Source organism: Amycolatopsis sp. NPDC052450 (assembly GCF_044547565.1).
GTDB lineage: Bacteria > Actinomycetota > Actinomycetes > Mycobacteriales > Pseudonocardiaceae > Amycolatopsis.
The window spans coordinates 57791-107589 of sequence record NZ_JBIUAQ010000014.1 but is presented as its reverse complement, the minus strand read 5'-3'; the positions used below and the strand labels follow the sequence as shown (position 1 = coordinate 107589).

The window sequence follows — 49799 nt, the reverse complement described above, 5'->3', positions numbered from 1 at the left end:
CTGGTGTTTGTTTTTGTGGGGGTGTGGGGTTGTGTTTGTTGTTTTTGTTTTTCTTTTTTTTTTTTATATAACAAAAAACCACACCACCCCCCCCCCCCCCCCCACCCCCACCGAGAACCGCGCACCTAGCCATCTTGAGAGTGGCGAAGGAGGCCTTCACGGACTGACACCGGTGGGGAACGGAAGTCAGCCGGTGTAACCCGCCACGATCTTGGTGTAGTCGTACTTGCCCTGCGTGATTCCCGCGCAGTTGTTGCAGTCGCGGTTCACCGCCCAGAACGACAACCGGGCGAGATGTTTGCTCGCCGCGTAGTCGCGGATGGCCCGGAAGTCGGCGACGCTGACGGTTTCACCCGCCACGTCGGTCTTCCCGTTCATCGACGAAAGGCCGCTGCGCCGGTAGGCCGCGTCGTCGCTCAGGCCGAAGGTGGATTTCACGACGTTCTTCAATCCGTCCACGGCACTGCGGGTCTTGCCTGCCATGTCACCGCCGCTGGAGAAGTCGAACGGCATGACCGACCACGCGTCGACGCCCGCGCCGAGCGCCTTCGACTGGTTGATCAGCCGCTTCCCGTGCGCGTTGGGGCCGCCGACCTCGGTCGGGATGGTGATGACCACCCGCAGGCCGGGGTTCTTCTGCTTCGTGATCTTGACGGCGTTCAGGATCCGGTCCTGGACCGTGTAGTTCTCGAACTCGTCGGTGTTTTCGACGTCGAGGTCGATCGCCTTGAGTTTGTAGGCGTCGATGACCTTCTGGTAGGCGTCGGCGAGTGCCGCGGGGTTGCCGCATTTGGGGCCGAGTTTCGTGCCGGACCAGCCGCCGAACGACGGGATGACGTCGCCGCCCTTCGCGCGGATGTTGGCGATCATCGTGGCGTCGGCGCCGGTGAGTGAACGGCTGCCGTCCCATTTCGGGTTGCAGCCGCCGTCGGAGAGGATGAACGCGAGGGTGAACGCCTTGACCCCGGTGGCGTTCATCGCGGCGATCGGGTCCGTCTGTCCCGACCATTGGTACAGATAGGGCGAGGCGAGCACCGCGTCCGGGGCCGCCGAGGCGGCAGGGGCGAGGCCGGCGGCCGTGGCGAGAGCGGCGCCGACGGTGGTGGCCAAGGTCGCCCAGCGTCGTAGGGATTTCATCGGTCCTCCAACTGGTACGCGCGCGGCGAGGGCGCGCAGGTGTGGAGCACCTCCGTCTTGACGCGGCGGATCAACCGGGAGGTAACTGTGTGCTCACTCACAGTGGACTGGACCAATGAGGACTGTCAAGAATTCACCGGAATTCCCGGTGGAAACGACCGACCTTAGTAGGGGGGTCTTGACCCGGAAAGCGGATCGACACCACCGCGATTACCGGCTAGTTTGCCGAAATGGTGGGGGACTCCCTGATGGCGACCGGAAGCCGCGGCCGAAGAGACCGGCTCGCCGCGCCGCGGCGGATACTGGGGTCCTGGAGCCTGTGGGAAATACCCAGGCGTGGCCTGATCGGATACCTGCTCCTCGTCGACGCCGCCGCTTTCGCCGCCACCGCGTACCTCTTCGTGTTACGGCCGCCCGCACCTTCGTCCTTGCTCCCGTTTTCCGCTCTGCTGGCGGGAATGATCCTCAGTTCGGAGCTTTCGCGTCCCGTCGAGCGATCCCGCGCCGACACCCGGCTCGGTGCCGGACTGGACGCGGCCTGGATCTTCGCGGGCGCGTTGCTGCTGCCACCCGCGCTGGCCGCGGTACTCGTCGTCGTCTCGGCGGCATACCGCTGGTGCCGGATCCGGCGCGGTATCCCGCATCGCCAGGTGTTCGCGGCTTCCGCCACCATGCTTTCGGCGCTCGGTGCGTCGATCATCCCGGTCTTGCTGGGTGCGCCGCCATTCCTCGACGCGGCAAGGGATTTCGAAAGTTTCGCGCTGGTTTTCGCGACCGGCCTGGTGTTCCTGTCCGTCGACGCCGCCTTGGCCGCGCCGGCGGCCGAATTCGGGGCGGAGCCTTCGGGATTCGCCTTCGACGCGGCGATGGTCGCGTTCGGCTTGCTGCTCGCGTGGTCGGCGGCGGACTGGCCGTTCGTCACCGTGGTACTCGCGGGCGCACTCGTGGTACTTCACCGAGCGGGGACGATGCGTGCCCTGCGCGGCCACGCGGGGACGGACTCCGGCACCGGACTGCTCACCGCGTCGTCCTGGTTGGACGGTGCCCGCACCCAGTTCGAGTTGCTTCGCGGCCGTGGCGCCGATCTTTCGCTGCTGATGCTCGATCTCGACCACTTCGCCCGCCTCAACGACCGGCACGGCAGACAGGTCGGGGACGACGTTCTCCGTGCCGTGGCGGACACTTTGCGCGCGGAGGTGCGGGCGGCGGACCTCGTCGGCCGGTTCGGCGGCGAGGAGTTCGTCGTCCTGCTGCCCGGTACGAGCCGGTTCGACGCGCACGCGATCGCCGAACGCATCCGGCTGCGGATCTCCTCGACGTTCGTCTCACTGGGTGGGACGTTCGCCGGGGCGACCGTCTCGATCGGGGTGTCTTCACAACCGGCCGCCGGCGAGACACTCGACCGGCTCGTCGGCGCGGCGGATCAGGCACTGCGCGCCGCGAAGGGGGCCGGACGCAACCGGACCGTCGTCTTCGAGACCGAAACCTAACCTTCGGCCGGGACGCCGATGTCCTCGAACCACAACTCCGGGTGATCGCGGATGAACTCGGTCATCAGCGCGGTGCACGCCGGGTCGTCGAGCAGGGTGATCTCGACGCCGTTCTCCTCGAGCCAGCCGTGCCCGCCCTCGAACGTCGCCGCCTCGCCGATGATCACGCGGCCGATGCCGAACTGGCGCACCAGCCCGCTGCAGTACCAGCAGGGGGAGAGGGTGGTGACCATGATCGTGTCCCGGTAGTGCGGCCGCCTGCCCGCGTTCCGGAACGCGGAGGTCTCGGCGTGCATCGACGGGTCGCCGTCCTGGACCCGGCGGTTGTGGCCGCGGCCGAGCAGGACACCGGCGGTGTCGAAAAGCGCGGCGCCGATCGGGACCCCGCCCTCGGCCTTGCCGAGTTCGGCCTCTTCACGGGCGACGGAGAGCAGATGCGCGGGATCGATCACGAGGTTCACCTTACGGCTCGTGGGTGTCCAGGGGTAAGGCAAAGGGTGGGCGGTTGCGAAAGCCACTTTGGCAACGTTCAGCGTTGCGAAAGTGGCTTTCGCAACGTCGGGGGCAGGGGTGTGGTAGCGAAGAGGGGTCTTCGCTACGCCGGTGCGGTCGCTGAAACCCATGGTCGGGATGCGTCGCGAAAGCCACTTTCGCGACGCCTGAGGTCCCGAAAGTGGCTTTCGCGACACGGCCACCCCGACACCTTTGCTTTACCAACCCCGAGCCCAATGCGGACCGGAACTGTCCTCGATGTCTGCCACACTTCTCCCATGAAGCGAGCGAACCGATGACCACGGGCACGTCGGCACGGCTGCTGAGGCTGCTCTCCCTGCTGCAGGCGCGGCGCGACTGGCCGGGCGCCGATCTGGCCGACCGCCTGCAGGTGGACGTCCGCACGGTCCGGCGCGACGTCGAGCGGCTGCGGGAACTGGGCTACCCGGTGCACGCCACCCCCGGTGTCGCGGGCGGCTACCGGCTCGGCGCGGGGGCCGCGCTGCCGCCGCTGCTCCTGGACGACGACGAGGCCGTCGCGGTCGCCGTCGGGCTCCGCACGGCCGCGAACGGGACGGTTTCGGGCATCGAGGAGACGTCGGTGCGCGCGCTCGCGAAACTGGAGCAGGTGCTGCCCGCCCGGCTCCGCCACCGGGTGACCGCGCTGAACACCGCGATGATCCCGCTCGGCGGTGTCGTCCCGGTCATCGACGCGGCGGCGCTGACGGTGATCGCGTCCGCGTGCCGCGACCATCAGCAGCTCCGATTCGGATACCGCAGCCACAACGGTGACGTCAGCGAGCGCCGCATCGAGCCCCTCCGCCTGGTGCACACCGGGCGCCGGTGGTATCTGGTCGCGTTCGACCTCGACCGTGACGACTGGCGGACCTTCCGCGTCGACCGCATCGACGGCGTCCCGGACACCAGTTTCCGGTTCACGCCGAGGGAACCGCCCGCCGAGGACCTCGCGGCCTACGTTTCCCGCGGGATCTCGTCGTCGCCGTATCCGCATCAGATGGTGCTGCGGGTGAACGCCCCGGCGGACGCGCTCGCCGAATACGTGGCACCGACCGTCGGCGCGATCGAGGCCATCGACGAGCACACCTGCCGGGTCCGGGTCGGCTCCAACGACCTTTCCGTGATGCCGTACTACCTCGCCCATTGGGACGTCGACTTCGTCGTGGAAGAGGCGCCCGACGAGGTCAAGGAAAAGCTAAGGCTGGTCGCCGACCGTTTCGCGCGCGCGGTCGTGTGAGTCCGAAGTGGACTGTCCGGCTCGCTTGGCGCGTTTGGCCAGCAGGCCGATCGAGCCGAGCGAGATCAGCGCCAGCACGATGATGTAGAGCGAAACCGACATCGAGGTCCCGGTGGATTCGAGCAGCAGCACCATGATGAACGGCGCGAGCCCGCCGCCGACGACCGCGCTGATCTGGTAGCCGAGCGAGGCGCCGGTGTAGCGCATCTCCGCGGTGAACAGTTCGGCGAACAACGCCGCCTGCGGGCCGTACATGATGCCGAGGAACAGCGACCCGACGAACGAGGCGACCACGAACAGCGGCAATGAGGCCGTGTCGATCAGCAGGAACATCGGGATCGCCCAGAGCGCGACCCCCGCCGCGCCGAAGGTGTAGATCTTCAGCCTGCCGATCCGGTCGGACAGTTTCGCCGAAAGCGGGATGATCGCCAGCTGCAGGGTGCTGATCAGCAGCGTCGCGACGAGCACGGTGGTCCGCGACATCCCCAGATGGCGGGTGGCGTAGTCGAGGACACCGTTGAGCAGGATGTAGAAGGTGGCGGTGTTGACCATGAACGAACCGCCTGCCAGCAGCACCGTGCCCTTGTGGTCGCGCAGGACGTCACGCAGCGGCGACTTGGCGCGGCCGCGTTCCTCGGCGGCGAGTTTCGCTTCCGCACGGCGGTATTCCGGCGTTTCGTCGATCTTGACGTGCATGTACCAGGCCAGCCCGAGCACCAGGATGCCGACCAGGAACGGGATCCGCCAAGCCCAGGTGAGGAAGTCCGACGGCGGCGCGACCTGCGCGGCGATCAGGAACACCGTATTCGCCAGCACCACCCCGATCGGGACGCCGAGCTGGACGAGACTGCCGTAGAGACCGCGTTTGCCGGGCGGCGCGTACTCGGTGGCGAGCAGCATCGCGCCACCCCACTGGGCGCCGACGGCCACCCCCTGCACGAGCCGCAGCACCACCAGGAGGATCGGCGCGGCGATGCCGATGGTGTCGTAGGTCGGCAGCAGGCCGATCAGCGTGGTCGCCGCGCCCATCAACGCGATCGCCAGCACCAGTACGGGTTTCCGGCCGCGCTTGTCGCCAAGGCTGCCCGCGATGATCCCGCCCAGCGGCCGGGCGAGGAAGCCGACCGCGAACGTCGCGAACGAGGCGAGGACGCCGGCCGCCGGGTTGGTGGTGGGGAAGAAGGTCTTCCCGAAGACCAGGGCGGCGGCGATCCCGAAGACGAAATAGTCGTACCTTTATACGAAAAGGCTGTGACCAGGGGTTTTAGGGTTCTGGGCATGCCTCAGGCCGTCTCCAGGCCGTCCAGGCCGTGATCGGCGCTTCTGGAGAGAAATTTACTGTTTCGCGCCGTGCGCTCGTCGGGTAGTGGACAGTAGCCGCTGTGTCCAGACGTTCTGAATCCGCTCGGGAGTGCTGCCCAGGCAGCTTTCAATGTCACAGATTGTGACGATCTTCCAGTGGTGTGGCCACGCTGCCGTAATGAGCTGAGTGCAGCTTGTTTGTTCTCCTGCGGACTGCAGGGTGCGCGTCCTGAGTGACGTCTCGTGCGCGAGTTGCGGGTGCAAGTGCAAACGCGTCGAGTGTCGTGGTGTTGACTCAGACGAGGTCCGTAATTCTGGACTGGCGCCTGTCGAGCTCCGGTGTTGAGGCACATTGGCGGGTCTTCGTCATCATTGCGCAAGAAGGCTGAAATCCCTGTAGTCGCTGCGATACCCGACGAAGCAAACCCGGCGACGAGACGGCTTGGCGGGTTGACTGGTCTGACGGACTGGTCATGGTGACCATCGCTCGGTGGGGTCGCCGGTCCATTACCTGGTTCGGCACTGCTCCATGACCTCGTGGGTGGTCGGCGTGGCGAGTGCGGGAACCGGCGTGATCCGGTGGTGCCGGCAGTGAGCACGATGGTGCGAGTCGTGGTCGGGCCTACGTTCCCCTTCGGTGCCGGGAAGGTGTTCGCTCTCGCTCTTCGGCTCGGTGTCCCGGTGTAGGTTGCACCCTTGACCCGCGCCTGCGGTTGAACTGACGGTCGTCGCGCTCCGGCGTCTGTCGGCACAGGGCCGCTCCGGAGGTTGTCCGGTCGGTGCGGAGGCTGTTGGTCGGTGCGAGTGCGGTTACGTTGGCGTTGAACGTAGCCGGGCCGCCCATTGTCGGCGAGGTGGGCAAGGTATTGTTCGACGCGGTCGGGCCGTTGTCGCTGATCGGCTGGTCCAGTAGTCGGCCCAGGACTACTCCAGGTGCTCGCTTCCGCGGTGCCGTCTGCTGAGGAGCCCGTGCGCGCAGGCGGTGCTCAAAGCTCGCTCGGATACGCGGCCTCAGCTGATCGACCCGTCCCCTCAACCAACGAAGCGGTCAACCTTGTCGAAGATCGATGACGCTCTCGCGGCGAAAGCCATTGAGATGGACAGCTGTCATCGCGAGGAGCACCAACGTACGATCTTGGCGGAGAGCCTGATGCGGCTCGTCGGCCCGGGGCTGAACGCTCCCGCCTGCTAATGGCACACGAATTCGTGCTCGGTGGGACACCGAACAGCGGGAGCGATGACCGAGAACTCAATCGATCTGCATGAGTCCGCCCCGTCCGCATCGGCCAGCCGGTTCGATGTCACCGGCGGTTCTTCCGCCGAGCCGCGCCTTGAAGCTTGCGCTTGGACTTCTTAGGGTCGGTTCCGCCGCCGCTGTTGCCAGGTGGCGGCCGGTTGTGCCGCATCCGGTTCAGCGCGGTGTTGCGCCAGCTGGCCAGGATCTCGGGCAGGTAGTCTCGGCTGTTGAGCCACTTGAGCGCAGCGCGAGTGTAGAGGTCCTCGGTCTCCTCGAACTGGTTTGCGAATCCGGGTTCGAGCAGTACTCGTCGTGCGAGAGCTGTATACATCGGGTCGTCGGTGAAGCGGCGCATACCCTGCACGTTGCCGACACCCGGACAGAACGCACCGCCGGCGAACCATGCGGCGCCCGCCATCACACTGCCGGAATCCTCACCTTCTTTGATCGTTAGCCCGGTGAGGCGCGCTGCGAGCTCTCGCTCGGCGTCGTCGGTCGTGACCTCAGGTTCAGTCTGGAGCACTCGCTGATATGCCTCGATCGCTTCGGCCGAGCTCGACAACTTCAGCCGTTGTTCGACGTCAGTGGTCTCGAAATGCAGGACGGATTCGGATGTCTGAAGCCCTGAGCGTCTGCCGAAGACCCGTGCTGTCCGGCGGAACCCGGTCAAGAAAGTGACCTCAGGACGCTTCAAGCCTTTGCGGATTTCGTCGCCGTGCCGGGCATACGGCGATGAGACGAACGGGCAGACCTGGGCCGCGTACAGGGCGCAGACTTCGTGGACTGGCGCCTCGTTTGAGACGAGCGTCTTCGCCGTCGCCGCTGCTTCGGCGAACGAAACCTGCCATCGCAGCTCCTCGCCGAACGGGAGCGCGCACACTGCACAGAGGTCGAAGGTGGCTAGTGCAAGCTTTCGGGGCTCCGACAGCGCGCCGAAGTCGATGTCCTCGGGTGCCTGGCCGATCGCGGCAATGATCGGGTAGCCGCGAGGATCGACGCGGAGGTGCGCAAGCCGTTTCGGCTTCGGGACAGAACGAGGCCCCTTACCTGCCGATTCGAGTGAATCGCCGAATGTCATTTCCATAGCCTAAGGGAGGCCGTCGTCAGAGCCGTGGAAACGGACTGTGTGAGGTGCCACTGGGTTGTCCATCAGCGGCACCCCGGGTGGAACGTCGGTACCGGGACAGCTCGACCACGCAGGTTGGCCACTCCGGTGCCGTCTGGCGAACCGCGTCGATCACGCGACGGGCGGCGGTCTAGTGCTCGCACTCCGAAGGTTGCCTGGCTACTCCTCCTCGCAGCCTTCACCAGCGACGCGTAGTTCGACCGGCGTCACCTGGAGCAGGTGCTGGCCGAGTATGTCGATCACTTCATCCAGCATCGGCTCCATCGCTAGTTGGACCAACAACCGCTTAAGCCTTGGTTGGTTCCGTCCGGATGCGTGACGCCGGATCGGTGCAATCGGACTTGGAGGACTCATCTGCAAATATCTGGAGGTAGCATGACGTGAAAGCGTTTCGGTACTCACAAGATGGGCGGTGGCGTCACAAACGCCTCGGCCGTTGAAGGGTCACTGAAGAGATCTTCCCGCTCTTTCGGCGCCGAACGTGTACGTGCCAAGGCTGCGGTCAAAGACTACGCGTAGGGGTTCAACTGATTCCGTTGTTGGTGAGCTGATTTTCGTCAGCCGTGGTGACTGCTGGCTTCCTGCTCGTAGGCATCAACTCAACGAATATCGCCCTGTCGCATTCTGATAGAATCTACTGCGACTGATCGGTTAACCGGTCTGCGAATGCGCGGCAAGCTGCCCTCCAGTCGCCCTCTTGTCGGGTGTCTAGGCACCGACGCAACAAACTCACCACGTCCAGTTGAACCCGTCGTTCGTCTATCTGCTGCTCGCGGGTCTCAAGTTCCTGCGCCAGGCGGCGTCGTGCACCGACATCGGCTAGCTCAAGCGAGGTCAGCGCGCCTACCGCGAGTGGGAAGTCGATGCCCAGCAGCGCGGGGATGAGCCTTCTCGCAAGCCCGGTGTCGCCGGACTGGTTCGCGACGGAGACGAGATGGTCGAACATTTCGGCTTCAGCGGGTCGTGTCCGGTACAACCGAGCGATGTTTTCGATGCAGATGCGCTGCACACCTTGCTCAGGACTCAGCGTCAGCTGCCGTACCAGGTCGTCGTCGGCGGCCTGCCGCGCAGCTAGGGCCAGGATCGCTCGTTTGCGTACTGTCTTGTTCATGAACTCGTCGGTGGCGATCTCGGCGACAGAGGCTAGCTCTGCGGAGCGCAACCTGCCCGGCTCGTTCAGGAGCGATTCGACGGCCGAGTGCTGAGCGCGTTTCTCCATGGCATGCAGGGCGTCGGAGAACAACATCGCTAGCTGCATTCTCAGCACGTCGCGAAAGAACCCGGGCTGGTAGGGCACGATCGTGTGGCGCCGGTCAAACTCGAGCTCGCCGATCATGTCGACGAGCTTTCGCCTCTCGGGACTGATGGCGTTCGGATCCGACACGAGTCTTCGCAGCGTGAGGTATTCGCGGTAGGTGTCCTCACGGCAGAAGATTCGAATGGCCTTACCAGCACTCAATGCCTCGCGGAATTCGGTCTGCCAAGTGATATCGCCGACCCGTTCCACGACGACGAACACACAGACGTCCACGTTGAGTACGGTGGCGCGAGAGTTGTTCACCCAGCTCGATGTGAGTGAGTTGTCGTGGGAAATCTGACCCGACATGTAATGCCACGGCTGTGCCCCAAACGCCCTGACCACGTCATCAAACTCTCGCCGCACCTGGTCGATGTCGGATGCCCCACACAGCATAATGTCGAGCACGGCTTACCATCCTCTGAGATCGTCGATCTGCTGCCGGGCCCAGTCCGCCTCGGGCCCACGCAGCCCAGCCACAAGCCGTCGCGCCTCCTGCAGTCCGTCGCCCGCGGTGCCGTGCGATTTCTCTACGCGGGCTAGCCCGATCAACGCGCGCACCTCGCCGGAGCGGTCCTCACACAGCTGGTAGAGCGTGCGTGCCTCGGTGTACGCGGCCTTCGCGCGTTCGAACTGGTTGTCGCGTACTCGCAGGTCCGCCTCGACACTGAGCAACCGTGCCTTTTCCGCACCTCTGCCTCTGGCGGCCAATGCGGCATGGGCTCGTCGTAGCGCGAACTCCATGTCACCGGTGCGGCCGAGTCTGCGGAGTACGTCGAGATGATCAGCCACCGCGTCCACTACCTGGTGTGCGTCGAGGAGGTGGTCGACCGCATAGGCGAGCGCGGCGTCCAGATGCGCTGCGGCCACCTCGACATTCCCTCGTTGGTCTGCGACGTGGCCGAGCCGCCGTAGTGCCGTGAAGTGGTCGTCCCGCCCGAGCTGGGCGGAATCCACCGCTTCGCGGAGCCATGGTTCGGCGTCGGCGAGGTTAGCTCGGTCAGCGTGCATCTGGCCGAGCGCCAACGCGAGGATGGGTGCGTCCTCTGTTCCCGCGGAGAGAGCCGCCGCCTCTGTCAGGCAGTGCAGAGCGTCGTGGTGTCGACCGGTGATGTCTGCGGCATCCGCCTTGGCGCGCAGTGCCGCGAGGCGTAGCGTTCGGTCCTCGGCGAGGATGAGCACTTGGTCGAAGTGCGTGCAGGCGTCGCTGACCGCGCCACGCCTCATGCCGATGCGTCCGAGGGTTAGATGGGCATGCTGGGCTTGTGGCGACCGGGATGCCCGCAGAACGACTTCGTGCAAGAGACGCTCGGCTTCTTCAAGGTCGTCCGCGTGATAGGCGACCTGGCCGGTCAAAGACGCCAGCTCCACGAGCCACCGGTTCGCCAGTCTGCTGGCGCTGTTTGCGTAGTCAGCGGCTTCAGTGACCCGGCCGAGCCCGAGCAGTTCCTCACCAATCCGTGCGAGCATCTGTCCGGCTAGCCCCCGCCCGTTTTCGCCGTCCTTGATCGCGTCTGCGACCGCACTGGCGATCGTCCGAGCGATTCCCCCGTCGATGTCCTTGTCGGTATTCAGAAACGTGTGCCAGGTGTTGAACGGCTCGTCGACATGAGACTGCTCCCGCGTGATCGCGAACAACAGACGCGGAGTGTCTGGGGTGGCTCGCACCTTCTCGGCCACGGCTCGTAGGCTCTCTGTCGGCGTGCCCTCATCCAACACCACAACGAAGTGTCGGGCGGTCGACAAAGCCTCGGGGTGTGCGACCTGCAGTCCGAACGTGACAAGCCTGCGACGAAGGTCATCAGCAGTACCCGAGGTACCTAGGACGAAGACGCTATGTGAGAGCGTCCGGCGCCGCGGCTGACGGCCGCGTTCTCGGGCGGCTGCGACATAGCCGTCCTTGTTGGACACCAGAAGATCCGCTTCAGCCAGTTCGTGCGCGAGTAAAGCGGCGATATTCGTCAGGGGCTCGCACTCGACAATCGCCTCACCGAAGCTCCACTCCTGCAGATGGGGCACGGTGGTGGCGTCGACTACGTCGAGCGGCGCTACATTCTTCGGTATCCACGCACGGTACTGATCGGCGTATCTCTCCGCGATGCGTCTTTGCCATTCGGCCATAGGCGCTTGGTCGCCGCGGGCGTCGAGACGTGATATCGCCGGTACGACAAGTAATCGGCTCTTGTCATACCGCGATTCGTCACGAACTGCCATGGTGTGGCGGAGAACGTCGAGCGCGCCGTCGAGGTTCTGTCGGTTCGGATTCAGACACAGCATGAGGACGTCCGGTAGCTGCGCGGTGCAGATGTCACCGATCTCGGTGACGCCGGCGTGGCTGTCGACAAGTACGAAGTCGTAGTCGAGGTTCATCTCGTCACGGAGCGTCTCCAGGCGCCAGCCGAGGTCGTACTGCTCGAAGAGGCGGCGCCAGGAGATCGTGCGCAGGCGCGTCACATAGTCCTGGTTCATGTGGCCGGCCGGGAGGATTCCGAGCTCGCCAACTTCTGGAATTTCTACTTGCGCCACGGCCTTCTGCCACTCGATTGGGTCCGTGGTGTCGGCGCTGATGGTCTCCAAGAGCCCAAGTGCGGGCAGCTCGGATAGCCATGGGGCGAAGTAGGAGTGCAGGCCTGGCGAATACAGATCCCAGTCGACGCACAGCACCCGGTAGCCCCACGCGGACAGCTGCACCGCGACGTTGGCGAGACAGAACGTCCGGCCAACCCCGCCCTTATATGAGTAGAAAGTCACGAACATCGCGGCCTCAAAACCTCGGCAGCTTGCTCGGAAAGGCTGTGCCCGGTCGCGCGGCCTCCCAAGTAGCATCCCACTCAGGTACGGTCTTTACCCGCTCGGCGATGTCTGCGGCCAGCTGGCGTACCGCGCGGTGAAAATCACCGTATTCGCGTGTGCTCCTGAAGAGTTCGTGCGGTATGTTCCACGCTTTGAAGTCGAACCACCGCCTGCTTCGCGCATAGTCTGGAAAGTTGATATCGCCGGAGTACACGACAGGGATGATCAGCACTTCCGTGGCCGTGCCCTCGCGTTCTCGGCTGGACATCGTCATCCATTCGGCCAGGCACCACTCCGAGACGAAGTACCGGGGTGACAGCACGGCCACCATCAGCCGTGATCGGAGCAGCGCGCGCTCCAAACTCGCTGGCCAATCCATTCCCGCAGCCATGTTCTGGTCGACGAAAATATCGGGAGCGGACGGCATCTCATCGGCCAGAGCATCCCTCAGGTTTGGGAGCAAATGGTTGAACAGCCAAACGGGGACGTTCCCCCGCCTGGAGTAGCTCAGGTACACGTCGAACTCGTAGCCCACGCCCACTCCAGCCCATCGAAGAGAGAATCTGCCCGAACATCGCTGTCCGACCACCGACCTTACCGAGAGGAAGCGGTCGGTGTCGCGGATTGAGCTAAGTACACGACCGCGTTGGCACTCGATGTGGCCAACGTCTGTCCAGCCAGAGCGGCGGTCAGAATTCAGCGAGAGGTCACGACGGCGATCACAAATCCGAATACATAGAGTACGGCCAAAGTTACAGGGAGCCACTGCTCTAAATGAGTCAACGGCCAGTAGCGCGCTTTGTCCTTGCCTTCTCCGAGCGCCTTCCACTCTGCTCGCCAGTACGGGGAGGCGGGCAGTTTCTCCTCCAACATGCCGATCACGATGTACTTGGCGGTGTTGAGTTGCCGGTACGATCTCACCAGCCAGAACCAGGCAGCAGTCTGTGTCAGCAGTAGCCCGAGCGGTAGGACAAGCATCCAGGTGTTCAGCACGGACGACCGCCACAGCGCGGCGCCCGCGGTCAGTGTCGCGGTGTTGAGGCTCAAGAAGAAGGCGTTGGCCAGCGCGCGGCGCGCGCTGATCCGGTCCGCCATCTCGACGTAGATCTTGTATTGCTCGAGAACTGCCACCTGGTAAGCGGCGCTCTCGCCGGCGAAGGAACTTTCGTTGACATTCTCGGTCCACAGCTTCGACCGGACGTCCTCGACCAGGATGGACTGCGCGCCGAAATAACGGGAAAAGGGGAAGGCCACACGAGTACTGTAGATAGCCGGTGGCCCGGCCGCGCCACCGGCTGGTCGCCGCTGGTCGTTGGTCCCTCCGAAGCGCTGTTTCCGAACCAGCACGTGATCAGGGCGAACCGCTAGGGCGTCCGCCGGGCCTGCGTCTACTTGGCTACATCGGAATGCTACCTGCAGGCCCTGGTGATCACCGCGAAGCGGACGACGCCACCCGAACCATGCATCTGAGCGCCGCGGCACTCGCGCGAATGCTCGCGAAGGAGCGAGAACTCTTGCTCGAGCCCTGCCGCCGATGAAGTCGGCCTGCCAAAGCCTCGCCGTGAAGCCTGGGTGACGTTCCACAACGCCGACGACGAACTCGGCGACGGGGACTGCGCCCCTGCCAAGGAGTCCATCTCATTCGGTCTGCGTGCTGCGGCTTGGACGAAACTTCGCAGAACCGCGTCGATCGACGTCGAATGGGTTCGGTTCAGTTTGACGTCACGGTGCCCAGGAACCAGCTTTTCCGGTGGGTCGCCGGCTGTGAGCAAGGGGCAATGTTCATCTGATGCGGAGTCAGTGTTCCGACAGCCGGTTGACCAGGAGGATCATTTCCTCTCCGGCGTATTTTTCGGCCACCTGCAGGAGAGTCGTCCCGTCGGGCGCTGGGATACGCGGATCGGCGCCAAGTTCGACCAGCGTCGACACTGCGGCGGTGGCGTCATGTCGGACAGCCAAGGTCAGCGGAGTGGCGCCTGACGGTCCGGGTAAATTGGGATCCGCGCCGAGATCGTCGATGAGCGCGTGGACGATTTCGGCGAGGTTCTTCGAGGCTGCGACATGGAGCGCGGATCTTCCGTCGGCTATCCGGTCGTTCACGATGGCGGCCAAGCTGGCCTGCGTGACCGGTTCATCGGTGAGAAAGGCCAGCACACGAGAGGAAGGGCAGACATAGAGGACTGAGGCGCCGGCGCCATCACGTGCGGTCGGGTCGGCACCACAGGCGAGGACCTCTGACAGCGTGGCCAGGCTTTCCGCGGTCTCGCCCGCCGCGGCCATGACAGCGAGGAAGACCGGAGGCAGTCCTCCGCTCGGCCACGCTGACAGGTCCCAGGCGAATGCTTCGACAAGCGCCGTCACCATCGCCGGGTCCGAGGCGAGGATGGCCATGTCGACGGCACTGTACTTTCCCCGAAACCTCTGGTTCTTCAAGACGCCGTACTTGACTGCGGGGATCGCCTCGGCCAGGACGTCGCACTGCGACGGGTCCCCATAGTTGACCGCCGCTGCTAGTATCCCGAATCCGGATTCGTTGGTTGCCTCGACCTGCGCGCCATTGCGTATCAACAGCACGGCCGCAGCCGTGTAACCGTTCAACACCGCTGTGATTAACGGCGCGGTTCCGTCCTCAGCGCGGACATCGACATCCGCGCCGCCGGTGATGAGGACATTGGCGACGTCGGCGAGGCCGTGCCGTACCGCCCAGTGCAACGCTGAAAAGCCTGCCGGGCCCGCCGTCAGATTTACGTTCGCTCCACAGTCCAGAATAAGTGCGCGCACTGCCGATATGTGTCTGCCGAACACGGCATGAGCCAGAGCCGAATAGCCCTCGTCGTCGAGAAGGTCAGGGTCGGCGCCGGCCTGGCCGAGGACGGACACAATTCGTGTGTGCCCCCATATCGCGGCATTGATCAGCGGTGTGCGCTTGAGACGTGCTCGCGTGTCGATCAGTGCCCCTTTCGTCAGGAGGAACTCGACGACGTCGAGGTTGCCCGCGGCGGCCGCCGCGGCGAGCGGCGTCATTTGGTTGCCGGCTCGCCCTTCCACCGATACGCGGTAGCCGTCCACGAGGATCCGGACGATGGGGAGCTGCCCTCGGCTACTTGCTACCCAGAGCGCCGGCATGCGCTGGTCCTCGAGGTCGTATCCGTATTCATCGACCAAGGTCGACACCGCCGAGGCTGCGCCGAGGCCGATGAGAGTGCCCAGCAGGCGTGCATGGTCGATGCCTGCCACTTGTGAGGCGCGCTGGCGCAGCTGTTGGTCGTCATCGTCGCACAGAAGCGGAAGCACGACTTCGGCCTCCGGCACATCGAGACTTGCGCCGATCAGCATCGCGCGGACGGAGGCGTTGAACCTGTCGTAGCCGATGGATGTCTCGATGTCGGTATCGATCCGGCGCTTGTCCTCTGCCAGGGTTGTCTCCGCTTGCTCCACATTAATGAGTTCGGAAAGTAACTCCACAAGCCCGAAATTCGTTATGGCGAACTGCCGCTCCGGATGCCACGTCCCCTCGTTGTTGCGGCGCGGCGATTTGAGATACCGCCTGGTGGCGTCGGAACGGTCCGTGATCGACTGCCCGACCAGGGCGACGACCGGGCGCCCGTGGGTATGGGCGGCCACGATCTCGGCTAGGCACCAGGAACGGGCGAGCGGCAGCTTATACCGGACGGATTCAGCCATGACCGAGTGAATGGTGACATCGTGCCGGGTGGTCAGCTCTTTGAGGTCGTTGAGATTAGACTCCTCGACGACTTCGTGATCGATCGCTAGGAGCACAGCCCGACATCTCTCGACTACTGCGCGAAAGTTCAAGTCGGCAGCCCCGTGCGGCCACTGGCGGACGGCGAAGACGTCCAGCCACACTCGCCGGTTCCCGTCCTGCGAACCGTAGGAAGCCGCACCCACCACCGTGCCCCACCGGGCGGCCCACGTGTGAGAGACGAAAACCTCCGGCGGCCCGCACTCCTCAGGATGGCTTCCCTCGACGACATCAAAGTACCGGCTCCGGGTCGAAGCGGTCGCAGGCCGTACCAGGTCATGGACAACCCGCCAGGTCGGCCAGTCCCAGCACGCGAATCGCGACGTGAATGAATGGAGGAACCGCACGGTCACACCTCGCCGGAACAGTGCGTCCACAGGGTTGTCGCTGCCGAGATCCTCTTTCCCAAACAGCGCCAGAACCGCAGTCTCAGCGTCGGCCCTTTCAGTCGAGAGTGTCAAAGGTTGACCGCAATCCGCGCACACCCAGCCTGCAACAGACTCAGGCCGAGGTGAGACCACCCGCGAGGCACAGTTCGTGCAATCCTCACTGAGAAGGTTGGCTTTCCGTATGATATTGGCCAATTCCGACGTTTCATGGTCTGAACGGTGCACCCTGGTCTCCTCCTGAGTCATGTCGCGCATAACTCTGTCACTAGGTGTGATCAGATTCGTCGTGGGTGTGATATTCCGGGATTTCTGCAGGGGCGCGTCCTACGACGCACCGGCGTGAGGGGGCAGGGTGTTGGTCGGGGTCACCGATACTTGCGTTGCGCTGCGACTGGCGCCCGTCCTGACCCGGTACGGCAGTGCCAGGTCCAGCTGACTATGGCGACGTGCAGGGAGGCGCGTCCCCCGGAGGACGGGTCGTGGGTGCGATGGAGAGCAGGTGAGCTCTTGGGACGGTGACTTACCTGAGTCGCAGTGGTGTTGTACTGGTAGGACTGACAAGCCGCAGTCGGTGCAGGTCCGCCGGAACCCCAAAGTATGCTCAATCACATGACGACCGGCGAGGCCAAGCATGTCTTCGTTTCCTATGTACGCGAGGACGCGGAGCAGGTCGACAAGCTGTGCCAGGCGCTCGAGGCGGCGCAGATTCCGTACTGGCGCGATCGGACGTCGCTGGCCCCTGGAGAACAGTGGCAAGAAAGAGTACGCGAGGCCATACGAGCTGGATCACTGGTCTTCTTAGCCTGCTTCTCCGAGCAGTCTCGGGCCAAGTCGAAGTCGTACATGAACGAGGAACTCACCCTGGCGGCTGAAGAGTTTCGCCTATACCCGCCCGGAACGACATGGTTGATCCCGGTCCGCTTCGACGACGGTGACATCCCGGAGTGGAATCTCGGTGCCGGTCGTACTTTGAGGGATCTCAACTATATCGATCTCTTCGGCGATCAGTACCTGGTCAACATAATCGCTTTGACGAGCGCCATCAGCAAGATCATGGGCGCTACCGGCCCAGACTCGGCGACGGTGCAGGCGTCACTCGCCGAGGCGGACGCTGTCAATCGCCCGGCTACAATGCGCCGCTTGACCAAGGAAATGATTCCTGATCTACGGAAACGTATCGAGTTGGACGATCTCATCTCACAGGAGACGCAACGCCTCCTGGCAGCCATGAGGAATGAAGAACAGTTCCCGAGTCAGCTTGCGAGCGGTAGTAATGAGGACAAGTTGGTGCGCTGCGCCGAGATAGCCACATCGTACTGGCAGCTGGCACAGCCTTTCGTCGCCTCGCTCCAGGTTGCCGCCCGCTGGGGCGACGAAGAGACCTTGAATCCATGGGCGTCTGGGTTGCGTGCCGTAGCTGGCGAGGCCGCAAAGCCGCAAGGCGGCCTCACTGCCTTGCTTAATCTGAGGCACGTGCCCGCGCTGATCGCCACATTCACTGTCGCCCTCGCGGCCACCGGGCAGGGGCGGTGGGACAACCTGAAAACACTGCTTGTAGATGTCTCCGTGCCGCAGCGGTACGGAGAAGGTCGCGAGCCCCTGGTGCAGGCGGAGGCCCCTTGGAGGCCCTTCGATGATCACAGCCAGTTGCTGCCAAACGTCATTGCTCGGCTAGCTCAATTCGGCGAGGATCCACGAACGGCTCTCAGTGTTTTCATGCAGAAACAGAAGGGTACGTACCATACGCCTGTCGCAGAGTGGTTGCACACGATTCTTCGCCCTTATTTCTCTGACCAATTTGTGGACGACACGGCATATGATGAAGGCTTTGATCACGCCGAAGTGATACTCGGAATCATTTCCCAGGACATCGACAACGTTCGTGCTGCTGCTAACCCGCAGCGAACATGGGCTGGGCGATCCCGATGGTTCGGTCGTTCGACGTGGCGCGGAAAGTATGGGCCGGGACCTGTCGACGCCGTCTCCACCGAAATCGAGTCCAGAGGGGCCTCGTGGCCTCCGCTGAAGGCTGGACTGTTTGGCGGTGATCTCGATAGGGCTAAGACTGCGGCGAACGATTACGCCGCACAGTTCCAACAGATGGCCCGTGCTCGCTGGTGAGTGTCGCGCGATCTGCCCTGTTCACGGTGCTGGAATTGGGTCAGTTCCGTAGGCTGGTGCGCGCGGTGGCCGCGCGGGGCGGTTAGGAGATCGTCGTCGGCGGCCTGGTCGGCAGTGGCGGCTCGCCTAGTGATTCGCTTGTGGGGCAGTACTGCGCGGTCAGCGCCCACCGCTCGTGGATCAGGAGCACGCCGCAGCGGTACAGCTTGTCGCTGCGCCGTGCGATGGCGCCCATGAAGGTTAGCTGTCGGCCGCCTGCTTTCCTCCGGTGGTGCTGTCGGCTTCCGGGCTCGCGACCGCAGCGACCACTGCGCAATGAGGGTCGGCGGATCGGTACTTTCATGGCTTCGAGTCTCCGGCCGTTTCCGCAGCCGCCACAACCCCTCCCGCGATGGGACGGTTACTTGACCGACCCTGGTGACGCAACATCGCGACCGATTCAATCCATGGTGCCCCGGTCCGGAATCGCCGACAGCAGGTAGTGATGAAGGTGAACAGCTCCTCCACCTTGACGATGATTTCGTCAGCCTGAGCGGAAGATCGATTCGTAGCGCCCAGATCGGTGCCGTGGGCAGCGACCAGCTGGGACTCATCCCGCGCACGGCCGAAAACTGATCCGCTCCCTCCTGTCGGGCGCGGGAGTCCATCTAGTCCTGTTGCATGAACTTGCTGTTCGTCCAGTCGCGGCACGGTTGCTGGACAAGGCGTCAAGTCTGGTGAACCGAGTGTCGTCGGGGGGAGGGGTAACAGGGAGTGCCGTCTAGTTCACCGGACCATCAAGAGCTCGGGAGGGCTTGACGTCGAACTTCTGGAGCGGGCTCAACAGGAAGACCTTCGTCACCGCGAGCAGTGCCAGCGGCCGATCTCCGTCGAGTGTTTTCAGCAAACTCTATGAATGGGTGCAGGTCGCTCGCGGGCGCTGGTCAAGCTGTGCGGGCTGAGCGGGCGGCTGCTACGTGTGTGTGCCGCTGGCGCTCAGCTGTCTGCCGTGTGTTCCGATCCGACGCGGTGCGCCTTGGAATAATTTGAGAGTTTTGATGTGGTGTATCCTGCGGGTTGAACGGAGGCCGCATGGATCAGCTCTTGAACCCGTCGATGTTGGTGTTGGCTCGCGATTCTCGCGAGCTCACACAGTCGAAGCTGGCGGGACTCATGACGGTGCGGACCGACGGCTCTCCGCCAGTTACTCAGGGTTACGTATCCAAGGCTGAATCTGGAGCGGTTGCGGTCACTGGGGAGCGGCTGGCTCTATTCGCGGACGTGCTGGGGTATCCGGAAGAGCTGCTGGTGCTGCCTGGGGACGTCTACGGGTTCGGTACAGCGTGCATCCACCATCGCAAACGCCAGTCGTTGTCGGCTCCCGCTGTCCGCCGGGTCCATGCCTACCTGAATCTGGCGCGGATCCAGATGCGGCGACTTCTCGTCAGTACTGGGGTCCAGCCCGCAAACGCGTACTTCAGATTTCCCCTATCGGCAGTGGATACCGCGCGAGACGCTGCGGCCGAGGTGCGCCGCCGTTGGGGTGTCCCGGATGGGCCAGTTGAGTCCGTGGTCGCGTTGCTCGAAGCCGCGGGCGGTGTGGTGGTGCCTCGGGAAACACCGTCGCGTGCGTGGGATGCGGTGAGTCAGTGGCCGGAGGGAGAGGCGCCCGTCTTCTTGCTCAACGCCGCCACTCCGACCGATCGTCAGCGCTTCACGCTGGCGCACGAGTTGGGGCACATGATCTGCCACCCTCACCCCGTTCCCGAGCAGGAACAGCAGGCTGACGAGTTCGCTGCCGAGTTTCTCATGCCGGCCTCGCAGATCCTCGATGAAATGAGTTCGGGACTGAACATCGAGCAGTTGGGGCAGCTCAAGCAGCGGTGGAAGGTGTCGATGGCCGCGTTGGTTCGCCGAGCCCACGATCTGGCCGTGATCTCTGATTGGCGCTACCGGAGCTTGAATGTCGAACTGTCGAGCTTGGGGTACCGCACTGATGAGCCTGGACCGTTGAAACCAGAAAAGCCCGGTCTTCCGTCTCGAGCGTTTCGTGCGTGGATCACTCAACAGGGGGCTGGCGTGGACGACCTTGCAGCTCGCACGCTACTTACGGCGGCGGAGTTTCACGAGGTGTTCCAATCTGCCGGGCTGGAGGACCAGCTCGTCCGAGACGACTGCCACCACGAGGGGGTAGAGCGTGACTGACAACGAAATGGGCGATTTCGCACCAGGCGAGGTGGCTGCGGCGGTCCGTAGTCGCGAGGCTCTTCGCCCGCCAGGACGTGTGGGTGTGTTGACGGACCGGCTTCTCACTGCCGCCGGAACACGTCAACTCCGGGAGGTCCTCCCCGCCGTCAACGCGGACTGGGGCGGCGTCTGGGTGTGCGGGAGCGATGCGGACAGGAAGATCGCGACCTATCGTGAAGACGGTTTCGACGACCTGATCCTGGTGTCTGATTCCGAGCACTACCGGCGCGAGTTCGCCACTGCGCGAGAGCCTTTCAAGTTACCGGACACGCTGGGTGCCTCGCTGAACTCGGTGGTGCAGGATCAGCTGGACCGGGGCGCGTCAGTCGCCACGACTCCTTCGCGTTACGTCAGGGTGGGTGACAAGCCCGCGCTGCTCGCGCTCGTGCGCGGTGCAGCGGAGCTCGACCGCGACGACACCGTGCTGGTAGTCGCCGTGGCTCTCGCCTGGCTCAAGCCGGCGTTCGTCGACCAGTTCATCGAGATTTTGAAGTTGGCGAACATGCCGATCGCGCTGATGTTCGGCGGCCAGTACGACCCGTTGAACAAGTTCAAGGCCGCGGTGGAGAACCTGCGCCGTGTCGAGCGCGAGGTGCCGCATGTCATGCGCGGTCACACTGACCTGTCCGCGATCGACGGGCTTTGCCACGGTGCGTTCGCTGGATCGATCGGCCTGACCTCGTCACGACGCCACCTCATCCCGCCTGATGAAGTAGCGCAGACCTCGGGGCCGCCGGGGAAGCAGCCGCCCAGCGTCCTGATTCCGGAACTTCTGAGTTTCATGCAGACGCCGAACCTGGCGAAGAAGTTCGCGAACCGTCCGGGGCCGTCCTGCTTCTGCGCAGTGTGCAAGGGACGTCGACTCGTGCGCCTCATCGACGCCGAGATAGACAAAGTGGAAGCCCAGTCTCACAACGTTGCGGTGTGGGGCGGCCTGATGAACGTGCTCCTCGCCGAGGTGCCCGCACGCGACGCCCGCGCCCTTGCTTGGAAGACAGCCTGCCAGGCCGCGGTCGATCACCACGCTGTCTTCAATCGTCAGGTCGACAACGATCGTGCGTTCACGGCACCTGAGGGGCTCCGTCGGTGGGCAGCACTGCCGGCGTAGCGCTCTTGCCTGTCGCTGGCCGCGGCTGTGACCTGCTCAGGTGCAGCTCATAGATGGACTCGGCAAAGGACCAGCGTGCCGCTGAATGTTCCTGGACAACGAATTTGGCAGGCTCAAGCTGCCAGTCCCAGCCGGAATCCGAGCCGACGGCCACGCCGACGCCTGAATAGGACGCCTCCAGCAAGGCGTCCGCGTCGAGAGGCGACGCGGACAACAGCACGCGTTCGGCGTACTGACTGAATTCGCGGACTCTGCGAAAAGCTGCCAGCCAGCTTCGGCTCACGGCGACCTCGGCTCGAACGACCTGCAAGGGTGCTCGAGCTATCCGGGTGATCCGGCCCTCGTGCTGTGTCAGAACACCGACTGGCGGCAGCCTGCTGAGGATGCGTTGCTCGCGGCCGGCGAGCGAGGTCATCGGAACGTCCAAGCCCTCCGGCAGGGTGAGCAGCGCGTCCAGAATCGCCAGATCCGTGATGCTTCGGATCCCGGCGGCATGGCGCCGCGAGTCCTCGGCGTCATCCACCCTGTAGTAGAGGCGTACGGGTAAGTCGCGGCCTGTCAGCAGTACCGACTGGACGCCTTTGTCGACCCAACCTGGTGCGTCGGGCTCGATCACGGCGTTGTGCATGGCGGTACGCCTCTCCTCCACGTCGACTCCTCCGGCTGGTGTACCCCATCACGGCCCGATCGGCGAAGCGAACCCAGGTGACCAAACGAGGTACTATCTACTACCTTGATAGTTGATAGTACTGGTGGGGAGCTCGGATGGATACCGATGAGGTGGGACGGGTGCTCTTCGGACGCGCGTGCCGTCTCCGGCTCGCCTTGTGGATCCGGAGGCAACCGACTCAGTCGTTCTTCCAATCCCAGCCGCCCGCCGACGTCATTGCGCAGAGTGTGGTGGGGGATGAGCTCAGGCGGCTGGTTGCCCTGGGCATGCTCATCGAGTCCCGGCGAACCGGGGAACGCCGGGTGTACTACCGGCGCACGACGAGCGTGCTGTGGACCGTTATTGAGGCCGCCGATGAGGCCTTGACAGTGCAGTAGGGCACGTACTCGAACTGCCTCCGGCAAGCGCGTCATTCGGGTCGCGAAGCAACACAAATGCCCGGCTGGCTGTCATTGCAGCCTGCGGTCGCACCCGAAGCGGATGCACAGGAAGAATGACCGCGCCGGGGCGAGGCATCTGCGATGCTGTCCAGGTGGGGGCGCGGCATGCGACGGGGCTCACCATTGCTGTGCTGTGCTACGACGGTAACAGCGGTCGGAGGTAAACCGCTGGTCACAGAGGCAAGTGCGGTCGTGGAGCGTGACAGGACCGTGTTGCCATCCGCTGGTTTTTGGGTGGCATTGAGGTACGTTGACCTCTACACTGAATCGTAGATCTTAGTCATGATTCACGCATCGGAGGGGGCTGCGATGGCCAACGTTGGGGCACTGATCGAACGGGCCCTCAAGCAAGCGAATCTCTCCCAGCGTGCTCTCGCAGCGTCGACGTGTATCTCGCAGTCGACGTTGTCGCGGATTGTCGCCGGCGAGAGGGACGCGAAGCTGCCGGAGATCGCGGCGATCGCGCAGGCCACTGGCCATACCATCGCTGAGCTGACTGGCACGGGGACATTGGCTGACCGGGTGCAGTGCGCGCCACGATCGACGAACGAATCGGACATGCAGGAGATGCGTACGACGCTGCTGCACTTCCTGGAGTTGGACGCCTACCTGGATGACCAGGCTGTTCCGGCGACCGTGTGACTGGCTGACACGAGATGGATGCTGAAGCTGAAGGTCGCGCCGCGGCCGAGGAGTTCCGTGCCACCCATCGCCTGGGCATCCAGCCGTTGGGAGACCTGGTAGCGCTAATAGAGCAGACGACAGGCTTCGATGTCGCAGTGTTGGATGCGGGACCCGACGAACACGGCCTGACGATGCGTGACCCGCAGCGCAGTGCCGTGTTCATCGGCGTCGCGCGCAGTCTCCGTCCGATGCGCCAGCGCAGCAATCTCGGGCATGAGCTGGGCCATGTGATCTTCGGTGACTGGGTGGAACCCCGAGACGTCAAATGGGGAGTTCGAGATGACGTGGAGCGGCGGGCCGATGTGTTCGCTCGACATCTACTGGTCCCACTTGCAGGTTTGGCTGACTTCCTAGCCGAACACGGCCCGATCTCACAGGCGACATTGTCGGCAGTGGTGCAGCGCTTCCTCGTCTCACCGGCGTTGGCGGCCATCCAGATGTGCGAGGGCGGGCACATCGATGCTGGGACCAAGCGGGAGTGGATCCGTGTGACCACGCCTGAGCTGGCTACTCGGTTCGGGTGGAGCGATCAGTACCGGGCTTTGCAAGTGGAAGCCGATCATCGACGGGCGCCGCAGCGGCTACTTGCTCGCGCAATCAGGGGCTACGCCGAGTCCGTGGTGTCGGCGCAGACGATCGCCACATTGCGAGGTGCTCCGCTGGCCGAAGTCGAGGAGGATTTGCAGGCTGCTGGTGTCGTTTCTGCAGATCGACCTGTGACGTGGGCCAATCCGGCTGATCTGCCCGTCGTGGACGTTGACCATGCCGAACTGGACGCCATCCTCGGTGCGCTGGATGAGTCGCAAGAGTCCGACGATCGTGGGGCTGAATGAGCCATCGGCCGATCATCGATGCTGGCCCGAGCCTGAACTTCTTCTCCGTTCGTCGTGAACGGCTGCTGTTTGAAGTGGTTGGTCCGCTCGCTGCGCCGGAGAGCGTCCAGGACGAAGTATTGAGTAAGGCGTCGCGTGACCAGCGTTTTGCCCCGGCTGCGACCGTGTGGAGGAAGCTCCCGCAGAAGTTGATCGAAGTTCTGCCCGATAATCCGACGCCGCAGTTGGAACAGGTAGTCCAGCGGATCACGACGCTGCCGATGAGTCAGCGCCTTCGGCAGCCTAAAGACCTGGGTGAGCTGATGGTGGTCGCGCACGCAGTTGTGGCGGCTGAATCCGGCGACGATGTTCGCGTCCTCATCGACGACGGCAACGGTGCAAAGACGGCCGAGTTCGAGCGAGTCCGTCTCCAGCGCATGCGCGATCGCGGCGACGTGGTGGGCTCGCTCATCTTGATGAATACCACCACGGTTCTGGAGACGGCGGTTCGTCAGAACCTGATCGCAGATCGTGGTGAAATGCGCGGGCTGTACGCGCGGTTGCGTGGACTCGACGACGGACTGGTACCGATCGAATCCACCGAACTGCTCTCTCAAAAATTGTGGACGCCACCGTCGACTTGACGCTGCCTGAGCGCTGGACCGGATCGAGCTCAAGCTGTGCCCGTCGGGAATCAGGAACTCTGAACCGCAACAGCTCTGCTCGCGCAGCCTCGTGAACACTGTCTGTCGCAACCCGAACGGATGCGGCCGGCGGTGAGGTCGTACCTGTAGGTCAGGATTCGGTTGCGTCACCTGCAACGTTGGACGGCTTGTTGATCCCGCGAGGCGATGGCGCCCAGGCCGTCGCCAGGCCGTCGCCAGGCCGTCGCAGGTCGAACCAGGGTGAGCCTCATTGAGCACCCGTGAGCGTGTTTGAGCAGGTCAGGATAGGCGGAGGCGGGTAAATCCCCTGGTCACAGCCTTGCTGAAACAGTAGTCGTACCACTCGACGGACGAAGCGAGGGCCGCGGCGGTGGCGGCCCTCCGGCGCTGGGACACGGTGATCGTCGGTTCGGGGGCGGTTTCAGGGGCGTTCTGTGCGCTGTCGGCCATCTGGATTGCCCTTCGCTCGGCGCTGCTGCGGCGATGCAGTCCGGGCAAGTTAACAACCGCTTAGTATGTGGTCAACGTCTCAACGGGTAATTCTAGATACCGACCAGTTGGTATGTCACCCTGGTGGCGGTATCGCCGACGAAGGTCGATCAGTACTGGTCAGGAGAGTTTCGTGCCGAGCATGCGCAGCACCAGCTCGCTGTACTCCTGGCCCAGCTTCTTGGGGGTCTGGCGGGCTCGTTCGCTGTACCAGCGTGAGACGTCGACGCCGAGCGAGAGCACGGCCCTGGCGGCGGTGTGCGGATCGCCGACGGTGAACACGCCCGCCCGCGCGCCTTCGGTGATGACCTCGCGCACGACCTGCTCGATGCGGCGGCGCAGCTTCGCGACGATCTCGAACTCCTCGTCCGGCAGTGCGTGCAGTTCGTACTGCACCACCCGGGCGACGGTGTGCCTGCGCGCGTGCCAGGCCACGAAGTCCTCGACCAGCAGCCGGATCCGCTCGACCGGGTCGGTTTCCCGCGCTACGACGCTCTCGACCAGCGACAGCGTCTGCTCGTGGCCGTACTTCGAGATCGCGAACAGCAGCGCGGCCTTGGATGGGAAGTGCACGTACAGCGCCGCGGGGCTCATCCCCGCCGCCGAGGCGATGTCCCGGGTGGTCGTCGCGTGATAGCCGCGCCGCGCGAAGGATTCGACCCCGGCCAGCATCAGCCGCCGTGCCGTTTCCGGCTGGACGTCGGGCCACAGTTCGGCCGACAGCGACATGGTCATCCGCAGATCCTCCCAGACGCTCGTTCCGGATGGCGGGCTTGACACCGTCTCCGGACCTTCCCATTGTAAGTGAGCGCTCGCTTAGTGATTGCGTCGCCAGTGAACACAGAGGAGATCGAAGAGTGAACTCGTTCAAGGATCGCGTCGCGATCGTCACCGGCGCCAGCCGGGGTATCGGCCTCGGGATCGCCAAGGACCTGGTCGAGCGCGGCGCGAAGGTGTGCATCACCGCGCGCAAACCGGAGCCGCTGGCCGAGGCGGTGGCCGAACTGGGCGGTGAGGCGGTCGCCATCGCCGTTCCCGGCAAGGCCGACGACACCGCGCACCAGGACGAGGCCGTCGCCAAGACCATCGAGACCTTCGGACGGCTGGACATGCTGGTGAACAACACCGGCATCAACCCCGTGTTCGGCCCCACCCTGGACATCGACCCCGAGGCCGCCGCGAAGATCTTCGCCGTCAACGTGCTCGCGCCGCTTTCGTGGACCCGCCGGGCGCGGGACGCGTGGATGGGGGAGCACGGCGGCGCGGTGGTGAACGTCGCGTCCGTCGCCGGGCTCGGCGCGTCGCCCGGGATCGGCATGTACGGCGTCAGCAAGGCCGCGCTGATCCGGCTCACCAAGGAACTCGGCTTCGAGCTCGGCCCGAAGATCCGCGTGAACGCCGTCGCACCCGCCGTGGTCAAGACCAAGTTCGCGACAGCGCTGTACGAAGGCCGCGAAGAAGAGGTCTCGGAGTCGTACCCGATGAAGCGTCTCGGCGTGCCGGCGGATATCGCGAGCGCTGTGTCGTTCCTGCTTTCGGAGGAGGCGGGCTGGATCACCGGGCAGACGGTGGTCCTCGACGGCGGCGTCACACTGGCGGGTGGCCTGTGACCGCCTCCTTCGCCGGATCGGGTGTCGTCGTCACCGGTGGGGGCGGCGGCATCGGAGCGGTCCTCGCCCGCCGGTTCGCGGCCGAGGGTGCCAGAGTCGTCGTCGGCGACCTGAACGGGGACGCCGCGGCCGAAGTCGCGAAGGAGATCGGCGGAACCGCCGTCGCCGGTGACGCCGCGAGCGAAGCGGGTGTCGCGTCGCTGATCGAGACCGCGCGCGAAACCCTGGGCGAGATCGACGTCTTCTGCGCCAACGCCGGGATCGCGCCGATGGGTGGCGTGGACGCGCCCGAGGAGGACTGGGCGCGGATCTGGGACGTCAACGTCATGGCGCACGTGCGCGCGGCACGGCTGCTGCTGCCGCCGTGGCTGGAGCGCGGCCGCGGGCACTTCATCGCGACGGTGTCGGCCGCGGGATTGCTGACCAGCCTCGGTTCGGCGTCCTACTCCGTGACCAAACACGGCGCGCTCGCCTTCGCCGAATGGCTGTCCGCGACCTACCGGCACCGTGGGCTCACCGTGCAGGCCATCTGCCCGCAGGGCGTGCGGACGGCGATGCTGGAGAACACCGGCCCCGCGGGCGAACTGCTGATGGGTGCCTCGGCGATCCAGCCGGAGCAGGTCGCGGACGCGTTGTTGGAGGCCATCGCCGAGGAGCGCTTCCTGGTGCTGCCGCATCCTGAGGTGGCGGACTACTACGCCGCGCGCGCCACGCAGACCGACCGCTGGCTCGGCGGGATGAACAAGCTGCAGCGCAAGGTGGAGCAGGTCACCGGCGAATGAGCTTCCGGGGCCGCGCACGGTTTTCGCCCTGCGCGGCCCCTTCTGTTCAGACGACTTCGTTCAGCTTCCCCGTCGCGACGTCGAACACGAAACCGCGGATGGAATCCTTCTTCGGAATGAACGGGCTGTTCTTGATCCGCGCGATCGACTGACGGACGTCCGCGTCGGGGTCGCCGAACGACTCGGCGGCCCAGGCCGGTTTGACGCCGACGTCCTCCTGAATGGATTTCTTGAAATCGTCGTCGGTGAAAGTGAGCATTCCGCAGTCGGTATGGTGAATGAGGATGATCTCCTCGGTGCCGAGCAGGCGCTGACTGATCGCGAGGGAACGGATCTCGTCCTCGGTGACGACGCCGCCCGCGTTGCGGATGACGTGCGCTTCGCCCTCCTGAAGGCCGAGAACGCCGTAGACGTTGATGCGGGCGTCCATACAGGCGAGCACGGCCACGTGCTTGGCGGGCGGCAAGGGCAGCGGTCCGGAAAAGTGCGCGGCGTAGTCGGTGTTGTTGGCGAGTAGCTCATCGGTGACCGACATGGTGTCCCCTTCCGGTTGGAGTGTGACGAGTGGACCGCTCGGATGCACCCATGCGCAACCGTGCCCATGAATTGGGATCCACCCGGCGGTTGATCTTCGCCGCGGGTTCGGCCACTGTGGGTGGGGGGTCTTGCTCGCGGTAAGGAAACACGATGGACAAGCGTTTCGTGGTCCGTGGGTTCGTGCTCGCCGCAGCCGTTGCGGGGTCGATGTTCACCGCGGGAACGGCGATGGCGAGCACCGCGGAACCGTGCGCGGCCGGGGCGTCCGGTGACGTCGCGGCGGCTTCCTGTACGCCGTATCGCAAGGTGAGTGAGGGCTGGAGCAGCAAAACCGCCTGCAACCGCGCCGGCAACGAGGGCGCGCAGGCGGGCCGCTGGACCGGCTGGAACTGCAACCAGGCGCTGCGCGGCTGGGAACTGTGGGTGCGCACCTGCACCGCGCTGGCCGCCGAGAAGGACGCGGTGACCACGCGCGAAACCGTCTGATCCGGTTCGGGTCGCCCCGGTCGCGAGGCCGGGGCGGCCTAAACCCCTTGGTACGGCGGGAAGTCGGGGGCGCGGCGCTCGTTCCAGCTGGCCAGTCCCTCGGGAAGTTCCGGATACTCGAAGGATTCGAGCATCAAGGCGGTGGCCTCGCGGGCGGAGTCTTCCAGTGAGAGCCCGGCTTCCCGCAGGACCTGTCGCTTCATGAGTGCCATGGAGCGCGGCGCGCTGTGGGTCGCGAGTTCGGTCGCGTATGCCTTCGCCCGTGCCGCGAGTTCTTCCGCGGGCACGATCTCCTGCACCAGGCCGTATTCGTGCGCCTGTTCGGCGGTGAAGGTCCGGCCGGAGAGCAGCAGGTCGAGTGCCCGGCCGCGGCCGACGAGTTCGGGCAGCAGTTTCGCCACCCCGTATTCGGCGATGAGGCCGCGCCGGGCGAAGGCGGTGGTGAACTTCGCGCCCGCGGCGGCGAACCGGACGTCGGCGGCGCAGGCGATCACGAAGCCCAGTCCGGCGCAGCCGCCGTTGATGGCCGCGACCACCGGCACATCGGCATACGCGGCGGCCAGAACGTTGCGGAAGCCTTCGTGCTCCGGCGCAGCCGCGCCGCCTGCCGAGATGCCCTCCAGCAGCCCCAAGTCCGCGCCGGGGCAGAAGGAGCGCCCGGCGCCGGTGACGACGACGGCGCGGATTCCGGGATCGGCCGACGCCTTGCCCAGCAGATCGCCGTAGCGGATCTGCATCGCCTGATCCATCGCGTTGCCGCGTTCCGGTTTGTCGAAGGTGAGCGTGGCGACGGCGCCGTCCACGGCGTACCGGACGGAATCCGAACTGTCCACTTCGGACGGTGAGAGCTGATCGGTCACGTCGACCTCCTTGCGTCATCGCCATACTAAGCGGATGCTTAGAGTCTCGTCGAGACTTTGACATGGAGGAACCTGCGTGAGCTCCTACGAAGCGAAGCCGTGGCTGGCCGCCTACGAGCCCCGGATGCGGGACGTGGAACCGACGGAACCGACCACGGTTCCCGCGTCCTTCCGGCGGACGGTCGAGCGCTTCCCGCACGTCACCGCGATCGCCTACTTCGACGGCAGGATGAGCTACCGCGAGGTCGACGAGCTTTCCGACGGCATCGCGCGTCACCTGATCGCGTCCGGTTTCGCCCCGGGCGACCGGCTCGCCCTGATCCTGCAGAACATCCCGCAGTTCGTGCTGGCACTGCTCGGTGCCTGGAAGGCGGGCGGGATCGTCGTCCCCGTCAACCCGATGTACCGGGAACGGGAACTCCGGCACGTCTTCGAAGACGCCGGAGTGCGCGCGGTCGTGTGTTCGCAGAGCGGGTGGAACAGCCGTATCGCCCCGCTCGTTCCCGGCAGCGGCGTGTCCGTCGCGCTGACCACCAGCGAACTCGACCTGCAAGGCCGCGACGATCCGCGGGTGTTCGGCAAGAGCGTGCGAGAGCCGACTCCCGGCGCCGCAGACCTGCTGGAGGTGGCGCGGGCCGCGGCGGGGGAGCCGCCCCTGGACCCCGGCCTCGGCCCGGACGACGTCGCACTGATCAGCTACACGTCGGGCACCAGCGGGACACCGAAGGGGGCGATGAACACCCACGGCAACCTCGGCGCGAACGCGGCCGTGCTCAGCGCGTTCAGCGGCCTCGACGAAGGCGTCACCCTGTTCGGCCTGGCGCCGCTGTTCCACATCACCGGCATGGTCTGCGAGATCGCCTCCGCGATCGACATCGGCGGCACACTCGCGGCGGTTGTCGCGGCAGTGGCCGTGTCCCGTTGTGAGCATGTCGCGTTGCGACCAGCCAGTGAAGCCCATCGGAGCCGTGTGCGTCCACGTTAGACGATCGAACTTGCGGTCGGTGGATGGGTGATGTCGTGTCGCGGTACTCCTTTGGAACAGGTCTTCGTTCAGCCGCATGGTCCGGTGATCCTCGACTTCCTGGCGGTGGGGAGGGTGCGGCCGTTGTTCGGTGAGTCGGCGCGTTGTCGAAGCCGGAGGATCTCTTCGTGCTGCGCGGCGAGTTGTGACAACGCGCGCTCCTTGAACTCGGTGAGCTCGATGATCCGTGCATCGCGTTCCCGGACGCGTTCACGGAGCTTGGCGTTCTCGTCTTGCAGCCTGGTGATCTGGAGTTCGCGCGGGTCTGAGACGGTGCCCGCCTCGCGGAGATCGGCCAGCCGACGCTGAAACTCCTCGGCCAGGTGCTGATAGGGCCCTGGCCGCTGGTTGCCGTGCGGGTCGGTGCGTGCGTAGAAGCCCGTTCTGGCGACGCCGACTTCTCGTGCGAGAGTCTTGAGGTCGCAACCGCCGCGGGCTGGAAGCTGCCCGAGCAGTAGGCGGTCCATCGCAGCACGGATGCTGGCCTCGTTGCGGCGGCGCTGTTCGGTGGTCAGCGGCATGATGTGCTCTCCTGCATTGCGGTCTGCCGAAACGTGGCAGAGTTCTGGGCCAGTTGGCGGCCGATGATCGGTCTCTCTGCGTCGGCCGTCCACGAGGTCGTGATCATGGAATATCGTGCCGGTCATGACCACGGATGACTGGTTGGCCGACACCCGAACCTCTTATGACACGGTCGCGGTCAGCTATGCCGACCAAGTGCGCGGCGCCCTCGCCGGACACCAGTACCTGCGCGCGGCTCTGGCGTTGTTCGCCGACAGCGTGCGGATCGCCGGCGGCGGGCCGGTCGCGGACATCGGCTGCGGCCCCGGTGAAGTCACCGCCCACCTGCATGAGCTCGGTGTCGACGCCTTCGGTGTCGACCTCTCCCCTGGGATGATCGACGTGGCCCGGCGCGACCACCCCGGCCTGCGGTTCGAGGTGGGCTCGATGACGGACCTGGACCTCCCCGTCGCTTCGGTGGCCGGCCTGCTCGCCTGGCAGTCGTTGATCCACATCCCTGACGACGAGGTGCCGACTGTGTTCGGGCACTTCCACCGAGCATTGCGTCCCGGCGGACCGCTGCAGCTCCTGTTTCACGTCGGCGACGAGTCGCAGTTGAAGACGGAGGGCTATGGCGGTCACCCGATGAAGGTCCATGTCCACCGCCGTCAGCCTGACCAGGTGGCATCCTGGCTGCGCGATGCCGGATTCGTGGTCGAGGCTCAGATGCTGCTCGACCCGGATGCGAAAGCTCAGCAAGCGATTCTTTTCGCACGCAGTAAGTCCTAACTTCTGCATATGTCGGGCTCGCCAGTCGGAACCGGAGGACGTGCGGGTGTGCTCCCAGCGGTGCTGGTGGCCTCGTCGATGCTGTCGAGCACTCGTTGGACACGGTCGTGCTCGCGCCGAAGCCGGGTCTTCTCCCCCGTGGGGACTCTGGGGTTGCCGAGGAACGCTTGGAAGGTGGCCGCCTGCTCGGCCCAGATCGGTCGGTGGCAGGCGTGGTGGGTGGCCTGCGGGCAGCGGGCCGAGTCGCACAGTCCGATCAGCGGCCGTGTCGCCTCTGTGGTCCCGGCCAGTCGCAGGCAGAGCGCTTTGGACGGGTCGCGGAACCAGCAGTAGTTGGCCGGGCCGACGTGCAGGCTTGCAGCCTGCGCGCGGAGTAGGTTCTCGATTCGCCGGTCGGTGTCCAGCACCGTCGGCTCGGCCGGTGCGCTGTCCCGCAGCGCGTTGTCGATGTGGGTGAAGGTCGCGATGAGGCCGCGGGCATCGAGTCCGGCGGGGAGCTGTCCGGCCTGGAACTGGCGGAATGCGTCGGTGGCCAGGCGGAGGTGGTGTTCTTCCTCCAGTTCCTGGACTTCGGCGTGGAAGAGGGCTTGTGATCCGCCGGGGCGATTGGCGTAGCCCTCGGTGGTGGCGGTCGACACGTGCTTGAGGTGGATCTTCGCCGCGAGCAGTCCGCCGGGACGTTGCGCGAGTTCCTGCGCCAGCGTGCGGCGCAGCATCCGCAGGTTGAGCGGGCCGGCGGGGATCGGTGTCAAGCCGAGTCGCTGCCCGGCCGGGCCGTTGATCCAGTTCCGCAGCCGTGGGTAGCTGGTGTGGAAGACCATCGCGCCGAACACGGGTTCGCCGGTGCCGCCGCCGTGGAGGCGTTCGGCGAGCGCGATCGCCTGGTCGAGGATCAGGCAGGCGGTGCGGACCGCGGTAACCCGGCTGCGGATCTCGTGGTAGGACACCGGAAGCGTCCAGGCGCGGGGCTCGCCGCCGTCCGCGCCGACCACTGGTGCCGCGTTGCGGCCCCAGGCATGCTCGACCCCCAGCACCCGGACGGCGTGTTCGAGGTGGGGCCGGATCTGCTCGACGTGGCGCAGCAGCAGCAGCTTGCCGTAGCCGAGCTGACGCCCCAGCGGGCTGAGGTTGACCGGCAGTACCGGGTCGGCCGGGCTCCAGCCGTTGGCCAGGCGCCGGTCAATCGCGGCCTGTGGCAGCCGCTGCAAGGCGTGGCCCGCCTCGATCTGGTCGGTGAGGAAGGCGGTGAGCCGGGCGATGCCGGTGTCGGTGAGCGGTCCCGGTGGCGCGCTGCCCCACTCGGGGGCCCGGCGGAACTCCTCGCGCAGCTCAACGAGGTGCGGTCCGATGGTGTCGACCAGGTAGAGGTTGCGCGACCGACGAACCGGGGGTCACCCCCGGCGTCGAACGTGTGCTGCGCGCGGTCGCGAAGGCGCACCGGGAGACCGGCGCACCGATCATGACCCACACCCACGCGCCGACCCGCCGCAGCCTCGAACAGCAGGCCGTCTTCGAGACCGAAGGTGTCGACTTGAGCCGGGTCCTCATCGGGCACAGCGGCGACAGCACCGACCTCGATTACCTCACCGGGCTCGCCGACAAGGGATCGCTGCTGGGAATGGACCGCTTCGGGCTCGACCCGTTGCTGCCGTTCGAAGATCGTGTCGCCACGGTCGCGGCGATGTGCGAACGCGGTTACGCCGGGAGCATGGTGCTCTCCCGCGACGCCTCCTGTTTCATCGACTGGTTCGAGCAGGACAAGATCGCCGCGATGGCGCCCAACTGGCATTTCCTCCACATCACCCGTGACGTGCTGCCCGCCTTGCGGGAGCGGGGAGTCTCCGAAAGGGACATAACGACGATGCTCGTCGACAATCCGCGGCGGTTCTTCGAGCACGGCGGCGCGTATTGAGACCTTTGTTCTGGTGTCTGGAGCGATTCGGGCCGGAGCCGAAATCGGTAGGGAAGGAGGCCCTCACCGACTGGTGAGCGGTTCCTGGTCTGGTGATCGACGTTGCGAAAGCCACTTTCCCAACGTTGAGGGTTGCGAAAGTGGCTTTCGCAACGCGTTGCTGGAGCGGTGGCTCAGTCGGCGTCGGCACGCACGAGACCTGGCCCATGCGGTGCTGGCACGCTGGGAAAAGGTGTGAAGGGCGAGTTTCCTCGGCTCAGCCGAGGGAAGGGGGCCTTCACGCGCCGCTGGTGGCGCTGCGAGGGAAGGAGTAGGGGTCCGTTCCCGGTGCCTCGACAAACCGACCGGTATGCTCAGTGTCCGCACGAGAAGGAGCCGGCCATGACACGAGCGACCACCCGGAAGGCCGAGGCGGGCGGCGAGGACCAGGCCGCCGTGCCGCGCCGACTGCTGTCGCACGCCACGAAGCTCTTCGCCAAGAAGGGGTTCGACCGGACCTCCGTGCAGGAGATCGTCGAGGCGGCCGGGGTCACCAAGGGGGCGATGTACCACTACTTCGGCTCCAAGGACGACCTCCTTTACGAGATCTACGCCCGCGTGCTGCGCGCGCAGACCGAGCAACTGGAAAAGGTGGCCTCGAGTGAGGCACCACTGCGGGAGCGGCTGCGTTCTGCGGGCTCCGACGTCGTCGTCAGCACGATCGACAACCTCGACGACAACACGATCTTCATGCAGTCCATGCACCAGCTCAGCGTGGAGAAGCAGAAGGCGGTCCGCGCGGAACGCCGCAAGTACCACGAGCGGTTCCGCACGCTGATCGAGGAGGGCCAGGAGTCCGGCGAATTCCGCGCGGACAAACCGGCCGACGTGATCGTCGACTTCTTCTTCGGCTCGGTGCACCACCTCGGATCGTGGTACCGGCGTGGCGGCGCGCTCTCGGCCCGCCAGATCGGTGACCATTTCGCGGATCTCCTGCTGGCCGCGCTGCGACCGGAGTAGCGCTCAGCCCGGCGGCGCGGACACGAGCCGTTCGGCGAACCATTCGCCGCGGCGTTCGAGCACCGTTCCCACCTCCCATCCGGAGGTGAAGGCGAGCAACCCTGTCGCCACGTCGTCAGCGGCTTCGGGTGGCCAGCCCTGGACGGCCAGGCTCGACCGTATCGCTTCGGCGTAGTCGGAATAGGTGAAGCCGGGCAGCTCCGCGACGAGTGCCGTCGTCGTCCCGAGATGCGAGTTCAGCCCGTCGAAGGACCGGCCGCAGCCGCATTCGGAATCCGCCGAGTCTTCGCCGTCGCCGCAGCACGGGGCGATCCAGATCAGCTCGCCCTCGACGCAGTGGTCGAAGTCGTTCTCCCGCGCGCCCTGGGTCTTCGAGGTGGCCACGAGCAGCTTCATGATGACTCCCTGTTCGCTCTGATGTTCGAACAGGGTTTTACCGGCGGGGTCCGACACTTTCCGGGCGGACCCCGCCGGGGGAGATCAGGCGGGCAGGTCGATCAGCGGCGCGAGGGCCGCGCGATGCCGCCCAGGAGTGCCCAAAGCGATCTCGTCGCTCTTCGCGCGCTTCAGGTACAGGTGCGCGGGGTGCTCCCAGGTCATGCCGATCCCGCCGTGCAGCTGGATCGCCTCTTCGGCGGCGTGCACGGCGATGGGGGAGTTGCGGGCCTGCGCCACCGCGACGGCGATCGCGATGTCGTCACCGGAAGCCAGGCAGTCGGCGGCGTACCGCGCGGTCGCCTTGGCGTTGACCAGATCCGTGTACAGATTCGCCAGCCGGTGCTTCAGGGACTGGAACGAACCGACCTGACGGCCGAACTGGTAGCGCTCCTTGAGGTAGCGCACCGTTTCGGTCAAGGCCCATTCGGCGATCCCGAGTTGTTCCGAGGCGAGCAGCCCCGCCGCCGTCACGAGCGCGGTGTCCAAAGCGGACACCGCGGCCGAGGAGGCGGCGACGCGCTTCGCGGTCACGTTCTCGAAGGTGACGTCGGCGATGCGCCGGGTGAGGTCCAGGGAAATGGCCTCGGTGATCGTCACTCCCGCCGACGCCACGTCGACCGTGTACAGGCCGGGACCGTCGGGCCCCACCGCCGGAACGACGATCAGTTCGGCCACCGGAGCGTCGGCGACGCTCCGGACCTGACCGCTGAGCGTGCCGTCGGCGGCCGCGGTGACCGTCGAGGGGAACTCGGCACCGGGCGCTGTCGACAGCGGAACGGCGAGCGCGCCGATGAGCGTGCCCGCGGCCAGTTTCCCGAGCGGCTCCGCCACTTCCGACTGTGACGTGTCGGTCGCCAGCAGGGCCGACGTCGCCAGGACGGCACTGCCGAGATAGGGGACGGGGGCGACGCTGCGCCCGAGTTCCTCCATCACGACGGCGACTTCCCGCGCCGAAGCGCCGTGCCCGCCCAGTGCCTCCGGGACGGCGAGGCCCGCCGCGCCGAGGTCGGCGGCGAGCGTACGCCACAACTTCAGGTCGTACGGTTCCGCCGACTCGGTCCTGGCGATCAGGGCCGCCGGTTCAGCGCGGTCTTTGAACAGGTCGCGGACGCTGGCGCGAAGGTCCTCTTCGACCTCGGAATACAGCAGGTCGCTCATCGGGGCAGGTCCTTCCAGGCGACGTCCTTGTCGATCCGCGGCTCGGAGGGCAGCCCCAGCACGCGCTCGGCGATGATGTTGCGCAGGACCTCCGAGGTGCCGCCCTCGATGGAGTTCCCCTTCGCGCGCAGATAGCGGTAGCCGGCTTCGCGGCCGAGGAAGTTCACGCCGTCGGGACGCCGCATCGTCCAGTCGTCGTAGCGCAGGCCTTCGTCGCCGAGCAGTTCGATCTCCAGCCCGGACGCGGCCTGGTTCAGTTCCGAGAACGCGACCTTGACCGCGGAACCCTCCGGCCCCGGCGCCCCCGCGGCGAGTTGCTGCCGCAGCCGCGAACTCACCAGGCGCAGACTCTCGCCCTCCACCCACAGCTTCAGCAGCCTGTCGTGCAGTTCGGAGGTGCGCAGTTCCGGGCGTTCCCGCCAGGTTTCCGTGACGACGCCGACCATACCGCCGTCACGCGGGAACTCGGTCCCGCCGATCGCGACCCGTTCGTTCATCAGCGTGGTCTGCGCGACCTTCCAGCCCTCGCCCACCGCGCCGAGGCGGTGCGCGTCGGGAATGCGGACCTCGCTGAGGAAGACCTCGTTGAACTCGGCCTCGCCGGTGATCTGGCGCAGCGGCCGGACCTCCACGCCCGGCGCGGTCATGTCGCACAGGAAATACGTCATGCCACGATGCTTCGGCACGTCGGGATCGGTGCGGGTGACCAGGATGGCCCACTGCGACTTGTGCGCGCCCGACGTCCAGACCTTCTGGCCGGTGACCACCCAGTCGTCGCCGTCGCGGACCGCGCGGGTGCCCAGCGCGGCGAGGTCGGAGCCGGCGCCCGGCTCGCTGAACAGCTGGCACCACACCTCGCGTTCGGTCCACAGTGGACGAAGGAAGCGCTGATGCTGTTCCGGGGTGCCGAAGGCGAGAATGGTCGGCGCGGCCATGCCGAGGCCGATCCCGATCCGCCGTTTGTCGTTGTCCGGGGCGCCCGCCGCGGCGAGTTCCTTGTCCACAAGGGACTGGAGAGAACGCGGTGCGTTCAACCCGCCGAGTCCCTCGGGGAAGTGGATCCACGCCAGCCCGGCGTCGAACCGCGCGTCGAGGAAGTCTTGCCGGGGCGTGCTTTCCGGCGGATACGCGGCCAGCAGATCGGCCACCCGCTTCTTGAGATCATCCACAGTGGTCACTTCGAAGCCTCCCCGCGGTACTTCTTCAGTTCACGGTGCGCCAGCGAGCGCTTGTGCACCTCGTCCGGGCCGTCGGCGAGCCGCAGCGTCCGCACCTGTGCCCACATCTCGGCGACCGGGAAGTCCTGGCTGACCCCGCCCGCGCCGAACAGCTGGACGGCCTTGTCGAGGATCCACTCGACGGTGATCGGCGTGGAGATCTTGATCGCCTGGATCTCGGTGTGCGCGCCCTGGTTGCCGACGGTGTCCATCAGCCACGCGGTCTTGAGCACCAGCAGCCGCTGCTGCTCGATCTTGACTCGCGCCTCGGCGATCCAGTCCTGCACCACGCCCTGTTCGGCGATCGGCTTGCCGAAGGTCTCGCGCGAAAGCGCCCGGCGGCACATCAGTTCCAGTGCTCGCTCGGCCATGCCGATGGCGCGCATACAGTGGTGGATCCGGCCGGGACCGAGGCGGGCCTGCGCGATGGCGAACCCGTCGCCCTCACCGGCGATGAGGTTCTCCGCCGGCACGCGGGCGTCTTCGAAGACCACTTCGGCGTGCCCGCCGTGATCGCCGTCGGTGTAGCCGAACACGTGCATACCGCGTTTCACGGTCATGCCGGGGGTGTCGCGGGGGACCAGGATCATGCTCTGCTGCTTGTGCGGCGGGCCGTCCGGATCGGTCTTGCCCATCACGATGAAGATCTTGCAGTTCGGGTTCATCGCGCCGGAGATGTACCATTTGCGGCCGTTGATGACGTACTCGTCGCCGTCACGCCGGATGCTGGTGGCGATGTTACGCGCGTCGGAGGAGGCGACGTCGGGCTCGGTCATCGCGAACGCGGACCGGATCTCGCCGTCCAGCAACGGTTCGAGCCACTGCTTCTTCTGCTGCTCGGTGCCGAACATGGTGAGGACTTCCATGTTCCCGGTGTCCGGCGCCGCGCAGTTCAGCGCGGTCGGCGCGAGGCGGAGGCTGCGGCCGGTTATCTCGGCCAGCGGCGCGTACTGGAGGTTCGTCAGCCCCGCGCCGTGGTCACCGGGGAGGAAGAAGTTCCACAGTCCGCGCTTGCGCGCCTCGGCCTTGAGTTCTTCGACGACCGGCGGCTGCGACCATTCGCTGTCGCGCTCGGCCAGCTGCTGTTCGAAGACGGCCTCGGCCGGGTAGATGTGCGAATCCATGAACTCGAGGAGCTTTCCCCGCAGTTCCTCGGTTTTCGCGTCGAAGGCGAAGTCCATCTCTATCCCTCTTCCTTGAGAGTCTCGTTGCCGTGCGCGATCAGGGGGACGACGCCCGCGCCGATGCCGTCGAATCCGGCGCCGACGGTCTGGCCCTTGCTGTAGCGGAGGTGGATGCCTTCCAGGATCACCGCGAGTTTGAAGAACGCGAAGCCCACGTACCAGTTGAGCCGCGAGACGTCGCGGCCCGAACGTTCGGCGTAGCGCGCGATGACCTCGTCGTTGCGCGGGTAGCCCGGCGCGGAACTGGCGTTCGACACGAACTGCAAGGACACCTTGTCGCGTTCGGCGTAGGCCACCAGCAGCGCGAGGTCGGTCAGCGGGTCGCCGAGGGTGGACATCTCCCAGTCCAGCACCGCGGTGATCCGGTCGTCGTCGTTCACCAGCACGTTGTCCAGCCGGTAGTCCCCGTGGACGATCGACGGCTTGCCCGAAACCGGCACCGAACCCGCCAGCCGATCGTGCAGTTCGTCGACGCCGGGGAGATCGCGGCTGCGGTTGCCGTCCAGCTGCTTCTTCCAGCGCCGCAACTGGCGTTCGAGGAAACCTTCCGGGCGGCCGAAATCGCCGAGCCCCACCGACTCCGGATCGACGGCGTGCAACTCGACGAGGGTGTCGACCAGTTCGTCCGCGATCGCCTTCGTCCTGGCGGGGCCCAGCGCGGCCAGTTCGGTGTCGGAGCGGAAAGGCGTGCCCTCCACGAACTCCATCACGTAGAACCGCGCGCCGATGACGTCGGTGTCCTCGCACAGCAGCACGGTTTCCGGCACCGGGACGGCCGTGCCGTGCAGACCGGAGATCACCCGGAACTCGCGGCCCATGTCGTGTGCGGTCGGCAGGACGTGGCCCAGCGGCGGGCGGCGGACCACCCAGCGGGACCGGCCGTCGCTCACGATGTAGGTGAGGTTGGATCGGCCTCCCGCCACGACCTGGCCGCTCAAGTCGCCCTGGACGAGCCCGGGCCGGTGCTCGTCCAGGTGGGCCTTGAGCATGGCCAGGTCGAGGCCCGGCAGGTCGGACTGGTTCATGGTGCCTCCAGCATCTCGCTTTCCGGTGACAGTACCGACCAGTCGGTATGTCGGGTAGGGGTGGCCCGGCGAGGTGCCGGAGGTCACCTTCTCAGGCGATCAGCCGGACGACCATCTCCGCGACGCACGCCGGTTTGGGCTCGCCGTCGATCTCGATCGTCCACCGGACGACGGCCTGCTTGCCACCGGAGACGTCGGTGACCTCGACCAGTTCGGCACCCGCCCGGATCTTCGCGCCCACCTTCACCGGCTGGGGGAACCGGACCTTGTTCAGCCCGTAGTTGATGCCCATCTTGAGCCCGTTGACCCGGTAGAGCTTCCCGACGAAACCCGAAATGAGCGAAAGCGTCAGGAAACCGTGGGCGATCGGGCCGCCGAACGGCCCTTCGGCCGCCTTCTCGACGTCGACGTGGATCCACTGGTGGTCGTCGGTGGCGTCGGCGAACAGGTTCACCCGGTCCTGGGTGAGCGTCAGCCAGTCGCTGTAGCCGAAGTGCTCACCGACGGCGTTCTCGAACTCCTGCAGTGAGGCGAATTCGCGCATGGCTCAGTCCTTCGGTCCGCCGGCGACGTAGATGACCTGGCCGGAGATGAATCCCGCGCCGTCGCTCACCAGGAACGACGCGAGGTTGGCGATGTCGTCGGGGGTGCCGACGCGCTGCACCGGGATCTGCGAGGCGGCCGCCGCCTTGAAGTCCTCGAAGGACATGCCGATCCGCTCGGCGGTCGCCGCGGTCATGTCGGTGGCGATGAAACCGGGGGCGATGGCGTTCGCGGTGACGTTGAACTTGCCCAGTTCGATCGCGAGGGTCTTCGTGAAGCCCTGCATGCCCGCCTTGGCCGCGGAGTAGTTGACCTGACCCCGGTTGCCCAGCGCCGAGGTGCTGGACAGGTTGACGATGCGGCCCCACTTCTCCTGCGTCTGGTACTTCTGCACCTCGCGGGTCATCAGGAACGAGCCCTTCAGGTGCACGCCCAGCACCGAGTCCCAGTCCTGTTCGGTCATCTTGAAGAGCAGGTTGTCGCGGGTGATGCCGGCGTTGTTGATCAGCACGGTCGGCGCGCCGAGCTCCTCGGCCACCTGGGTCACCGCGGCTTCGACCTGTGCGGCGTCGTTGACGTCCAGCGCGACACCGACGGCCTTGCCGCCCTCGGCGACGATCGCTTCGGCCCCCTGCTTGACACCCGCCTCGTCGAGGTCCAGCAGGCCGACGGCGAACCCGTCGGAAGCGAGCCGCTTGGCCACGGCGGCGCCGATGCCGCGGCCGGCGCCGGTGACGATCGCTACACGGGAGGGGTGTTCGGTCACGGGTGACTCCTCGTCGTCGAGTGGAAGTGACGTCGAGTCTGCCGTACTGAGCGGTCGGTTTGTAGAGATGCCGGGCCAGGAGTTCCGCTGTGATCGTAATCACGGCGGGTGGCATCGTGCCCGAGCGGATACTTCCGGCGACCTGACCGTCCCGACCTCCAGCGCCTCCCGGGCTGGTCCGTCACTCGATCCGTGAAGGCCTCCTTGAGGGACTCTGGGTCCCTCAAGGAGGCCTTCACGGACTTGGCGCAGGCGGCGATTCGGGTTAGAACCCGAAACGCCACTCACGACCCACTGAAGGTCAGCTCGCCCGCCTGCCGAGAACCTCCGTGATCAGCTTCGGCAGTTCGCCGCCGTGCCACGAACTGGGCGAGAACCGCTCCTGCGCGATTCCGTCCCAAGGTTCGCCGTCGTCCAGCGAAATGCCTTTCTCGCGGGGGACGAGGGTCCCGATCTCCTGCGCCGTGACGCCTTCCCCGGCAAGGGTCTTCTTGGCGAGGGCGACATCCTGGGGCCGCACGGCGACCACGAGCGTCCAGTCGCCCCAGGCCTGCGCGAGTTCGAACCGGCCGAGTCCCGACTGCTCGCAGACGTCGGCGGGCGCGTCGTCCAGCTGGACGTCCGTCGTGATGCGCGCGCCGAGACCGTTGGCACCGCAAAGGGTCCGCACGGTCGGGAAGAGGCCGTCGGAGACGTCCATCGCGGCGCGTGCCAGTCCGGCCGTGGCGAGCGCCCTTCCGGCGGCCACCTGTGCCATCGGGCGGCAGGCGCGTTCGCGGATGTCCGCGACGAGAAACCCGGGAAGCCGTGCCTGCTTTTCGACGAGCAACGCGTACGCCCACAGATAGCCGGGTGAACCGACCAGCAGCAGGCGGTCACCGGCTTCGGCGCCTGCGCGCCCGAGCCGTCCGCCAGGGACGCACCGGCCGATCGCCGTCGCGGTGAGCTGCCGGACCGGACCGTCCCGGAGATCGCCGCCGACGACCTTGGTCCCGTGGGCCTCGGTGCAGTCGTCGACGCCGTCGAGAAGCCGCCGGAACTCGCCCGCGGTGGTCGTCTTCGGCAGGGTGTAGTTGACGACCAGGCCGATGGGGGTGGCGCCCGCCGCCGCCAGATCGGACAGGTTGATCGTCGCCAGCAGCCAGCCGGCGTGATACGGATCCGTTTCCCCGAGGATGGTGACCAGCGGCGTGGGGCAGCTGTCGGTGGTGGCGACCAGTTCGCCGCGAAGCCCTTCCGGGGCGTCGAGGACGGCGCAGTCGTCACCGAATCCGTGGACACCGCCGTAGCGCGGCCGCAGGAGGTGCTCGAGGATCGCGTGCTCGCCGAGGTCCCCGAGGCGGACGTCGTCGCCGACCGGCGAGATTTCAGTTACGCCCGACATGATCCGCCAATCGGGACGGGGCCACGTTGTGGTCGCTGGAATAGTTGTTCGGCATCGTGCCGTAGGGCTGCTCGCTGCCGGTGGAGGCGAACAGCATCAGGTTGCAGATCCGCGTTCCGGGGTGCAGGAGCACCGGATGCCGCAGGTGATTCACGATCTCCAGAGTCAACACTGCCCCTGTCTCACTGCCGAAACCGGGGCTGACCTGACCGCACAGGACGACGCTGATGCCGAGCCGCGCGTAGTCGCTCGTGCCGTCGACGAGACCGGCGAGTTTCTCGGAAAGACCGATCTTCTCCAGCGTCGGCGCGAGAACGACTTCGCCGGGTTCGACCGGCAGCCTGCCTTCGGCGTCGAGTTCCTTCGGGCGGAGGTCCGGATACGTGCTCCGGTCGGCGATGTCGACGGTGCCGGTCGATTCCAGCGCGAACGCCTCGTGGCCGAGCCGCAGGCTGATCGCGGCGGGGCGGACGAGACCGGGCTCGAACGGGGTGATCGTCAGTTCCCCGTTGCGGTGCGCGCGTTTGATGGCCCGGTCGGTCAGGATTCCGCGGCGCGGGGCGGGCCAGGTCAACGGCAAGACGCCACCGCTTTCGCGACGGCGCCGACCAGGACCCGGAAATCGGTCTCGGTCAGTTCGCCGTTGGGCTGGTCGTCGGTCTGGCCGGGCTCGCAGTACACGACGGTGGTGCCGGTGCGATGCGGCCCCTGGATCACCACCGTGGCGGTCAATCCCGCCGCGATCGGGCGGACGGTGTGCACGATGGCGGTGTCGCACGAGTAGACGTCGCCGCGCCGGACCCGCGGGGTCTTCTCCACTTCGAGCCGGGCTCCGCCGTCCGCGCGCAAGGCGGCCGGATTCGCCGGATCGGCGCCGTAGCGGTAGCGGTCGTACGCCATCCCGCCTTCGGTCGTTTCGCGGAATTCGACCATGTGCAGCCCTTCGCCCGCGACGATCGTCGAGGCGAATTCCCACCGGTGGCTGTGCGGATTGGATTCGCCGCGGGACGGTTCCGCGGATTCCGGCCAGACGTGGAGCCGGATCCGGAAATCGGCGGAGGCGTGGAGCACCATTTTGGCGAATCCGTTGGGATGCCAGTAGGAACGCTTCGCCGCGGTGCGGACGGCTTCTTCGTCACCGAGGATTTCTTCGAGCCACGAAAGGAAGCTTTCCGGAGCGTCCTGGACCCGGTGCGCGACCGTGCGCAGCCAGGCCAGGTCCGCGTCGCCGTGACGGGGTCGCGTGCCGGCGACCTCATCGAGGAAGGCGTGCGCGTCTGCCGGAACGGCGGTGAGGGTCGATGGCGGGGTGTCGGTCATGTAGTCGTTCCTGGAGGGCTGAGCGGGGGCGCCGCGGCGGCGAATGCGGCCGCGCGGAGCGCGGTGACTGCGTCCAAGGTCTGCCAGATGGGTAGGTCGCCGCTTCCCCAAGCCCAGAGCCCTTGGTCGGCGTCGTAGCGCTCCCAAAGGGTTCCGAGCGCCCGGTTGAGCCGGGGGAGTGGCAGGAAGGGGGCGGTGGCGAGCGCTTGGACGACCCAGGCTGCGGTGAAGTGCCGGATGATGATCCGGGTCGTTCCTTCCCCGTCGGGGCGAGGCCTTTCGAGATCCTCGGCCACGCCATCGTCCGAATGAGACCGGTCGATGAGCCATTGTGTGGCTTCGTCGGCCGCCTCACGGACGTCGTTGCGATCTTCACGGCTGCACAGGACGTCCCGCAGAGCGACGACCGACCGCGCGGTGTGCACCACCGACGCCTCCGGGGCGACGAGCCCGGCCTCGTTCTTCTCGGGCCACAGGCGTGCGCCGTCGAAGTCGAGCCGGGCCGCCAGGAGGGCGTCGATCAGCCGGTCGGTCAGCGGGGCGTCCGGTCGCAGCCGGACCGCCGTGTGCAGCACGGCGGACAACAGGTACGGGCGGGTCCGGCTGTACGGGTCGAGCGACCCCTCGAGCTGGTCCAGCCCTTCGTCGGCGGACATCGTGCTCGTGCGGAACAGCGCGTCCACCACCGACGCGGTGGTCTCCGGCCGCTTGCCGCCCGCGCGGCCGCGCCAGCCGTGTTCGGATTGCAGCCGGTAGAGATCTTCGGCGAGCGTATGTAGGTCGATGTAGGGATCGCCTACCACCAGCATCGTGTTGATCCCGTACGCGGTGCTGAGGGCCTTCGGCCCGGTGTTCTTCTGCAGGTTGTGCCGCCAGCCCAGCGGCTTGCCGTCGTCGTCGCGGATCAGCCGCTCGGCGAGCTTCGCGCCGACGGTGTGGAAGACCTGCAGCAGGGAACGCGAGGTGTCGACGACGCCGGCGTCGCCGGGGACGGCTGGGGTGTGTTCGTGGGGTGAACGGGCCGTCTCCACCAGGGTGAACAGTGTGTTCGCAGCGCGGAAATGGTCGTCGAGCTGGCGGGCGTTGTGCGCCGACGGCAGGTATTTGCCGGTCTCCCACTGGGTCAGGTTCGCCCTGGTGACGCCGATGATCCTGGCGGTCTCCGCCTGCGTTTCCCCCGCGGCCTTGCGCAGCCGCCGCAGCTCTCGTCCGACACCCGACGCGGTAACGGTTTCCGCATCGGGGCTTACCGGCTCGCCTCCGGCCGATGTAGGCTTCATGTAGGCACTAGACACGGGCTTACCTACCTTCGGTAGGCATGTAGGGGCGGTGACTGAACGTGCACACAACGGCGAGAGTACAGCAAGCTGATCGGACCGTGCTGGCGCGTCGGTCAACGTCTTGTCACGAGTTGCGGAAACCGTGAAAGGGCCTGTTCTGCCTGGTCTTGGGGTACGTGAACGCACCTGACGGCCAGGGCCGGTACCACCCGGGCGCGACCGGAGAACGGATGCTGACAGCCATCTGAATGTGACGCTGCGCATCCGAACCCGTTCGTGTCGCCTGTGGACCACACGAATGCCGGAGTAGGCGTCGAGTGGGCCGACCCGAGTTCGCGCTTGGCTGCATCGGGGGTGAACCTCATGTCCCACCACGAGAACCACACGGCAGCGCCCCGGTCCTGGTTCGATCGGCTTCTCGAACGTTTCCACGAATGGCTCTTCGCGACCGGCGAAGACGCTCGCGCGGCCGCTCGCGGCTGGCAGGTCTCCCGGGTGCCGGACAGCAGGCGCCGCGTCTACCGCGATCCCCGTTGGGACACCGTCCACGCGTGCGAACCCTGCGGGGGCACGGGGTGGTGGCCCTACGAGGACGCCGTTTGCCCGGACTGCGCCGGTGCCGGTGTCGTCCGCTCCATTCCCGCGGCGGCCGTGGCCGCCGAGCAAACCGCCGGACGGACAGGAGGAAGGTCATGAGCCGTTGGCAGGAACCCCAGGCGATCGCCGAGCTGGCCAGGGAAATCACGGTGGTCAGGAGGCCGAACCCGCTCACCGCCCTCTATCACTGGCGTTACGAGATCGGCGTGCTCCTCGTCCTCCCGTACGCGGTGTTCACCCTTTTCCAGGCGGTCGGCCCGATCTGGGGCGCGGTCGTGCTGTTCGGCGTCGCGAACTGGCTGTTCTACTGGCGCTCGGCGCGGCGATTCGTCCGTGACCGGCTCCGCTCGGTCGTCGTGCAGCACCGGCTGCGGACCGGCTTCGCCCGTGCCCGGGTGTGCACCCTCGACGGCAAGCTGCCGGTGATCCTGTGGACGAAACCGCGCGGTGACGAAGTCGAGGTCACGGTGTTCTGCCCGGCAGGAGTCGGCTACGAGCGCATCGAGCAGCGACGGGCTCTGCTCGCGGCGGCGTGCTTCGCCTCCGACGTCCACGTGTACCGCCATCACAAACGCGCCAACGTGGTGCACCTTTCGGTCTGCACCGCGCGCTTGCGCAAGGATGCCGAAGACACCGCGGAGGACGAGGTCACGCCCGGCCTGCCGCCCGCGCGACGATATGCCGGGCAGCCGGACGGTGCCGCCATTCCCCTGCCGGGGACCTTCGCAGGAATTCCTCGCGCAGTTCGGCGATGAACTCTTCACCGCGCATGCTCGCCAGCGGCCGCATCGGCCCGGAGCGGGTGTGCGCGGTGAAGAACGCGTCCGCGCCGGGATGGACCATCGGGAACGACAACGGCTCGTCCAGTTCGAGTACGGCGCCCTTCAAAGCGGGTAGGAGCCGTTCTTCCCAGGAACGGTCGCCTGCCGGGACGCGTTCCCGGAGGACGTCCGACAGCACGGTGAACGGCCCTCCCGGTTCGGTGCTATGCGGCCAGTAGACGACCGAAAGCACTCCGCCGGGGCGAAGCGCGCCGGTCCAGGATCGGAGCGCGGCGTCGGGTTCGGGCAGTTGCTGGAGCCCGAAGACCGAGACGACCGCGGCGGCGGAGGCCGGTTCGAGCTCCGAGGCATCGCCCTCGACAACGCGTACGAGTGAATTGCCCGTGGCCCGCGTCCGCGCTCGGGCGGCCATGCCCGCGGACAGATCGATGCCGACGATCTCGCGGCCGGGCAGCTGTCCGATGAGCGCGTCGAGTTCCGGAAAGGTTCCGCAGCAGGGGACCAGAACGGGGCCGCCGGGCAGTTCCGCGGGAAGGGCCCGCACCGCGGCGTCGACCCACGGCGCGAACCGGGGAACGTAGTAGGCCTCGTAGCCGTCGGCGGCTTCGTCCCAGCCGCGGGCGACGCGGGCGAGGTGTTCGGCGGTCATCGTGGTGTCTCCGTCGGGTCTTCGAGCGCGGCCAGGCTTCGCCGCAGGTGCTCGCGTTCGGGTTCTGTCGGGGCGAGCCCGATCGCTTCGCGGTAGGCCGTGGCCGCCGCGTCGTGGCGGCCCAGCCGCTGCAGCAGACCGGCGCGGGCGGTGGCGAAGGGAGGGTAGCCGCGAAGCAGCGGTTCGCCGGTCAATTCGTCGAGCAGCGCGAGTCCCGCGGCCGGGCCGTCGCGAAGGGCGACGGCCACGGCGCGGTTGAGCGCGACGACAGGGGACGGTGCCAACGTCATCAGGACGTCGTAGAGCGCCACGATCTGCGGCCAGTCGGTGGTTTCGACGTCGGCCGCCTCGTCGTGCAGGGCCGCGATCGCCGCCTGCACCCCGTACGGTCCTGGCGGGCCACCGGTCAGTGAGGTGACCACCAGGTCACGGCCCTCTTCGATCAGGTCCCGGTTCCACCGGCTCCGGTCCTGGTCCGCCAGGAGGACCGGTTCGCCGTCCGGCCCGGTCCGGGCGTCCCGCCGGGCGTGGACGAGCAGCATCAGCGCGAGCAGCCCCGCCACCTCCTGGTCGGCGGGCATCAGCCCGCGCAGGATGCGGCCGAGCCGGATCGCCTCCTCGGCGAGGTCGGCCCGTTGGAGACTCGCTCCCGAACTGGCCGCGTACCCCTCGGTGAAGATCGAGTACACCGCCTGCAGCACACCCGGCAGCCGCTCCGGTAGTTCGTCCGCGCCGGGAACACGGAACGGGATGCGGGCCTCGCTGATCTTCTTCTTCGCCCGCACGATCCGTTTCGCCATCGTCGGCACCGGGACGAGGAAGGCCCGCGCTACCTCCGGCGTGGTCAGCCCGGCGAGAAAGCGCAGGGTCAGCGCACCCCGGTCCTCGACGGGCAGGGCGGGATGGGCGCAGGTGAAGAACAGCCTCAGCCGCTCGTCCGGCAGGCTGTCGCCGTCGTCCGCCGCGGGAGCGGGACCGGCCCGCTCCGCCTCCACCTGCAGGATCGCGAGTTTGGCGGCGTAGGCCTGATCCCGGCGCAACCGGTCGACCGCCTTGCGGCGCGCGGTGGTCATCAGCCACGCACCCGGCCGCGGCGGGACACCGTCCACCGGCCAGCGCTCCAGCGCCGCTTCGATCGCCTCGGACGTGACCTCTTCGGCCAGGTCCAGATCGCCGAAGCGGCGCACGAGCGCGGCCAGGAGCCTTCCCCGTTCTTCGCGGAACACCGCCTCCACCGACGCCATCCCGGGCCCCCGCTCGTCCATGGTCAGACGCTGAAGTCGGCGACCGGGCGGATCACGACGGATCCGTCCCGCGCGCCGGGGCACCGGGTCGCCCAGTCCAGCGCGGTGTCGAGGTCCGGCACGTCGATGACGTAGAAGCCGCCGAGCACTTCGCGGGTCTCGGCGTACGGCCCGTCGGTGACCGTCCGCTTGCCGTCGCGATCGACCTTCACCGTCGTCGCGGTGACGAGGTCGGCCAGCGACTCCCCGGCGGACCAGATCCCGGCGTCCCTGACCTCTTTGTCGTAGACCGTCCACTCCTCGAAGGTGCACTGGGGCTCGGTGTCGGTCGAGGCTTGGATCAGCAGCATGTACTTCACGATGGTGCTCCCGTTCTGGGTTTCCGCGCGGCCTGCTTGCCGCACGACACCACTACGAGCGGGAGACCGTCAAATGGACACGACGCCGGGAAAACCTTTCAGGACGCGGTCTCCAGTGCTTCGGCCTGCTCGGTCACCGGTGCGGTGACCACGCGGGCGGGAATGAGCAGCGACGCCAGCGCGATCAGCCCGGTCAGCGCCATCGCGCGTTCGACCAGCCCCAGCGGGATCGCCCGCCACCACGGCTCGCCGCCGTTCATCGAGACCACGATCGCCCCGAGGATCACCCCGAACCAGGCCAGCGCGGCCACCGCGAGCACCCGCGTCACCGCACGCCGCGCGGGTGAGGAGGCGAAGACGGCTTTCGCGGCGAACCACACGGCCAGCGGAAGGGCGACGAAGGCCACCACGCTCGCGATCCGGTGCACCGTCCCGCCGGTGCTCGGCCCGATCGCCCAGTTGTTCTTGGGGAACGCCACGATCACCACCAGGCTCACCGTCCAGAGCGCGCAGAACACCGAGGCCGCGGACAGCGCGGGAAGGTGCTTACGGCGGATCAGCGCGCCGAAGCCGATCGCCGAGCCGAGCGCGACCAGCAGGACCGCGACGTCGAAGATCCACTTGTGCTCGCTCAGCGCGTATTCGCTGATGGTCCGGCGGATCGGGCTGATGTCGCTGGTGGCGGGGAGGACCTGCAGCAGCAGGATCAGCAGCGCTCCGCCGGCGACCGAGACCACGGCGGCCAGCAGTGCCAGCGGTGACCGGGCGGTGACCTGGGGCGTCGTCATGGGTGAACGGTAACCACCCAACCTGAAGGTTTTCTTAGCCTTTCCTGTCGAAATCGACAGGGAAGTCGC

49 protein-coding genes and 1 pseudogene are annotated in these 49799 nt (G+C 66.3%); 18 read left to right on the top strand and 32 right to left on the bottom strand.

The window, feature by feature from the left end; translation table 11 throughout:
* Positions 1–186 precede the first annotated feature (186 nt).
* Positions 187–1137 carry a chitinase gene (locus ACIHAO_RS23625; RefSeq protein WP_396561122.1) on the bottom strand — a complete coding sequence of 317 codons (951 nt, stop codon included), beginning with the start codon at positions 1135–1137 and terminating at the stop codon, positions 187–189.
* Positions 1138–1367: 230 nt separating this feature from the next.
* On the opposite strand from ACIHAO_RS23625, the gene ACIHAO_RS23620 reads away from it, so the two are divergent.
* On the top strand, positions 1368–2627 hold the full coding sequence (locus ACIHAO_RS23620; RefSeq protein ID WP_396561120.1) for a GGDEF domain-containing protein: 1260 nt from the start codon (positions 1368–1370) through the stop codon (positions 2625–2627).
* Here the strand turns inward: ACIHAO_RS23620 and ACIHAO_RS23615 are convergent.
* A complete protein-coding gene (locus ACIHAO_RS23615) occupies positions 2624–3088 on the bottom strand; it encodes a nucleoside deaminase (RefSeq protein ID WP_396561118.1) in 465 nt (154 codons plus the stop codon). The two genes, ACIHAO_RS23620 and ACIHAO_RS23615, sit on opposite strands and share 4 nt — an antisense overlap.
* A gap of 326 nt (positions 3089–3414) precedes the next feature.
* Here ACIHAO_RS23615 and ACIHAO_RS23610 point away from each other — a divergent pair, with 326 nt between their 5' ends.
* Positions 3415–4374, top strand: coding sequence for a helix-turn-helix transcriptional regulator (locus tag ACIHAO_RS23610; RefSeq protein ID WP_396561116.1), 960 nt, complete (start codon positions 3415–3417; stop codon positions 4372–4374).
* Here the strand turns inward: ACIHAO_RS23610 and ACIHAO_RS23605 are convergent.
* The 7 genes from ACIHAO_RS23605 to ACIHAO_RS23575 all read right to left on the bottom strand — a co-directional run bounded on the left by ACIHAO_RS23605 (position 4333) and on the right by ACIHAO_RS23575 (position 15909).
* On the bottom strand, positions 4333–5574 hold the full coding sequence (locus ACIHAO_RS23605; protein ID WP_396561267.1) for an MFS transporter: 1242 nt from the start codon (positions 5572–5574) through the stop codon (positions 4333–4335). The genes ACIHAO_RS23610 and ACIHAO_RS23605 overlap by 42 nt on opposite strands.
* Before the next feature lie 1403 nt (positions 5575–6977).
* Positions 6978–7991: a hypothetical protein gene (locus tag ACIHAO_RS23600; RefSeq protein ID WP_396561114.1), complete on the bottom strand. Its 1014-nt coding sequence runs from the start codon at positions 7989–7991 to the stop codon at positions 6978–6980.
* Between the two features lie 682 nt (positions 7992–8673).
* Positions 8674–9744, bottom strand: coding sequence for a hypothetical protein (locus tag ACIHAO_RS23595; protein WP_396561112.1), 1071 nt, complete (start codon positions 9742–9744; stop codon positions 8674–8676).
* A 3-nt stretch (positions 9745–9747) separates the two neighbouring features.
* Positions 9748–12093: a KGGVGR-motif variant AAA ATPase gene (locus ACIHAO_RS23590; RefSeq protein WP_396561110.1), complete on the bottom strand. Its 2346-nt coding sequence runs from the start codon at positions 12091–12093 to the stop codon at positions 9748–9750.
* Between the two features lie 7 nt (positions 12094–12100).
* Positions 12101–12664, bottom strand: a complete 564-nt coding sequence (locus tag ACIHAO_RS23585) for a TIR domain-containing protein (RefSeq protein ID WP_396561108.1) — start codon at positions 12662–12664, stop codon at positions 12101–12103.
* Between the two features lie 161 nt (positions 12665–12825).
* The gene (locus tag ACIHAO_RS23580; protein WP_396561106.1) at positions 12826–13383 is read right to left on the bottom strand and encodes a hypothetical protein; all 558 of its coding nucleotides are present in this window, start codon (positions 13381–13383) and stop codon (positions 12826–12828) included.
* A 543-nt stretch (positions 13384–13926) separates the two neighbouring features.
* Positions 13927–15909, bottom strand: coding sequence for an ankyrin repeat domain-containing protein (locus ACIHAO_RS23575; protein WP_396561104.1), 1983 nt, complete (start codon positions 15907–15909; stop codon positions 13927–13929).
* Between the two features lie 981 nt (positions 15910–16890).
* Here ACIHAO_RS23575 and ACIHAO_RS23570 point away from each other — a divergent pair.
* The gene (locus tag ACIHAO_RS23570; protein ID WP_396561102.1) at positions 16891–18402 is read left to right on the top strand and encodes a toll/interleukin-1 receptor domain-containing protein; all 1512 of its coding nucleotides are present in this window, start codon (positions 16891–16893) and stop codon (positions 18400–18402) included.
* An 82-nt stretch (positions 18403–18484) separates the two neighbouring features.
* Here ACIHAO_RS23570 and ACIHAO_RS23565 read toward each other — a convergent pair whose 3' ends face one another.
* Together ACIHAO_RS23565 and ACIHAO_RS23560 are read right to left on the bottom strand one after the other, a co-directional pair.
* Positions 18485–18637 (bottom strand): hypothetical protein, encoded by a 153-nt coding sequence (locus ACIHAO_RS23565; protein WP_396561100.1) that lies wholly within the window; start codon positions 18635–18637, stop codon positions 18485–18487.
* 525 nt (positions 18638–19162) lie between these two features.
* Positions 19163–19288: a hypothetical protein gene (locus ACIHAO_RS23560; RefSeq protein WP_396561098.1), complete on the bottom strand. Its 126-nt coding sequence runs from the start codon at positions 19286–19288 to the stop codon at positions 19163–19165.
* Positions 19289–19473: 185 nt separating this feature from the next.
* Here ACIHAO_RS23560 and ACIHAO_RS23555 point away from each other — a divergent pair, with 185 nt between their 5' ends.
* Together ACIHAO_RS23555 and ACIHAO_RS23550 are read left to right on the top strand one after the other, a co-directional pair.
* Positions 19474–20586, top strand: coding sequence for an ImmA/IrrE family metallo-endopeptidase (locus ACIHAO_RS23555; protein WP_396561096.1), 1113 nt, complete (start codon positions 19474–19476; stop codon positions 20584–20586).
* On the top strand, positions 20579–21736 hold the full coding sequence (locus tag ACIHAO_RS23550; protein WP_396561094.1) for a hypothetical protein: 1158 nt from the start codon (positions 20579–20581) through the stop codon (positions 21734–21736). The genes ACIHAO_RS23555 and ACIHAO_RS23550 overlap by 8 nt, the downstream gene beginning before the upstream one ends.
* Here the strand turns inward: ACIHAO_RS23550 and ACIHAO_RS23545 are convergent.
* Positions 21690–22364: a hypothetical protein gene (locus ACIHAO_RS23545; protein WP_396561092.1), complete on the bottom strand. Its 675-nt coding sequence runs from the start codon at positions 22362–22364 to the stop codon at positions 21690–21692. The genes ACIHAO_RS23550 and ACIHAO_RS23545 overlap by 47 nt on opposite strands.
* A 137-nt stretch (positions 22365–22501) precedes the next feature.
* Here ACIHAO_RS23545 and ACIHAO_RS23540 point away from each other — a divergent pair, with 137 nt between their 5' ends.
* The 4 genes from ACIHAO_RS23540 (at position 22502) to ACIHAO_RS23525 (ending at position 24986) form a co-directional block, all read left to right on the top strand.
* Complete coding sequence (locus ACIHAO_RS23540) at positions 22502–22783, top strand: hypothetical protein (RefSeq protein ID WP_396561090.1); 282 nt, start codon at positions 22502–22504, stop codon at positions 22781–22783.
* 372 nt (positions 22784–23155) lie between these two features.
* Positions 23156–23488 (top strand): helix-turn-helix domain-containing protein, encoded by a 333-nt coding sequence (locus tag ACIHAO_RS23535; RefSeq protein WP_396561088.1) that lies wholly within the window; start codon positions 23156–23158, stop codon positions 23486–23488.
* A gap of 14 nt (positions 23489–23502) precedes the next feature.
* Positions 23503–24363, top strand: coding sequence for an ImmA/IrrE family metallo-endopeptidase (locus tag ACIHAO_RS23530; protein ID WP_396561086.1), 861 nt, complete (start codon positions 23503–23505; stop codon positions 24361–24363).
* The gene (locus tag ACIHAO_RS23525) at positions 24360–24986 is read left to right on the top strand and encodes a hypothetical protein (protein ID WP_396561084.1); all 627 of its coding nucleotides are present in this window, start codon (positions 24360–24362) and stop codon (positions 24984–24986) included. Before ACIHAO_RS23530 ends, ACIHAO_RS23525 begins: the two co-directional genes overlap by 4 nt.
* 630 nt (positions 24987–25616) lie before the next feature.
* Here ACIHAO_RS23525 and ACIHAO_RS23520 read toward each other — a convergent pair.
* A complete protein-coding gene (locus ACIHAO_RS23520) occupies positions 25617–26231 on the bottom strand; it encodes a TetR/AcrR family transcriptional regulator (protein WP_396561082.1) in 615 nt (204 codons plus the stop codon).
* Positions 26232–26353: 122 nt separating this feature from the next.
* Between ACIHAO_RS23520 and ACIHAO_RS23515 the strand changes: the two genes are divergently transcribed.
* Both ACIHAO_RS23515 and ACIHAO_RS23510 read left to right on the top strand, forming a co-directional pair.
* Positions 26354–27106 carry an SDR family oxidoreductase gene (locus tag ACIHAO_RS23515; protein ID WP_396561080.1) on the top strand — a complete coding sequence of 251 codons (753 nt, stop codon included), beginning with the start codon at positions 26354–26356 and terminating at the stop codon, positions 27104–27106.
* The gene (locus tag ACIHAO_RS23510; RefSeq protein WP_396561078.1) at positions 27103–27888 is read left to right on the top strand and encodes an SDR family oxidoreductase; all 786 of its coding nucleotides are present in this window, start codon (positions 27103–27105) and stop codon (positions 27886–27888) included. The genes ACIHAO_RS23515 and ACIHAO_RS23510 overlap by 4 nt, the downstream gene beginning before the upstream one ends.
* 46 nt (positions 27889–27934) lie before the next feature.
* Here the strand turns inward: ACIHAO_RS23510 and ACIHAO_RS23505 are convergent, their stop codons facing one another.
* Positions 27935–28423 carry a beta-class carbonic anhydrase gene (locus ACIHAO_RS23505; RefSeq protein WP_396561076.1) on the bottom strand — a complete coding sequence of 163 codons (489 nt, stop codon included), beginning with the start codon at positions 28421–28423 and terminating at the stop codon, positions 27935–27937.
* Between the two features lie 152 nt (positions 28424–28575).
* Here ACIHAO_RS23505 and ACIHAO_RS23500 point away from each other — a divergent pair, with 152 nt between their 5' ends.
* A complete protein-coding gene (locus tag ACIHAO_RS23500) occupies positions 28576–28911 on the top strand; it encodes a hypothetical protein (RefSeq protein ID WP_396561074.1) in 336 nt (111 codons plus the stop codon).
* A 38-nt stretch (positions 28912–28949) separates the two neighbouring features.
* Here the strand turns inward: ACIHAO_RS23500 and ACIHAO_RS23495 are convergent, their stop codons facing one another.
* Positions 28950–29771 carry an enoyl-CoA hydratase-related protein gene (locus ACIHAO_RS23495; protein ID WP_396561072.1) on the bottom strand — a complete coding sequence of 274 codons (822 nt, stop codon included), beginning with the start codon at positions 29769–29771 and terminating at the stop codon, positions 28950–28952.
* A gap of 76 nt (positions 29772–29847) precedes the next feature.
* On the opposite strand from ACIHAO_RS23495, the gene ACIHAO_RS23490 reads away from it, so the two are divergent.
* Positions 29848–30756: an AMP-binding protein gene (locus ACIHAO_RS23490; RefSeq protein WP_396561070.1), complete on the top strand. Its 909-nt coding sequence runs from the start codon at positions 29848–29850 to the stop codon at positions 30754–30756.
* A gap of 68 nt (positions 30757–30824) precedes the next feature.
* On the opposite strand, the gene ACIHAO_RS23485 is transcribed toward ACIHAO_RS23490, so the two are convergent.
* Positions 30825–31316 carry a hypothetical protein gene (locus ACIHAO_RS23485; RefSeq protein ID WP_396561068.1) on the bottom strand — a complete coding sequence of 164 codons (492 nt, stop codon included), beginning with the start codon at positions 31314–31316 and terminating at the stop codon, positions 30825–30827.
* 124 nt (positions 31317–31440) lie between these two features.
* On the opposite strand from ACIHAO_RS23485, the gene ACIHAO_RS23480 reads away from it, so the two are divergent.
* The gene (locus ACIHAO_RS23480) at positions 31441–32085 is read left to right on the top strand and encodes a class I SAM-dependent DNA methyltransferase (RefSeq protein ID WP_396561066.1); all 645 of its coding nucleotides are present in this window, start codon (positions 31441–31443) and stop codon (positions 32083–32085) included.
* Here ACIHAO_RS23480 and ACIHAO_RS23475 read toward each other — a convergent pair.
* Positions 32082–33293: a hypothetical protein gene (locus ACIHAO_RS23475; RefSeq protein ID WP_396561064.1), complete on the bottom strand. Its 1212-nt coding sequence runs from the start codon at positions 33291–33293 to the stop codon at positions 32082–32084. The genes ACIHAO_RS23480 and ACIHAO_RS23475 overlap by 4 nt on opposite strands.
* A 161-nt stretch (positions 33294–33454) precedes the next feature.
* Here ACIHAO_RS23475 and ACIHAO_RS23470 point away from each other — a divergent pair.
* Both ACIHAO_RS23470 and ACIHAO_RS23465 read left to right on the top strand, forming a co-directional pair.
* Positions 33455–33997: pseudogene (locus ACIHAO_RS23470) on the top strand (phosphotriesterase-related protein); the annotation flags it as partial.
* A 381-nt stretch (positions 33998–34378) separates the two neighbouring features.
* Complete coding sequence (locus ACIHAO_RS23465) at positions 34379–34996, top strand: TetR/AcrR family transcriptional regulator (protein ID WP_396561062.1); 618 nt, start codon at positions 34379–34381, stop codon at positions 34994–34996.
* 3 nt (positions 34997–34999) lie between these two features.
* On the opposite strand, the gene ACIHAO_RS23460 is transcribed toward ACIHAO_RS23465, so the two are convergent.
* The 11 genes from ACIHAO_RS23460 to ACIHAO_RS23410 form a co-directional block, all read right to left on the bottom strand.
* Positions 35000–35392, bottom strand: a complete 393-nt coding sequence (locus tag ACIHAO_RS23460; RefSeq protein WP_396561060.1) for a hypothetical protein — start codon at positions 35390–35392, stop codon at positions 35000–35002.
* 84 nt (positions 35393–35476) lie between these two features.
* Positions 35477–36592 (bottom strand): acyl-CoA dehydrogenase family protein, encoded by a 1116-nt coding sequence (locus ACIHAO_RS23455; protein WP_396561058.1) that lies wholly within the window; start codon positions 36590–36592, stop codon positions 35477–35479.
* Positions 36589–37770 carry an acyl-CoA dehydrogenase family protein gene (locus tag ACIHAO_RS23450; protein WP_396561056.1) on the bottom strand — a complete coding sequence of 394 codons (1182 nt, stop codon included), beginning with the start codon at positions 37768–37770 and terminating at the stop codon, positions 36589–36591. The genes ACIHAO_RS23455 and ACIHAO_RS23450 overlap by 4 nt, the downstream gene beginning before the upstream one ends.
* On the bottom strand, positions 37767–38990 hold the full coding sequence (locus ACIHAO_RS23445; protein ID WP_396561054.1) for an acyl-CoA dehydrogenase family protein: 1224 nt from the start codon (positions 38988–38990) through the stop codon (positions 37767–37769). The genes ACIHAO_RS23450 and ACIHAO_RS23445 overlap by 4 nt, the downstream gene beginning before the upstream one ends.
* A gap of 2 nt (positions 38991–38992) precedes the next feature.
* Positions 38993–40018, bottom strand: coding sequence for a phosphotransferase family protein (locus ACIHAO_RS23440; RefSeq protein WP_396561052.1), 1026 nt, complete (start codon positions 40016–40018; stop codon positions 38993–38995).
* 91 nt (positions 40019–40109) lie between these two features.
* Positions 40110–40562, bottom strand: a complete 453-nt coding sequence (locus ACIHAO_RS23435) for a MaoC family dehydratase (RefSeq protein WP_125783888.1) — start codon at positions 40560–40562, stop codon at positions 40110–40112.
* Positions 40563–40565: 3 nt separating this feature from the next.
* Positions 40566–41327, bottom strand: a complete 762-nt coding sequence (gene fabG / locus ACIHAO_RS23430) for a 3-oxoacyl-ACP reductase FabG (protein WP_396561049.1) — start codon at positions 41325–41327, stop codon at positions 40566–40568.
* Between the two features lie 301 nt (positions 41328–41628).
* Positions 41629–42711: a thiamine-monophosphate kinase gene (locus ACIHAO_RS23425; protein WP_396561047.1), complete on the bottom strand. Its 1083-nt coding sequence runs from the start codon at positions 42709–42711 to the stop codon at positions 41629–41631.
* On the bottom strand, positions 42695–43291 hold the full coding sequence (dcd, locus tag ACIHAO_RS23420) for a dCTP deaminase (protein ID WP_396561045.1): 597 nt from the start codon (positions 43289–43291) through the stop codon (positions 42695–42697). Before dcd ends, ACIHAO_RS23425 begins: the two co-directional genes overlap by 17 nt.
* Complete coding sequence (locus ACIHAO_RS23415) at positions 43282–44031, bottom strand: hypothetical protein (protein ID WP_396561043.1); 750 nt, start codon at positions 44029–44031, stop codon at positions 43282–43284. Before ACIHAO_RS23415 ends, dcd begins: the two co-directional genes overlap by 10 nt.
* Positions 44028–45311, bottom strand: coding sequence for a helix-turn-helix transcriptional regulator (locus ACIHAO_RS23410; RefSeq protein ID WP_396561041.1), 1284 nt, complete (start codon positions 45309–45311; stop codon positions 44028–44030). The genes ACIHAO_RS23415 and ACIHAO_RS23410 overlap by 4 nt, the downstream gene beginning before the upstream one ends.
* A gap of 363 nt (positions 45312–45674) precedes the next feature.
* Here ACIHAO_RS23410 and ACIHAO_RS23405 point away from each other — a divergent pair, with 363 nt between their 5' ends.
* Both ACIHAO_RS23405 and ACIHAO_RS23400 read left to right on the top strand, forming a co-directional pair.
* Complete coding sequence (locus tag ACIHAO_RS23405) at positions 45675–46007, top strand: hypothetical protein (protein WP_396561039.1); 333 nt, start codon at positions 45675–45677, stop codon at positions 46005–46007.
* A complete protein-coding gene (locus ACIHAO_RS23400; protein ID WP_396561037.1) occupies positions 46004–46663 on the top strand; it encodes a hypothetical protein in 660 nt (219 codons plus the stop codon). The genes ACIHAO_RS23405 and ACIHAO_RS23400 overlap by 4 nt, the downstream gene beginning before the upstream one ends.
* Here the strand turns inward: ACIHAO_RS23400 and ACIHAO_RS23395 are convergent.
* The 4 genes from ACIHAO_RS23395 to ACIHAO_RS23380 all read right to left on the bottom strand — a co-directional run bounded on the left by ACIHAO_RS23395 (position 46557) and on the right by ACIHAO_RS23380 (position 49730).
* On the bottom strand, positions 46557–47339 hold the full coding sequence (locus ACIHAO_RS23395) for a class I SAM-dependent methyltransferase (protein WP_396561035.1): 783 nt from the start codon (positions 47337–47339) through the stop codon (positions 46557–46559). The genes ACIHAO_RS23400 and ACIHAO_RS23395 overlap by 107 nt on opposite strands.
* Entirely contained in the window at positions 47336–48604 is a 1269-nt protein-coding gene (locus ACIHAO_RS23390; protein ID WP_396561033.1) for an RNA polymerase sigma factor, read from the bottom strand. The genes ACIHAO_RS23395 and ACIHAO_RS23390 overlap by 4 nt, the downstream gene beginning before the upstream one ends.
* A 2-nt stretch (positions 48605–48606) precedes the next feature.
* Complete coding sequence (locus ACIHAO_RS23385; protein ID WP_396561265.1) at positions 48607–48942, bottom strand: YciI family protein; 336 nt, start codon at positions 48940–48942, stop codon at positions 48607–48609.
* Between the two features lie 98 nt (positions 48943–49040).
* Positions 49041–49730: a DUF998 domain-containing protein gene (locus ACIHAO_RS23380; RefSeq protein WP_125793901.1), complete on the bottom strand. Its 690-nt coding sequence runs from the start codon at positions 49728–49730 to the stop codon at positions 49041–49043.
* Positions 49731–49799: the final 69 nt, after the last annotated feature.

Excerpts from the sequence above, each read along its gene's own strand:
- ACIHAO_RS23525 (WP_396561084.1), top strand. The coding sequence starts at position 24,360 with ATGAGCCATCGGCCGATCATCGATGCTGGCCCGAGCCTGAACTTCTTC.
- ACIHAO_RS23610 (WP_396561116.1), top strand. The coding sequence starts at position 3,415 with ATGACCACGGGCACGTCGGCACGGCTGCTGAGGCTGCTCTCCCTGCTG.
- ACIHAO_RS23380 (WP_125793901.1), bottom strand. The coding sequence starts at position 49,730 with ATGACGACGCCCCAGGTCACCGCCCGGTCACCGCTGGCACTGCTGGCC.
- ACIHAO_RS23445 (WP_396561054.1), bottom strand. The coding sequence starts at position 38,990 with ATGGACTTCGCCTTCGACGCGAAAACCGAGGAACTGCGGGGAAAGCTC.
- ACIHAO_RS23410 (WP_396561041.1), bottom strand. The coding sequence starts at position 45,311 with ATGAAGCCTACATCGGCCGGAGGCGAGCCGGTAAGCCCCGATGCGGAA.
- ACIHAO_RS23500 (WP_396561074.1), top strand. The coding sequence starts at position 28,576 with ATGGACAAGCGTTTCGTGGTCCGTGGGTTCGTGCTCGCCGCAGCCGTT.
- ACIHAO_RS23530 (WP_396561086.1), top strand. The coding sequence starts at position 23,503 with ATGGATGCTGAAGCTGAAGGTCGCGCCGCGGCCGAGGAGTTCCGTGCC.
- ACIHAO_RS23625 (WP_396561122.1), bottom strand. The coding sequence starts at position 1,137 with ATGAAATCCCTACGACGCTGGGCGACCTTGGCCACCACCGTCGGCGCC.
- ACIHAO_RS23535 (WP_396561088.1), top strand. The coding sequence starts at position 23,156 with ATGGCCAACGTTGGGGCACTGATCGAACGGGCCCTCAAGCAAGCGAAT.
- ACIHAO_RS23570 (WP_396561102.1), top strand. The coding sequence starts at position 16,891 with ATGACGACCGGCGAGGCCAAGCATGTCTTCGTTTCCTATGTACGCGAG.
- ACIHAO_RS23400 (WP_396561037.1), top strand. The coding sequence starts at position 46,004 with ATGAGCCGTTGGCAGGAACCCCAGGCGATCGCCGAGCTGGCCAGGGAA.
- ACIHAO_RS23485 (WP_396561068.1), bottom strand. The coding sequence starts at position 31,316 with ATGCCGCTGACCACCGAACAGCGCCGCCGCAACGAGGCCAGCATCCGT.
- ACIHAO_RS23415 (WP_396561043.1), bottom strand. The coding sequence starts at position 44,031 with ATGACCGACACCCCGCCATCGACCCTCACCGCCGTTCCGGCAGACGCG.
- ACIHAO_RS23555 (WP_396561096.1), top strand. The coding sequence starts at position 19,474 with ATGGATCAGCTCTTGAACCCGTCGATGTTGGTGTTGGCTCGCGATTCT.
- ACIHAO_RS23600 (WP_396561114.1), bottom strand. The coding sequence starts at position 7,991 with ATGACATTCGGCGATTCACTCGAATCGGCAGGTAAGGGGCCTCGTTCT.
- ACIHAO_RS23465 (WP_396561062.1), top strand. The coding sequence starts at position 34,379 with ATGACACGAGCGACCACCCGGAAGGCCGAGGCGGGCGGCGAGGACCAG.
- ACIHAO_RS23390 (WP_396561033.1), bottom strand. The coding sequence starts at position 48,604 with ATGGACGAGCGGGGGCCCGGGATGGCGTCGGTGGAGGCGGTGTTCCGC.
- ACIHAO_RS23460 (WP_396561060.1), bottom strand. The coding sequence starts at position 35,392 with ATGAAGCTGCTCGTGGCCACCTCGAAGACCCAGGGCGCGCGGGAGAAC.
- ACIHAO_RS23405 (WP_396561039.1), top strand. The coding sequence starts at position 45,675 with ATGTCCCACCACGAGAACCACACGGCAGCGCCCCGGTCCTGGTTCGAT.
- ACIHAO_RS23620 (WP_396561120.1), top strand. The coding sequence starts at position 1,368 with ATGGTGGGGGACTCCCTGATGGCGACCGGAAGCCGCGGCCGAAGAGAC.
- ACIHAO_RS23505 (WP_396561076.1), bottom strand. The coding sequence starts at position 28,423 with ATGTCGGTCACCGATGAGCTACTCGCCAACAACACCGACTACGCCGCG.
- ACIHAO_RS23540 (WP_396561090.1), top strand. The coding sequence starts at position 22,502 with ATGGATACCGATGAGGTGGGACGGGTGCTCTTCGGACGCGCGTGCCGT.
- ACIHAO_RS23520 (WP_396561082.1), bottom strand. The coding sequence starts at position 26,231 with ATGACCATGTCGCTGTCGGCCGAACTGTGGCCCGACGTCCAGCCGGAA.
- ACIHAO_RS23395 (WP_396561035.1), bottom strand. The coding sequence starts at position 47,339 with ATGACCGCCGAACACCTCGCCCGCGTCGCCCGCGGCTGGGACGAAGCC.
- ACIHAO_RS23565 (WP_396561100.1), bottom strand. The coding sequence starts at position 18,637 with ATGGGCGCCATCGCACGGCGCAGCGACAAGCTGTACCGCTGCGGCGTG.
- ACIHAO_RS23590 (WP_396561110.1), bottom strand. The coding sequence starts at position 12,093 with ATGTTCGTGACTTTCTACTCATATAAGGGCGGGGTTGGCCGGACGTTC.
- ACIHAO_RS23480 (WP_396561066.1), top strand. The coding sequence starts at position 31,441 with ATGACCACGGATGACTGGTTGGCCGACACCCGAACCTCTTATGACACG.
- ACIHAO_RS23455 (WP_396561058.1), bottom strand. The coding sequence starts at position 36,592 with ATGAGCGACCTGCTGTATTCCGAGGTCGAAGAGGACCTTCGCGCCAGC.
- ACIHAO_RS23425 (WP_396561047.1), bottom strand. The coding sequence starts at position 42,711 with ATGTCGGGCGTAACTGAAATCTCGCCGGTCGGCGACGACGTCCGCCTC.
- ACIHAO_RS23435 (WP_125783888.1), bottom strand. The coding sequence starts at position 40,562 with ATGCGCGAATTCGCCTCACTGCAGGAGTTCGAGAACGCCGTCGGTGAG.
- ACIHAO_RS23440 (WP_396561052.1), bottom strand. The coding sequence starts at position 40,018 with ATGAACCAGTCCGACCTGCCGGGCCTCGACCTGGCCATGCTCAAGGCC.
- ACIHAO_RS23545 (WP_396561092.1), bottom strand. The coding sequence starts at position 22,364 with ATGCACAACGCCGTGATCGAGCCCGACGCACCAGGTTGGGTCGACAAA.